54 protein-coding genes and 1 other RNA gene (1 of these 55 running past the window's edge) are annotated in these 57,671 nt (G+C 40.8%); 25 read left to right on the forward strand and 30 right to left on the reverse strand.

Annotated features, from left to right (window positions below):
• Positions 1-242: hypothetical protein (locus P2W73_RS23895; protein ID WP_276504623.1), on the reverse strand; the 242-nt coding region annotated here is incomplete at its 3' end.
• A gap of 787 nt (positions 243-1,029) precedes the next feature.
• On the opposite strand from P2W73_RS23895, the gene P2W73_RS23900 reads away from it, so the two are divergent.
• Positions 1,030-1,425 (forward strand): hypothetical protein, encoded by a 396-nt coding sequence (locus P2W73_RS23900; RefSeq protein WP_276504624.1) that lies wholly within the window; start codon positions 1,030-1,032, stop codon positions 1,423-1,425.
• A gap of 96 nt (positions 1,426-1,521) precedes the next feature.
• On the opposite strand, the gene fsa is transcribed toward P2W73_RS23900, so the two are convergent.
• The 3 genes from fsa to P2W73_RS23915 all read right to left on the reverse strand — a co-directional run bounded on the left by fsa (position 1,522) and on the right by P2W73_RS23915 (position 3,703).
• Positions 1,522-2,178 (reverse strand): fructose-6-phosphate aldolase, encoded by a 657-nt coding sequence (gene fsa, locus P2W73_RS23905; protein ID WP_276504625.1) that lies wholly within the window; start codon positions 2,176-2,178, stop codon positions 1,522-1,524.
• 90 nt (positions 2,179-2,268) lie between these two features.
• Positions 2,269-2,367: signal recognition particle sRNA small type (gene ffs, locus P2W73_RS23910), an RNA gene on the reverse strand.
• A gap of 61 nt (positions 2,368-2,428) precedes the next feature.
• Positions 2,429-3,703: a type IX secretion system plug protein gene (locus tag P2W73_RS23915; protein WP_276504626.1), complete on the reverse strand. Its 1,275-nt coding sequence runs from the start codon at positions 3,701-3,703 to the stop codon at positions 2,429-2,431.
• A 168-nt stretch (positions 3,704-3,871) separates the two neighbouring features.
• On the opposite strand from P2W73_RS23915, the gene P2W73_RS23920 reads away from it, so the two are divergent.
• The gene (locus tag P2W73_RS23920; RefSeq protein WP_276504627.1) at positions 3,872-5,107 is read left to right on the forward strand and encodes an ABC transporter permease; all 1,236 of its coding nucleotides are present in this window, start codon (positions 3,872-3,874) and stop codon (positions 5,105-5,107) included.
• 127 nt (positions 5,108-5,234) lie between these two features.
• Here P2W73_RS23920 and P2W73_RS23925 read toward each other — a convergent pair whose 3' ends face one another.
• Positions 5,235-5,981: a TrmH family RNA methyltransferase gene (locus P2W73_RS23925; protein WP_276504628.1), complete on the reverse strand. Its 747-nt coding sequence runs from the start codon at positions 5,979-5,981 to the stop codon at positions 5,235-5,237.
• 18 nt (positions 5,982-5,999) lie between these two features.
• Here P2W73_RS23925 and P2W73_RS23930 point away from each other — a divergent pair, with 18 nt between their 5' ends.
• A complete protein-coding gene (locus P2W73_RS23930) occupies positions 6,000-8,321 on the forward strand; it encodes a BamA/TamA family outer membrane protein (RefSeq protein WP_276504629.1) in 2,322 nt (773 codons plus the stop codon).
• 158 nt (positions 8,322-8,479) lie between these two features.
• Here the strand turns inward: P2W73_RS23930 and P2W73_RS23935 are convergent, their stop codons facing one another.
• Entirely contained in the window at positions 8,480-10,453 is a 1,974-nt protein-coding gene (locus tag P2W73_RS23935) for an LTA synthase family protein (protein ID WP_276504630.1), read from the reverse strand.
• A gap of 34 nt (positions 10,454-10,487) precedes the next feature.
• Between P2W73_RS23935 and P2W73_RS23940 the strand changes: the two genes are divergently transcribed.
• Together P2W73_RS23940 and P2W73_RS23945 are read left to right on the forward strand one after the other, a co-directional pair.
• On the forward strand, positions 10,488-11,198 hold the full coding sequence (locus P2W73_RS23940; RefSeq protein ID WP_276504631.1) for a phosphatase PAP2 family protein: 711 nt from the start codon (positions 10,488-10,490) through the stop codon (positions 11,196-11,198).
• Complete coding sequence (locus P2W73_RS23945; protein WP_276504632.1) at positions 11,199-12,491, forward strand: hemolysin family protein; 1,293 nt, start codon at positions 11,199-11,201, stop codon at positions 12,489-12,491.
• A gap of 87 nt (positions 12,492-12,578) precedes the next feature.
• On the opposite strand, the gene P2W73_RS23950 is transcribed toward P2W73_RS23945, so the two are convergent.
• A complete protein-coding gene (locus P2W73_RS23950; protein WP_276504633.1) occupies positions 12,579-13,133 on the reverse strand; it encodes a DUF6702 family protein in 555 nt (184 codons plus the stop codon).
• A 110-nt stretch (positions 13,134-13,243) separates the two neighbouring features.
• On the opposite strand from P2W73_RS23950, the gene P2W73_RS23955 reads away from it, so the two are divergent.
• The 4 genes from P2W73_RS23955 (at position 13,244) to P2W73_RS23970 (ending at position 17,416) form a co-directional block, all read left to right on the forward strand.
• Positions 13,244-13,822 carry a HupE/UreJ family protein gene (locus P2W73_RS23955; RefSeq protein WP_276504634.1) on the forward strand — a complete coding sequence of 193 codons (579 nt, stop codon included), beginning with the start codon at positions 13,244-13,246 and terminating at the stop codon, positions 13,820-13,822.
• 42 nt (positions 13,823-13,864) lie between these two features.
• A complete protein-coding gene (locus tag P2W73_RS23960) occupies positions 13,865-16,246 on the forward strand; it encodes a M1 family metallopeptidase (RefSeq protein ID WP_276504635.1) in 2,382 nt (793 codons plus the stop codon).
• Between the two features lie 76 nt (positions 16,247-16,322).
• Positions 16,323-17,147: an alpha/beta hydrolase gene (locus P2W73_RS23965; RefSeq protein WP_276504636.1), complete on the forward strand. Its 825-nt coding sequence runs from the start codon at positions 16,323-16,325 to the stop codon at positions 17,145-17,147.
• Positions 17,148-17,191: 44 nt separating this feature from the next.
• The gene (locus tag P2W73_RS23970; protein WP_276504637.1) at positions 17,192-17,416 is read left to right on the forward strand and encodes a hypothetical protein; all 225 of its coding nucleotides are present in this window, start codon (positions 17,192-17,194) and stop codon (positions 17,414-17,416) included.
• A gap of 4 nt (positions 17,417-17,420) precedes the next feature.
• Here the strand turns inward: P2W73_RS23970 and P2W73_RS23975 are convergent, their stop codons facing one another.
• Positions 17,421-17,882, reverse strand: coding sequence for a hypothetical protein (locus P2W73_RS23975; RefSeq protein WP_276504638.1), 462 nt, complete (start codon positions 17,880-17,882; stop codon positions 17,421-17,423).
• Positions 17,883-17,970: 88 nt separating this feature from the next.
• A complete protein-coding gene (locus P2W73_RS23980; protein ID WP_276504639.1) occupies positions 17,971-18,684 on the reverse strand; it encodes a toxin-antitoxin system YwqK family antitoxin in 714 nt (237 codons plus the stop codon).
• Between the two features lie 131 nt (positions 18,685-18,815).
• Between P2W73_RS23980 and P2W73_RS23985 the strand changes: the two genes are divergently transcribed.
• A complete protein-coding gene (locus P2W73_RS23985; RefSeq protein ID WP_276504640.1) occupies positions 18,816-19,265 on the forward strand; it encodes an LEA/WHy family protein in 450 nt (149 codons plus the stop codon).
• A gap of 129 nt (positions 19,266-19,394) precedes the next feature.
• Here P2W73_RS23985 and P2W73_RS23990 read toward each other — a convergent pair whose 3' ends face one another.
• Entirely contained in the window at positions 19,395-19,778 is a 384-nt protein-coding gene (locus tag P2W73_RS23990; protein WP_276504641.1) for a heavy-metal-associated domain-containing protein, read from the reverse strand.
• A gap of 23 nt (positions 19,779-19,801) precedes the next feature.
• A complete protein-coding gene (pyrE, locus tag P2W73_RS23995; RefSeq protein ID WP_276504642.1) occupies positions 19,802-20,437 on the reverse strand; it encodes an orotate phosphoribosyltransferase in 636 nt (211 codons plus the stop codon).
• 156 nt (positions 20,438-20,593) lie between these two features.
• Between pyrE and P2W73_RS24000 the strand changes: the two genes are divergently transcribed.
• A complete protein-coding gene (locus P2W73_RS24000; RefSeq protein WP_276504643.1) occupies positions 20,594-21,220 on the forward strand; it encodes an NUDIX hydrolase in 627 nt (208 codons plus the stop codon).
• Here the strand turns inward: P2W73_RS24000 and P2W73_RS24005 are convergent.
• The 8 genes from P2W73_RS24005 to prfB all read right to left on the reverse strand — a co-directional run bounded on the left by P2W73_RS24005 (position 21,197) and on the right by prfB (position 28,366).
• Entirely contained in the window at positions 21,197-21,649 is a 453-nt protein-coding gene (locus P2W73_RS24005; protein ID WP_276504644.1) for a hotdog fold thioesterase, read from the reverse strand. The two genes, P2W73_RS24000 and P2W73_RS24005, sit on opposite strands and share 24 nt — an antisense overlap.
• Positions 21,650-21,651: 2 nt before the next feature.
• Positions 21,652-22,122 (reverse strand): pantetheine-phosphate adenylyltransferase, encoded by a 471-nt coding sequence (coaD, locus tag P2W73_RS24010; RefSeq protein WP_276504645.1) that lies wholly within the window; start codon positions 22,120-22,122, stop codon positions 21,652-21,654.
• A gap of 123 nt (positions 22,123-22,245) precedes the next feature.
• Complete coding sequence (locus tag P2W73_RS24015) at positions 22,246-23,172, reverse strand: aspartate carbamoyltransferase catalytic subunit (RefSeq protein WP_276504646.1); 927 nt, start codon at positions 23,170-23,172, stop codon at positions 22,246-22,248.
• A 152-nt stretch (positions 23,173-23,324) separates the two neighbouring features.
• Positions 23,325-23,849 carry a bifunctional pyr operon transcriptional regulator/uracil phosphoribosyltransferase PyrR gene (gene pyrR / locus P2W73_RS24020; RefSeq protein ID WP_276504647.1) on the reverse strand — a complete coding sequence of 175 codons (525 nt, stop codon included), beginning with the start codon at positions 23,847-23,849 and terminating at the stop codon, positions 23,325-23,327.
• 68 nt (positions 23,850-23,917) lie between these two features.
• Complete coding sequence (locus P2W73_RS24025; RefSeq protein ID WP_276504648.1) at positions 23,918-24,499, reverse strand: porin family protein; 582 nt, start codon at positions 24,497-24,499, stop codon at positions 23,918-23,920.
• Positions 24,500-24,686: 187 nt separating this feature from the next.
• Positions 24,687-25,193, reverse strand: a complete 507-nt coding sequence (locus tag P2W73_RS24030) for a hypothetical protein (protein WP_276504649.1) — start codon at positions 25,191-25,193, stop codon at positions 24,687-24,689.
• Positions 25,194-25,475: 282 nt separating this feature from the next.
• A complete protein-coding gene (gene pruA / locus P2W73_RS24035) occupies positions 25,476-27,107 on the reverse strand; it encodes an L-glutamate gamma-semialdehyde dehydrogenase (RefSeq protein WP_276504650.1) in 1,632 nt (543 codons plus the stop codon).
• 163 nt (positions 27,108-27,270) lie between these two features.
• A protein-coding gene (prfB, locus tag P2W73_RS24040; RefSeq protein WP_276504651.1) for a peptide chain release factor 2 occupies positions 27,271-28,366 on the reverse strand; the annotation gives its coding sequence in 2 pieces (ribosomal slippage) (positions 27,271-28,305 and positions 28,307-28,366; 1,095 coding nt in all).
• Between the two features lie 110 nt (positions 28,367-28,476).
• Here prfB and P2W73_RS24045 point away from each other — a divergent pair.
• Positions 28,477-29,679 (forward strand): DUF2252 domain-containing protein, encoded by a 1,203-nt coding sequence (locus P2W73_RS24045; RefSeq protein WP_276504652.1) that lies wholly within the window; start codon positions 28,477-28,479, stop codon positions 29,677-29,679.
• A gap of 22 nt (positions 29,680-29,701) precedes the next feature.
• On the opposite strand, the gene P2W73_RS24050 is transcribed toward P2W73_RS24045, so the two are convergent.
• Positions 29,702-30,613, reverse strand: coding sequence for a lysophospholipid acyltransferase family protein (locus P2W73_RS24050; RefSeq protein ID WP_276504653.1), 912 nt, complete (start codon positions 30,611-30,613; stop codon positions 29,702-29,704).
• Positions 30,614-31,070: 457 nt separating this feature from the next.
• Here P2W73_RS24050 and P2W73_RS24055 point away from each other — a divergent pair, with 457 nt between their 5' ends.
• Positions 31,071-31,559, forward strand: coding sequence for a hypothetical protein (locus P2W73_RS24055; RefSeq protein WP_276504654.1), 489 nt, complete (start codon positions 31,071-31,073; stop codon positions 31,557-31,559).
• Between the two features lie 61 nt (positions 31,560-31,620).
• Here P2W73_RS24055 and P2W73_RS24060 read toward each other — a convergent pair whose 3' ends face one another.
• Entirely contained in the window at positions 31,621-32,715 is a 1,095-nt protein-coding gene (locus tag P2W73_RS24060) for an amidohydrolase family protein (RefSeq protein ID WP_276504655.1), read from the reverse strand.
• Between the two features lie 225 nt (positions 32,716-32,940).
• Here P2W73_RS24060 and P2W73_RS24065 point away from each other — a divergent pair, with 225 nt between their 5' ends.
• The 4 genes from P2W73_RS24065 (at position 32,941) to P2W73_RS24080 (ending at position 36,726) form a co-directional block, all read left to right on the forward strand.
• Positions 32,941-33,786 (forward strand): dienelactone hydrolase family protein, encoded by an 846-nt coding sequence (locus P2W73_RS24065; protein ID WP_276504656.1) that lies wholly within the window; start codon positions 32,941-32,943, stop codon positions 33,784-33,786.
• Positions 33,787-33,876: 90 nt separating this feature from the next.
• Positions 33,877-34,437: a LemA family protein gene (locus P2W73_RS24070; RefSeq protein ID WP_276504657.1), complete on the forward strand. Its 561-nt coding sequence runs from the start codon at positions 33,877-33,879 to the stop codon at positions 34,435-34,437.
• Between the two features lie 34 nt (positions 34,438-34,471).
• The gene (locus P2W73_RS24075; RefSeq protein WP_276504658.1) at positions 34,472-35,404 is read left to right on the forward strand and encodes a M48 family metallopeptidase; all 933 of its coding nucleotides are present in this window, start codon (positions 34,472-34,474) and stop codon (positions 35,402-35,404) included.
• Positions 35,405-35,808: 404 nt separating this feature from the next.
• Positions 35,809-36,726, forward strand: coding sequence for a hypothetical protein (locus P2W73_RS24080; protein ID WP_276504659.1), 918 nt, complete (start codon positions 35,809-35,811; stop codon positions 36,724-36,726).
• 287 nt (positions 36,727-37,013) lie between these two features.
• Here P2W73_RS24080 and P2W73_RS24085 read toward each other — a convergent pair whose 3' ends face one another.
• Positions 37,014-38,213, reverse strand: a complete 1,200-nt coding sequence (locus tag P2W73_RS24085) for a M43 family zinc metalloprotease (RefSeq protein WP_276504660.1) — start codon at positions 38,211-38,213, stop codon at positions 37,014-37,016.
• Between the two features lie 353 nt (positions 38,214-38,566).
• Between P2W73_RS24085 and P2W73_RS24090 the strand changes: the two genes are divergently transcribed.
• Positions 38,567-39,364, forward strand: a complete 798-nt coding sequence (locus P2W73_RS24090; RefSeq protein WP_276504661.1) for a glutaminyl-peptide cyclotransferase — start codon at positions 38,567-38,569, stop codon at positions 39,362-39,364.
• Positions 39,365-39,441: 77 nt separating this feature from the next.
• Here P2W73_RS24090 and P2W73_RS24095 read toward each other — a convergent pair whose 3' ends face one another.
• From P2W73_RS24095 to P2W73_RS24110, 4 genes are all read right to left on the reverse strand, one after another.
• A complete protein-coding gene (locus tag P2W73_RS24095; protein WP_276504662.1) occupies positions 39,442-40,362 on the reverse strand; it encodes a class I SAM-dependent methyltransferase in 921 nt (306 codons plus the stop codon).
• 168 nt (positions 40,363-40,530) lie between these two features.
• The gene (locus P2W73_RS24100; RefSeq protein WP_276504663.1) at positions 40,531-41,175 is read right to left on the reverse strand and encodes a hypothetical protein; all 645 of its coding nucleotides are present in this window, start codon (positions 41,173-41,175) and stop codon (positions 40,531-40,533) included.
• A 2-nt stretch (positions 41,176-41,177) separates the two neighbouring features.
• Positions 41,178-42,830: a TonB-dependent receptor gene (locus P2W73_RS24105; RefSeq protein WP_276504664.1), complete on the reverse strand. Its 1,653-nt coding sequence runs from the start codon at positions 42,828-42,830 to the stop codon at positions 41,178-41,180.
• Between the two features lie 194 nt (positions 42,831-43,024).
• On the reverse strand, positions 43,025-46,060 hold the full coding sequence (locus tag P2W73_RS24110) for a tetratricopeptide repeat protein (protein WP_276504665.1): 3,036 nt from the start codon (positions 46,058-46,060) through the stop codon (positions 43,025-43,027).
• A gap of 189 nt (positions 46,061-46,249) precedes the next feature.
• Here P2W73_RS24110 and P2W73_RS24115 point away from each other — a divergent pair, with 189 nt between their 5' ends.
• The 3 genes from P2W73_RS24115 (at position 46,250) to P2W73_RS24125 (ending at position 48,187) form a co-directional block, all read left to right on the forward strand.
• On the forward strand, positions 46,250-46,657 hold the full coding sequence (locus tag P2W73_RS24115; RefSeq protein WP_276504666.1) for a DoxX family protein: 408 nt from the start codon (positions 46,250-46,252) through the stop codon (positions 46,655-46,657).
• An 87-nt stretch (positions 46,658-46,744) separates the two neighbouring features.
• Positions 46,745-47,155, forward strand: coding sequence for an acyl-CoA thioesterase (locus P2W73_RS24120; RefSeq protein WP_276504667.1), 411 nt, complete (start codon positions 46,745-46,747; stop codon positions 47,153-47,155).
• A 9-nt stretch (positions 47,156-47,164) separates the two neighbouring features.
• A complete protein-coding gene (locus P2W73_RS24125; RefSeq protein WP_276504668.1) occupies positions 47,165-48,187 on the forward strand; it encodes a site-2 protease family protein in 1,023 nt (340 codons plus the stop codon).
• Here the strand turns inward: P2W73_RS24125 and P2W73_RS24130 are convergent, their stop codons facing one another.
• The 3 genes from P2W73_RS24130 to dacB all read right to left on the reverse strand — a co-directional run bounded on the left by P2W73_RS24130 (position 48,188) and on the right by dacB (position 51,860).
• Positions 48,188-48,616, reverse strand: a complete 429-nt coding sequence (locus tag P2W73_RS24130) for a DUF6526 family protein (RefSeq protein ID WP_276504669.1) — start codon at positions 48,614-48,616, stop codon at positions 48,188-48,190.
• A 10-nt stretch (positions 48,617-48,626) separates the two neighbouring features.
• Positions 48,627-50,405, reverse strand: coding sequence for a DUF885 domain-containing protein (locus P2W73_RS24135; RefSeq protein ID WP_276504670.1), 1,779 nt, complete (start codon positions 50,403-50,405; stop codon positions 48,627-48,629).
• Positions 50,406-50,477: 72 nt separating this feature from the next.
• Positions 50,478-51,860, reverse strand: coding sequence for a D-alanyl-D-alanine carboxypeptidase/D-alanyl-D-alanine endopeptidase (dacB, locus tag P2W73_RS24140; RefSeq protein ID WP_276504671.1), 1,383 nt, complete (start codon positions 51,858-51,860; stop codon positions 50,478-50,480).
• A gap of 47 nt (positions 51,861-51,907) precedes the next feature.
• Between dacB and P2W73_RS24145 the strand changes: the two genes are divergently transcribed.
• From P2W73_RS24145 to P2W73_RS24160, 4 genes are all read left to right on the forward strand, one after another.
• Positions 51,908-52,501: a Uma2 family endonuclease gene (locus tag P2W73_RS24145; RefSeq protein WP_276504672.1), complete on the forward strand. Its 594-nt coding sequence runs from the start codon at positions 51,908-51,910 to the stop codon at positions 52,499-52,501.
• A 26-nt stretch (positions 52,502-52,527) separates the two neighbouring features.
• Positions 52,528-53,946, forward strand: a complete 1,419-nt coding sequence (locus P2W73_RS24150; protein WP_276504673.1) for a nicotinamide-nucleotide amidohydrolase family protein — start codon at positions 52,528-52,530, stop codon at positions 53,944-53,946.
• A 163-nt stretch (positions 53,947-54,109) separates the two neighbouring features.
• Positions 54,110-55,462: a dihydrolipoamide acetyltransferase family protein gene (locus P2W73_RS24155; RefSeq protein ID WP_276504674.1), complete on the forward strand. Its 1,353-nt coding sequence runs from the start codon at positions 54,110-54,112 to the stop codon at positions 55,460-55,462.
• A 142-nt stretch (positions 55,463-55,604) separates the two neighbouring features.
• Entirely contained in the window at positions 55,605-56,324 is a 720-nt protein-coding gene (locus tag P2W73_RS24160; protein WP_276504675.1) for a hypothetical protein, read from the forward strand.
• Between the two features lie 108 nt (positions 56,325-56,432).
• Here P2W73_RS24160 and P2W73_RS24165 read toward each other — a convergent pair whose 3' ends face one another.
• Positions 56,433-57,671: the final stretch of an alpha/beta hydrolase family protein gene (locus P2W73_RS24165; RefSeq protein WP_276504676.1), read on the reverse strand. 1,734 nt of this gene lie beyond the right edge of the window; 1,239 of the gene's 2,973 nt are visible here — the last part of the coding sequence; its start codon lies off the right edge, out of view — the gene reads right to left on this strand; its stop codon occupies positions 56,433-56,435.

The following is a 57,671-nucleotide window of genomic DNA, read 5'->3' on the forward strand; positions in this document are numbered from 1 at the left end:
TTGGCTTCTTCCGTACAAACATCCTCTAAAATACAGCAGGGACACCCATCGCAAAAATCAAAATCCAGTGTTTTCAATGGTTTCAGCCAATTTTTAAGGACCATTTCTGGAGAATGACGAAGACAGGACAATATTCCCTGCCATTTTTTCCGATAGTCATCGCCCGGCTTTTTGTCCGGTAGAACATATCTCTTCAATCGATGCGCAAAAATATTCAACTCAACTTTGACTACTTGAAGCACCCATCCAATTTATAACTGCCCGCCGAAATTTCATCTCACCCAGTTTTTTAAGAACCCGCAACCGGTAATCGACCAGAAAATACTCCTTTTATTTAAAAACAAATACAATTATTACTGAATACTATTTTAAATTAATTCTATTTTCTAATAAACATCCATTAAATGATTAATTTCAAACAATTAACACTATTAAATTTAAATATTATCATTTCAACCTTAATCCTACTGCTATGATCGCATTTTGAACAAACTTTTCTATTATTAAATTTTAAAATTTATAAGTTATAGATTGAATATTAAATAATTACATAAATAAATTAAACTACTTTTCTTAGTAAGTATTATCTATTTAATTGCCACCCTGTTTACTAACATTTTTTGATAAAAAATAAGTTTACTATGGAGTCGAATTTCTGTCTCCTACTCTTTCTTTAGTTTCGTCAAGGTTGGGGCGAAAGATCAATCGAACGAAAGGCTCAAAACCTCCCAAATGGCTCACCCAGGTGATGGGCTATAATTAAGCTCTCCCCGAAACGCATCGAAAGCCTGAATACTTCATATTTAGAAATAAGTGCATTTAGCAGGACATCCTGACAGTTTCGAATTATCAATTCTTATAGCCTGTTTCGATTAGAGAAATTCGTGGGACCAGATCCGGATCAGACATTACTACAAAGGGCCCAGGATTTTTGTCTTATGAACTGAGCCTACAAAAAAATGTTAACCCTTTTGTGAGCCGTACCTTTAGCCGGAGAATGTCGTCATACGAACATTAAAACTCCTGGCAGTGATTAGAATTTTATTCCTTGCTATCCTTGGTTTTGCAGGCCCTCGGTTAAAGGCACAAAAAGTGGAAAGCATTTACTTCCACTTGTATACCGACAGCCTGAAGAAAGGCACCCATAATTACATTAATGTGGATGGTAAAATGTCGAACGGGCAGTGGTTGCCGTTGACGGAAAAAGAGATCCAATTCAGCTCGTCTGATTACAAATTTTCAGGTAACGAGTTAATCGTACCGGCCAATTGCACCCTGGATAAGATTACTGTAAAAGCCGTATTGAAAAGCAACCCTTCGCTTTGGATCGAAAAGACGATTTGGGTAAAAAAGAAACCCGACCCGGAGTTGCCCACAAAAGAGGAAGTAATGCGGGAAATTAAAAGATCAAGAAGGAGAGGTTAGTTAATAAGCAAAATTTCTTGCCGAAAATTTGTGCATAGTAACATAAAAAAAGCCGGTCTCATTTGAAACCGGCTTTATTCTTAATATTAGTTCTGCTTACATTGTTTTCCTGGCATCTTCCAGGAATTTAGCCAGCCCGATATCTGTCAGTGGGTGTTTTAAAAGACCGAGAATTGAATCCAGCGGACAAGTGCATACATCAGCCCCGGCTTCAGCACATTTAACTATATGCAAAGCGCTACGGATAGATGCCGCTAAAATCTCTGTCTTATAACCTTGTATGGAATAAATCTGCGCAATCTGGGCTATCAGCTCTACGCCATCCCAATTGCTATCATCTATACGGCCGATAAAGGGCGATACATAAGCCGCCCCGGCCTTTGCAGCCAATATGGCCTGACCCGCTGAAAATACAAGGGTACAATTGGTTCTTATGCCGTTATCTGTGAACCATTTTATCGCTTTTACCCCATCTTTTATCATTGGAACCTTAACGACAATGTTTGGGTGAATAGCCGCCAGTTTCTTTCCTTCCTCAACTATCCCCTCAAAATCAGTTGAAACAACCTCAGCGCTAATATCGCCGCCATCTACCAGTTCACAGATAGTTTTGTAATGATTAATGATGGCTTCCTGTCCTTTGATTCCTTCTTTTGCCATCAGGGAAGGATTGGTGGTAACACCGTCTAAAATCCCAAGATCATGGGCTTCTTTGATCTGTGCAAGATTGGCTGTATCAATAAAAAATTTCATAAACCCCTATCCCGAAACGGGAACTACTTTTTTAAACGTTTGAAGATACCTGAAGACTTGTATCCCCCCTTCAGGGGATTAGGGGGTAAAAAAAGGCAGGCTCCTCACATCGCACCGCTCAACCACCTACTCTTGCTGCCTTCCGGCCCTGGGAGGGTTCAGCAGGAGCTGGTCGTGTAAGACCTGCCGGCGCAAAGATAAGGAAGCAGAGATGATTGTTGATTGAATATTTGAAAATTGAACTGGTTTTCTATCTCCCAATTAAGGTATTTAACTGTGCCATGCCTATTAGTTCATCAGCACGGGCACCAAACGGGCGGAAATAAACCAGCACCGTATAACTGTTTTCGGTATTAGTGAAATTGCCCTCGGTGTTGTCAAATGAGAATCGGTTACCCGGTTCTTTTCCTTCTTCCAATGTGATATAGGAATAGTTATAATACCCTTGCTTTAAGTAAAGTGTCTTTTCATAAACTCCCTTGTCGGGATTAAACACCATTCGGGCAGCCTCATTGGGCAAATAATTAGTAAGCTCCCCAAAAACATAAACGTCTTTGCCGGGATACTGCCTGCCCCCGGGTGGCATATAGGTAAAATGGACATAGGCGTAGTCACTTTGCCAATAAGGATTATTGCCGTCCGTATTTTCAATGGTATAGATGCCATTCAGGTCACGATAATAAACATATACCTGTTGTTTTCGCTCTGCATCGGGTTTTACATACACTTCTGTTTTAGCGTCGTTCGTATCAACCAGCTTTTGCATACGGTCACTCATTAACCGAAGGCTGCGCAGGTCTATCCACCGCCATTCCCGCCCCGCCTGGAAACTACTGATATCGTTGTTGTACTCATAATAATTACCCCGATAAATAGTAGGCCGGTCAAATACGGCTGCCGTGGGCCAAATATTATTTTGCAGCACCGTTACTTTGAGATCCTGTGGTGACATGGCATTGATTCTCGCATTGGCAGTGTTCACCACCACCTGCACCCGCTGATCGGTCAGGTAAAGTTGAGAATTGAACGGCTGCTTTAACTGTGCGGCAATGGCAACTTTATTATCGACTACCAAAAAACGTTTGGTAAAATAAAGTTTAGAGGTATCGCTGTTCAAAAAAACTTTCAACAGGTAATTGCCGGAGCGTATGGGAGTCGAGCTTCGATCCGGTAAAATCGCCTGGTAATGGGTGTATTTGGTGAAAGAAATAGAGGAATAACGATAATTGGTGATCCGGGTTGTTTGAAAACCGCGGATATAATCGAAGGCTGGCAGGTTAGCCGGGCTCCAGTCCGCATTGCAAAGTTGAAAGGTGTAATAATAGCTCTTAACATCGGCATCAAAATCATCAAAATGTAATTCCATCTGTTCACCGCTATTCAGGCTAATAATAGGATAACTAAAGATATCTCCATACTTGTGCAGTTTTACTGCATGTATATTAGGTTGATAAATATGATCAGGCATTTGAGCCCCGGCTATGTAAAAAGCAAAGATGGAAAGAACAGCAATTATCGTTTTCATTCAAAAATTAATTAATACTATGGTAGCAGTTAAGTGTTGTTGCTCCGGGCTGCATGCCCCGACTATACCCTTTACAATATTGTGAAAAAAGGGTAAAAAAGCAGATAAATATACGTTTCGGCTTATTTTTGAATACACTATTAAACAATTTAAGACAAACATTTCATTTTGAAGGTTGCAGGCTTTATAGCAAACCGCATCGCATTTAATCAGCAGAAATCCTTTTCCCGCTTTATCATCCGCCTATCAATCGTAGCCACTGTTATCAGTGTTGCGGTAATGATCATTACCCTTGCATTTGCCAACGGCTTCCAGGAACAGGTGAGCCAGAAGGTCTTTAGTTTCTGGGGGCATATCCGCATCCAGGAGAAGCAGCCTTTTAAAGCATTGATTGCGGAAGAAACACCGCTTATTAAAAACGACTCCCTCGTAAATGAAATCAGGAAAAATCCAACTATTCAAAGCATCTACCCTTTTGCAACCAAGTACACCATTCTAAAAACAAAAGATGAGATCGAAGGAGTATTGTTGAAGGGATTTGACAGCACTTATGATTTTGCACATCTGAAACGATTTATCCAGGCAGGGAGGCCAATACAGTTTAATGACAGCACTTACAGCCGTGAGATCATGATTTCCCTATACACTGCCAACCAGCTGAAACTAAAAGTAAACGACCGCGTCTTTATTTATTTCATTCGCCCCGACGGCAGTTTACGTCCGGACCGGCTTACGATCACCGGTATATATAAAACAGGAATTGAAGAATACGACAAAACATTTGCCATCGGCGACATTAAACTAATTCAACGATTAAACGACTGGCAACGCACCGAGGCCGGCGGCTATGAAATATTTTTAAAAGATTATAAAAAGATAGATGACGTAGCCGATGAAATTTATTACATGGATGACTTCCCTCCCACCTGGGATGCCCAAAGTGTAAGAACCATTTCGCCGAATATCTTCGACTGGCTGAATATGCAGGATGTGACCCGCAATGTACTGATTGCATTTATGATCATTGTCGCTGTTATCAACCTGATTACCTGTCTTATTATCCTTGTACTCGAAAGAGTGCGGATGATTGGGGTATTGAAGGCTTTAGGTGCTACCGACTGGACCGTACAAAAAATTTTCCTTCGCCACTCTCTCATCATTACTCTTACCGGCATCATCGTGGGACTGGCGGTGGCGTTGGGTGTTTTGTATTTGCAGCAAACAACCGGCTTTATCAAATTGCAGGAAGATGCCTACTACCTGAGTGAAGCTGCTGTCAAAATCGTTTGGTGGCAGGTAGCCGCTATTTGTATCGGCACGTTGGTCGTTTGCTTCCTGATATTGATGATACCTTCAGTACTTGTAAGAAAGATACAACCCGTGAAAGCGATCAGGTTTAGTTAAAGTCTGAACCAGGATTTGGGAGGATTAAAGGGATTAGGAGGATAGCAAACTGTATTCGTGGAGTATAAGGCTTTAAGGTGAATCCTTTCAATCTTAAAAATCTCCCCAAATCATGGTTCAGACGAAATCATCGTTCCGACAATGCAACATGCGATAAGATAATTCCTGTTGCAACCGCTGCATTTAACGATTCGGCTTTCCCAATTCGGGGAATTGTGACTTTTACATCTATCAATTCAAATATCTCGTTTGAAATTCCTTTTGACTCGTTGCCGATTACAAGCAGCCCTTCCGTTATTTTTTTCATAGCCGTCACGTCCCTTCCCTCCAACGCGGCGGCATAAACGGGAACATCTTTGTGTTGCTTTAGCCACTCCACTAAATCTGTATATACTATTCCTACCCTTGCTATACTACCCATGGTTGACTGTACGGTTTTGGGATTATAAATATCCGCACAAGTTTTACTGCAAATGATCTGCTTTATTCCAAACCAGTCAGCAATACGTATAATGGTACCCAAATTTCCCGGATCCTGTATTGTATCCAATACCAAAGACAAAGCTGCCTTGGTGGGTATACTTTTGTTATAGGCGGGCTTTTTAATTAAGGCTACTACCTTGTTAGGTGTAGACAACTGTGAAATTTTTCCCAAATCATTTTCATTGATCTCCGTAATTTTTATTGCCTTGACGGATGTTCCGTTGGTAGCAATCCAGTCCGGCAATGCAAAAAGTTCGGAAATTTCCAACGCGTCAGATTCGAGTAATTCAGCAACAATCTTTGGTCCTTCCGCAATAAACACTCCTTCTTCATCCCGTACTTTTTTCTGGCCTAAACTTTGGATATATTTGATCTGCGATTTACCAAGCATTGTTGTTTTAATTTATTTATGTTATCGGGCAAGCCTTTGTTTTATAGAAAACTCTTCAACGCATATTTAGTCGTATTCGCCATTGGAGTGTTTGCCTCCTGCACCATTGTAAAAAGATACCAGCCCGGAAAACCTTTTGTCTACAAAACAAATATCAACCTAATAGGTAATTTTTCAAAAGAAGAAAAAGAATCACTGCTGGCGGGTCTCGAAGACCAACTGGATGATAGCATGCAGGTAAGAAAATTGGATAAACTTCTCTGGAGTGTGATGAAAAACCCTCCCGTTTACGATAGCTCCAATGCGGATAAATCTATCATGTTTATGCAGGCGCTACTAAGGTCACATGGCTACTTTAGTGATTCGATTTACTACGATTACACAATTAAACCGGAAGGGAAAGATGAACTTCGCACAACGGTTAATTTTAACGTGCGACCGGGCAAACAAGTGCATCTTGATTCTATCAATTATCATCTTCGCCATCCCGATCTTCAGCAGGTAACTGATTCAACAAAATCACAGGCATTAATTAAAAAAGGAGATCCCTTCGCAAAAAATCTTATTTCAAACGAGCTTGACCGGCTAACCGACGTATATAGAAATACCGGTTATTTCCGGTTTACCCGTGATGAATTGGTTGGTCTTTGGGATACCCTGGACGTCTCTTTATTGCAACCGGGACTTGATCCCTTTGAGCAATTAGAAATATTGCAAAAACTGAAGGAGCGCCGCGAAAATCCAACCGCTAATCTGGAACTCAGACTGAGAACTATCGATAGTGTAAAGCTCACTAAGTTTTATATGGGAAATGTAACGGTGTATCCCGATTACCTGACGGACACGATTGGTCTCACCCGCAAAGTCAAAGTAGTAGAAGGAATTACTGTTATCCAACACCGCAACAGGTTTAAAGCAAAAATATTTCCACCGAATATTTATTTACCAAAAGATAGCCTCTATCGCCAGCGCAGATATATTCGCACAATCAATCGTTTAGATTTAGTTGGCGCCTGGCGAACAGTTAGTATTGACCAGGTTCCGCGGAGAGATACGGTTGATTTTGTTATTCGCCTTATACCGAAAAAAAAATATTCATTTGATACCAACGTTGAAGGCAGCATCAACCAAAGTGCTTTTGCAGGCAATCTTTTTGGCATGGGTGTAAATGTTAGCTTGCAAAACAGAAACTTTGCAAAAGCGGCTAACATGACGAATTCTAACCTTCGTTATGGAGTTGAATTGGGCAATATAAAAGGAGCTGGTCAATTCATCCAGACACAACAGGTCAGCTTCAACCATAATATTTATTTTCCACGTTTTGTTCCGGGAACAAAACTTATCCCTGAAAATTTTCGGGATAATTTCAGAACGATATTTTCATTCAGCGCAGCTAATACGGAAAGAAGATTACTGTATAACCTAACTACTATTAACGGATCGTGGGGATACGAATATCAACGACGAAAATTATTAGTGAATGTTAAGATCCCGAATATCGAATATTCCTACCTGGTACGCCGGGATAGCCTTGATACGCTGATCAGGTACAACCCATCGCTTCGCAACATATTTACAGATGGTTTTATTTCTTCTGTTATTGTCAACCTGACATTAAGCGGCGGGCAAACAAATAAACTAAATGTTTTTCGGGCGAACCTTGAACAGTCTGGCCTTGTCACCGGAATAATCCGCAATTCATTTTTGGATCGTCATCTTTATCGCTTTATCAAGCTTGACGCCGAATTTGCCAGGCTGATTCGATTTCCTAAAGCTTCGATGGCTTTCAGGGCCTTTGCAGGAGCAGGTTATGAATTTAACTCCACCCGCAACCCCGATAAAAGAAATAATCTTCCGTTTTTCAAACAATATTTTAGCGGCGGTCCAAACAGTATGCGGGCATGGGCGTTGCGACGATTGGGCCCCGGCTCCACCATGAAGGAATTTAAGGGGCAGTTTGGCACACCCGATCGTTATGGCGATATACAATTGGAAGCAAATGCGGAATACAGGTTTCCCATTGGAAAACCTTTAGGGATAAAGGTGAACGGTGCTTTGTTCACTGATGTGGGCAATGTTTGGTTTATGAAAAAAGCACCGGATCGGCCGGAAGAAGAAATTTTCAAACTAAGCCGCTTAGGGAAGGATATCGCCATTGGCGCCGGTGGCGGTCTCCGTGTTGACTTCGATTTTTTTGTCATCCGCTTTGATTATTCATATAGGGTAAAAGATCCGAGTCCTGCGCTTTCAGATGCACAATATCAAAACAAATGGTTTAGCTATCCTTTTTTTAAAGGAGCCCAATTCCAGTTGGGAATCGGCTATCCGTTCATTTTCTAAGAAGCTGATAAAATTTTTCAGAATAGAACGCAGATATGTCAGGATCATGATGATCCGATAGCTATCGGATTTCGCTGATCTTATCCTGATAAATCATAATTATCAGTGTTATCAGCGTTCTTCTACATTTTTAAACAACTTCAAGGTTAATTCTCGTTCTACTCTTTTTTATTATTCATGATCAGGTATTTCGCCGTTTCAAAAAATGCGGACGTAAAGGTTGCTAAATTTTGGCGGACAGAATCTCTCTTCTCTTTGTTATACAAAGAATCATTGAAACGGATGGGGACCATCCTGGTATCGGGGAAGTTCAGGTTTTTGGTGAAATAGTAATCATCTGTTACCAGGCCTATTCTACCTGCCGTATTGGTGATAAAAGCATAATTATTTTTCTTGGCCGGATCCAGCAAATCGCGGCCCAATGTAGTGTTGACATAAGGTTGTTGAACCATGCCGGCTATCGTAGGTAACACATCAATCTGGGAAACTACTTCACTCCTTTTCTGTGGTTTTAATAAGTAGGGTGCGTAAAACAGCAAGGGCACATGTTCGTCTGTCAATCGCTGGCTTGTCCATGCTGCTGGATATACTGCATTTGCATTACCTGCCACACCATGATCCCCAATAAAAACAAAAATGGTATTATGGAAATAAGCCTCCTTTTCGGCAGCTTCTATAAATTTTTTAAAGCAGTAATCGGAATAGCGAAAAGTATTATACTCATCCAGCGATTCAAATCCATACCTGACCAGTTCTTCTTCCGTTACAATTGATCGCACAAAATCCGTATCGTTGGCCGGTATCATATATGGCCTGTGATTATCCGAGGTTTGAATAATAGCAAAAAAAGGTTTCTGCTGTCGCCTGAAAACGTTATTCGCTTCCAGGAAAAGGTCTTTATCGCTAATACCCCAAACATTGACCTTTGGTGATTTAAAACTTCCCTCCGTGTGCATCTGCAAATCATCAATGTTTTTAAGCAGGCCGCCAAAATTGTTGAACTCGGGACTGCCACCTAAAAAATAGTGTTTGTTATAACCCTCAAAATTATTAATGATGGTATGCTGCTTTATCGCCAGCGGATTGCGGGTTGAAAATTTGAAGAGTTGTGCATCCGGTATCCCTGTAATTATCGCAAACAATCCTCTTGCAGTAGAAAAGTGAGGTGAAAAGCAACGTTCGAAAAAAATCCCGTTCTTACAAAGTGAATCAAAATACGGAGTAGTGTTTAGCGGGTTGCCACTCATCGTGCTTTTATACATGCTAAAGGACTCACACATCACCAACACTACGTTCGGTCGGCTCTCCAGTGCTTTACTGCCGGGGGAAATAATTCTGCGGTAAGAAAAATTAGTTGCATCGGGTAGTTGCATCCACTCTGCCATGACGGGAAATGCTTCTCTTGCTTTTTGCTCATTGAACTCCGGCTTACGCAATTTAAGCGTGGCGAAAAAATTTTGCAACGGGTTTAATGCGAGATACGACTTAAAACTGTCTTCGAATACAAAACATTGTTTCCAGGTAAGTGGTGTCAACGCAATTCTTCCATAAATAAAAACAAAAAGTATTATGGCAGTGATGATAAAAAATTTCCTCTTGTACGGAATTTTAAGTCCATCCGTGCTGGTGATGACCCGCCAGTGACTCTTACGATACATCCAGCGAAAAAGAAGAACGGTAATCAATAATCCAATTACCATCCAAAACAATGGATAGGTTTGCCACATCATTGTTAATGAGATACCGGGATCTTCTACAAAATTCATCGCTCCGGCATCGAGGCGGGTGTGATTGTAAGAAAAGCTGCCAAAATCAGCAGCAAAAAAGAAAAACACAACAAAGGTGACCGCAGCCAGGTACCAGGTCCACCATTTTTTATTGCGGGCCGAATAAAAAGGTGAAAACTGCTGGAACATGCTAACTATTACAATCGGCAATAATATGATAGCAATCCAGCGAAGATCATATTGTATCCCCATCAAAAAAGAAGGGATAAGATCCCGGAATGAGAAATTGTCGGGCTTAAAAGCAAAATAAGTAGCTAAGCGGAATAGGGTAAAGATCAACAGGAATATTAAAAAGAGATTAATAACCCAGAGTATTGTTTTCGGTATTTTATACCTTTTTAACATGAAGATCTGTTACGATTTTTATACAAATTGAAGATTGCAAAAGAAGATAATTTCCACGGTTCAGGCAATAGCCGGTTCGTTAATCTTTGTCCTGTTTTGTCCCATTAAAACGGTAATCGGTATTTTTGGCACCATGTTTTTGCTTTCGCTTTTAAAAAATCTTGAAAAATGGGATCAATGGTTGTTTATTCAAATCAACACCACACTAGCCAATCCTGTTTTTGACAACCTGATGCCGTTTATGCGTTATGCACTTAACTGGGCACCTCTTTATTTGTTCCTTGCTGTTTTTGCGCTATTGAACTACAAAGGTAAAGGCGCCTGGTGGATTCTATTCTTTATTACGACAGTTGCAATGACAGATATTATCGGTAATAACCTTTTCAAACATGTTTTTCAACGCATACGTCCCTGTGGTGATCCGGATTTCTACATACATGTGCGGCTGTTAGCTGATCATTGTTCTACCGGCTACAGTTTTGTTTCCAATCATGCCGCTAATCATTTTGGTTTGGCCACGTTCTTTTATTTAACAGCGAGACCGTTATTAAAAAATTGGGCGGCTATTGCGTTTGTTTGGGCAGGATTGGTTGCTTATGCACAGGTATACATTGGTATACACTATCCTTTCGATATTCTTGGCGGCGCAATGCTGGGAGTGATTTGTGGGTTCCTGACAGGCACTCTTTTTAATAAGCGATACGGAATCGCTATCTTCGATGTACAATCAACTGTTTCTTCTTAAATGGAAATATTTATTCTGGCAGGCCTTATCCTGCTAAATGGCCTTTTCTCGATGGCCGAAATTGCGTTGGTTTCTGCAAGAAAATCCAGGTTGGAAGTACAGGCAAATAAGGGAGACAAAAAAGCCGACGAAGCACTTAAACTCGCCAACAAACCAGAAACTTTTCTTTCGACAGTACAAATGGGTATAACCGTTATTGGTATCCTGACTGGTATTTACTCAGGCGAAAAAATCACTGATAATTTTTCTGAATTTCTCAACCAATGGCATGCGCTGGTACCTTACAGTCATGGAATAGCTACTGCTATTGTCGTAATTATTGTTACTTATTTTTCCATCGTATTTGGTGAACTGGTTCCAAAAAGATTAGGACTCTCCCGCCCTGAAACCATAGCGAAAGCGGTGGCTCAACCAATGAGGGTAGTTAGCATCATTACGCATCCTTTTATCTGGCTGTTGAGTAAATCAAGTAATATTATTGTAAAGATTTTTGGCTTAAAGCCCAGCGACACCCAGGTAACTGAAGAAGAGATCAAGGCCATCATCAGTGAAGGAACCGAACAGGGAACCATTGAAGAAACCGAACAGGAAATCATAGAGCGGGTGTTTCATCTAAGCGATAGAAATATTACTTCACTAATGACACATCGCAGCGATATCATTTGGTTCAACCTTGACGATACAGAGGAAACGATAAAAGAAAAAATAACGGGCGAACCACACTCCATTTATCCCATCTGTGACAATTCGATCGACAATATCAAAGGTGTTGTGGCCATCAAGGACATGTATGTAAGTGATGATAATATCTTATTCAAGGACCTGATGCGGCCTGCCTTGTTTGTTCCGGAAAACAATACTGCTTTCCAGGTAATGGAAAAATTCAAAGAATCAAAATTGCATTCCTGTTTTATTGTTGATGAATACGGAAGCATACTGGGTATGATCACCCTCAATGATATTTTGGAAGCCATCATCGGTGAAATGCCACAACCGGACATGGAAGACTATGAAATCACCGAACGGGAAGACGGCTCATTCCTGGTAGATGCGCAAATACCTTTTTATGATTTTCTTACCCGCTTCGAAAAAGCCGAATGGATGAATGAAGGCGAACAGGAATTTGATACGCTGGCTGGCTTTATCCTTCACCGGTTGGAACGTATTCCCCACACAGGCGATAAGCTGGAATGGAAAGGATTTGCTATAGAAATTATCGACATGGATGGTCACCGCATCGACAAAGTATTAGTGAAAATCAGTAAAGCGTTGAGAGAAGAAATGGAAGAGTAAGTTAGTTGAATAGGTTTAAGAAGTTCAAAAAGTTTCAGAAGTTGAATGCCCGTTTTAAACCTATTAAACCCTTTAAACCTTTTGAACCTAATAATTAATCTCCGCTTCCTTTTCAGGATAATCCAACTTCGTACTTTTTCTTTTTCCACCCACTGTTACATGCATTAGATTGATCTGGTCTGAATAAAGCTCATGCATCAGGCTGTTGGTAATTTCTATTTTCTTTGCGACAGGTATATCATTAACCTGGAAATAACTGTAAATAGCATCATTATCTTTTTCGTAGCCGAGATAGTGGAATTGAACCGGCTTTCCATCAACTTCTATTTTGAGATGCCCCTGTACAAACTGATTCACTAGTTTTTCCATGGCCGGCCGGTCTGGCGGATTGATGAGGTCAACCTTGGTTTTATAATTCATCCCCAGTACTTTTTCAAAATCATCTGTAAACAGCTTGCAGCTGATTTCCAGTGTTTTTTCATCGGCATTATGATTGATCTCGGTCACACTTACATGCAAAGGATGAATGGCATTCACGGCCCCCTCCGGCCATAAGAGTTTCCCCTCATATTCGTTTCCCTTTGGATATATAGCGGCCGGAATAAGTAAAGCAAAGAGCCATTTATTGAACAATGTTGCCATTAAAAGAAATTTTTTTTTGGTTACAAAAGTCTGGCTTATTTTGAAGCCTTGCAAATACACGACGTTAAAATTACAGGAACGGTTTACAGGCCGACCCTCTAAAAACAATCATGGGAGATTTCGGGTTTTATTTTCGACTCGGTTGGGAGCATATTATAAGTCTTGATGCACTGGATCACCAGCTCTTTATAGCTGCTCTCGCTGCTATCTATTTGCTAAAAGACTGGAAACAGGTATTACTCCTTGTAACAGCCTTCACCATTGGTCATTCGCTAACACTTGCACTCAGCGTATTCGACATTATCCGATTTCCTTCAAACTGGGTGGAATTCCTGATCCCGGTAACGATCGTGATAACAGCCATATCTAATTTGTTTCAAAAAAAATTTACCGAACGATCGATACGCATCAACTATTTTCTTGCGCTGTTCTTTGGCTTGATACATGGAATGGGTTTTGCCAATTCCATTCGTTTTATGCTGGCAAAGGATCAGAATATCGGCTGGGGATTATTTGGCTTTAATGCAGGGCTCGAAGTGGGACAAATTGTTGTCGTATTGATTTTATTAATAGCAGCCCACCTGATTGTTAATCTATCGAGAGTAAACAGGAAAGATTGGGTAATATTTTTATCTGCATCGGTATTCAGCCTGGCATTAAAAATTGCGCTGGAAAGAATCCCTGTTTAAAAAATCATTGCATTTTCTAAAATGAACAATAAAAACAAACACATGAAAAAGGTTGGTTCTCTTTTAATGATGCTGGCCGGATTTGGTTCTGCAGCGGTGGCACAGAACATTCAAAACAATCCGGGCAGCAATCATGGTAACAAGTTTGAACAGTTGGGTAGCATCATGCCAACGCCAAACGAATACCGCACTGCCAGTGGCGCACCTGGCCCAAAGTACTGGCAACAACGTGCCGATTATGATATCAAGTGCGAACTGGATGAAAAGAATTTGAAACTAAACGGTAGTGAAACGGTGACTTATTTTAACAACTCGCCTAACACACTTACCTATCTCTGGTTGCAGTTGGATGAAAACGAGCACAACAATTTGAAAAATGCGAATTATCAGACCAGTAACAGGATGATCAGCCAGGTAAATCCAAAACAGTTGGATAGAGCTAGGTCTACTACTTCTGATAATGGCTTTGGTTTCAACATTCTTAAATTAACAGATGCTACAGGTAAGGCATTGAAGTATACCATCAATAAAACAATGATGCGTGTGGAATTACCTACTGAATTAAAAGCCGGCCAACGCTTTGTTTTTAAACTGGATTGGAACTATAAAATATCTGATCGCATGTCTGAAGGCGGACGTGGTGGTTATGAATATTTTCCGGAAGATGGCAACCACCTGTTTACGATGGCGCAATGGTATCCCCGACTCTGTGTGTACAGCGATTTCCAGGGCTGGCAAAATCACCAGTTCACAGGCCGTGGTGAATTTGCGTTGACCTTTGGCAGCTTTAAGGTGCAAATGACTGTACCGGCAGACCATGTGGTAGGCTCTACTGGTGAATGTTTGAACTATGCCGCTAACCTTAGTCCTGAACAATTGGCTCGCTGGAAGAAAGCGCAAACCTGCAAAGAACCGGTTGAAATTGTTACACTGGCTGAAGCAAAGACTGCGGAAAAAAATAAAAGTACCAAAACAAAAACATGGATCTATAAAGCTGATAACGTTCGGGATTTCGCCTGGACCAGCAGCCGCAAATTTGTTTGGGATGCAATGCCGGTAACAGTTGAAGGCAAAAAAATCATGGCCATGAGTTTTTATGGAAAAGAAGCTTATGGTTTGTATCGTCCTTTTTCTACCAAAGCTGTTGCTCATACCATTAAAAGTTATTCCAAATTCACTATTCCTTATCCTTACCCTGTGGCACAAAGTATAGAAGCAGCAAATGGGATGGAATACCCTATGATTTGCTTCAACTATGGCCGTACGGAAAAAGATGGCAGCTACAGCGAAGGAACAAAATATGGAATGTTGGGTGTGATCATCCACGAAGTGGGACACAACTTCTTCCCGATGATCATCAACAGCGATGAACGTCAATGGAGCTGGATGGACGAAGGCCTGAATTCATTTGTTGAATACCTGACGGAAGAATTGTGGGATAACAAATTTCCCGTTAGAGGCAAAGGCCCGGCTTATACAATTGTTGACTACATGAAGTTGCCCAAAGATCAGTTGGAGCCAATCATGAGCAACTCGGAGAACATTATCGGCTTCGGGCCTAATGCGTATACAAAACCTGCAACTGGTTTGAATATGTTACGTGAAACCATTATGGGTCGTGAGTTATTTGACTATGCATTTAAGGAATATGCAAGAAGATGGGCCTTCAAACACCCTGAACCAGCTGACTTCTTTCGTACGATGGAAGATGCCAGTGGTGAAGATCTCGACTGGTTCTGGAGAGGTTGGTTCTATGGAACGGATGCCTGCGATATTTCATTGGATACCGTAAAGTTTGCAAAAGCTGACCTGGCAGCTGCTCCGCCCGATTCTAAAGAAAGGACGGTTACCCGCAAACTTGACAAACCACAAACATCAGCTTATGATGATCTTTCAAAAATTCGTAACCGTGGCGCCGGCCTTCGCTTTGAAACCGATGCTGATACCACGCTGCGTGATTTTTACTGGAGGTATGCCCGTGGTTTGGAGCCTTATGACAGCACATCGTATGAAGTAAAACTTCCTGCAAGGGAAGCGGAGGCATTGAATGCGGAAGAAAAAGAAAAGTATGGCAATACCAATATGTACGAACTTACCTTTAGTAACAAAGGCGGCCTTGTAATGCCGATCATCGTTGAGTGGACCTATAAGGATGGCACTACAGAAGTAGATCGCATTCCCGCGCAGATTTGGCGTCACAATGAAAATAAAGTGGTGAAGACATTTGTGAAAAATAAAGAGGTGGCTTCAATCAAATTGGACCCATTCAGGGAAACAGCTGATATCAACACGGATAATAACAGCTGGAACGAAATACCACAGCCGTCTAAATTCACGATCTTTAAACAAAAAGCCGGCGCGGCCCGTGGACAAAGCCAGGGCATTAACCCGATGCAGAAAGCAAAAGAAAAGAAAGGATTTTAATTTTCGCTTGTTCTATATTTAACTCAAGGAAAGGAGGCATTTCTAAACAAATGCCTCCTTTTTTTATCTTTAATGCATGAAAAAACATTTCCTCATTATCCTGTTGATCGCATTTGCTATAAACTCCCCGGCTGCCATTGTGGATACCGTGGTTATTCGCAGTAAGGTTATGTCGAAAAATATCAAATGCATAGTGATAAGACCAGGGAAGAAAAAAGATAAAGCAACGACCTTCCCTGTTGTCTACTTATTACATGGCTATAGCGGTAATTATAGCAATTGGATTTTAAAAGTACCCGCACTTAAGCAATATGCGGATGAATATAAATTGATGATCGTATGCCCGGATGGAGATTATAGCAGTTGGTATTTTGACAGCCCGGTTGATTCATCCATGAAATACGAAACATATATCGCCAAAGAAGTACCTGAGTATATTGATGCGCATTATCCAACCATCAAAGGAAGAAAAGGAAGAGCCATCACCGGTTTGAGCATGGGTGGTCATGGCGGGCTATTCTTAGGATTTCGCCATGCCGATACATTCGGCGCCTGTGGCAGTATGAGCGGCGGTGTTGACTTAAATGCATCCAGAAACAAATTCGATATCATCAAACGCATTGGCGATACCATTTCGCATGCGGATAACTGGAAACAATACTCCGTTATCAATATTGTTGAAAACTATCCAAAAGACTCCCTGGCGATAATTATAGATTGTGGCACTGAAGACTTTTTCTATACCATCAACCAGGACCTGCATGAGAGAATGCTTACATTAAAAATCCCGCATGATTATATTGAGCGTCCCGGTAAACATGATTGGAATTACTGGGATAATGCGATAAAGTATCAGTTGTTATTTTTCAGAGATTATTTTAAGAAAATGAATACAGAATAGAGAAAAAACTCTTTATCATTCGACAAACTTATATGCCCGCAAAAATGAAAATAAAAAGAAAGGTATTCTCATTCACAACTCTATTATCAGCCGTTAAAAGGCTGTCTGATGAAGAAAGGCAATTACTGCGTATGCAATTATTCGCTCCTGACGCTCTCAATGAAATGAAAGCGTTTGAAGCTCAACTAAAGAAAAAGAAATTACTGGTAAAAAAAACCGATGCAGAAGCTGTTGGCCTTACTACTTCTATACGTCGCAAAAAAATGTAAAAATCTATTTCTGAGGCTGCTCATATTTTAATCCTATTGGCAGCATTAATGTCCCTTTATTATAAATATCAACATAAATAGTTACAGTGTCTCTGGTGCTTTGAGTCAGAAAAACATATTTGTCCAGCAAACCTAACTTACCACTTATTGGCATCCCCGTATATCTATTGTTGATTTTGATTGCAGGTTCTTTGTAGTTCGGATCCTCTGTTGTCATCCTCGATAAAAGTGCCAGCTTTTGATTGTCTTGTGTTTTAAGTCCTGATAAAAAAATGTAAGCGTTAGTTATACTTTTCTCTTGATTACCTTTTTTAAGTTTTAAAGGATTTTGTGCAGTAAATCCATAAGAACTGTCTATTGAGTTCAATAATTTCGTAAAATCCTTTTGACCATAAGAAGTGTTTGACAAAACGATGAGTGTAGTGAAAATGATGGAGAATGAAGTTTTCGAGATGGGACTGTTCATGTAATGTAGTCTATTAATGCCGAATTATTGAATTAATAATTAAAATAGTATACCCTTTGTTTTCTATGTCATATCTCTTACTTCATGCTTAATACCCCGTACTTCCATCCCTCACTTTTATCTTTTTCTTTTTGTTCTTTTTTTCATATTCTAAAATAGCCTGGGGTTTGGTAACCGTCTTTTTGCCTGCAGCCTCAGTTTTTGCTTTCGGATCGCTAAAGCCAATAGGTTTGAGTTCTTCATCATCCTCAGAACCGGCTATCGGCAAGGCATCACCGGTCTTTATTTTATCAGCCCAATATTCCTCCGTCTTTAAAATGGTGCCCCATTCCGGATCGAAATACTTCCAGGTGCCGTGTTTCATCGTAGAACCTTCAACTTTCACTATTACCCTATCCACCACTTTGGAGGGATCAATCACGTCCAACACATCTACAGTGTCGAAAGTCCGGCCGGGCTCAACGGCTCTCCAGCTTTCCTCCCGAATCAAGCCACCCCGGCGTGAATAGTATCTTGATTTCCCATCGAGGCTGCCCCAGCGATAGTTTTCTTCCGATAGTTTATCACCCATGAGTGAAAATTTCACCCATTTACCATCTTTCTTGTCGTCGATAAAATAGCCCTGTTCATCATAGCCCTCCTCGCCTCTCAATTCATCTACATGAATCACCCAGGGGCCCTGTTTTTTACCCTTCATATCCACCCGGTTTAATGTATCGCCCCGTACACTAATGATAAAATCCTTCCATTGTCCAAATGACTGGAAAGAAATGAAAAGCAAAAACAAAAAAGCAAGCCGCATAATCAACGTATTTTCTACACAAAGAACGTGAAAAACCGGGTTTTATGTTCCAACAGCTTATTTGAATCATTCCCAGTTTTTTAACAGGCCTGATTTTCAAATGAAAAACACATTACCTATTTTGCAACTTCATGAAAAATTTATTGCTGGTACTATTTGTAGTAAGCGGTCTTGTGTCCTGCCGTATGAAAGATCCTGTATTTAAGAATATTGAGAATATAAAAGGCGACAGGCTAAATTTCTCTAATTCATCCGTCACCCTGGACATGCGCTATTTTAATCCCAATAATTTTAAAGGACAATTAAAGCAAGCAGAAGGTGACGCCTGGATGGATAGCACTTATCTCGGTCATTTCATGGTTGACAGCCTGGTAAACATTCCGGCTAACAGTGACTTCCTGGTGCCGGTTAAACTATTGGTAGACATGAAGCAGATACTCAAACATTCTTTAACAGCTTTGCTAAATGAAGAAGTAAATATCAGGATCAGTGGCAGGGCCAAAGCAGGCAAAGGCGGTATTTTTCGAAATTTCAATTTGAACTACCAGGGAAAGCAAAATCTGCGTGAGCTATTCAAATAAAAAAGAAGCTGCTCTTATAAAGTCATTTTGCTTTTTTGAATTTGATAGACGGATTTGAGGTGCTATAGAGTATCTGCTGAAAAATTAAATTACCTATAAAAATCCCGGCCAAATGCCGGGGTAATTCGTTTATTGAGCAGGCTCAGCGGCCGGTGCTTTTGGCTTTGGATGACCGCCGCCATCTTCAAATTTCTTACAGGTTTTTGGCAGTCTTTTGTAGGACTCTTCATTGGCGGGGATATCATCTGCATCATACCCCATATTAGCTATAGCGGTTTTAATCTCTTCAATGTTTGTACGATCGGTAAGATACTTTACCGTTGTTTCACCTTTACGATAATCAACATTAATGGAAAGAACACCATCAATTCTCTTTACATATGTTTCAATTCTCGGCTTGCAAGCTTCGCAGAGAGCATTGGGGGTTTTGATCTTCGCTGTTTCAACAGTCTTTTGCTGTGAAAAAGCTCCTATCGAAAAACAGGTCATCACCAGTGCTATGAAAATTTTCATACTGTACATTTTGAAAAACCAAATTACAAAACTCCTTTCCAATTAGCAGGATCGTCCCGCCATTTTAACAAAACATCCTGCTCACTGGCAGACACCGTTCCATTCTCCACCGCCAGCTCTATAAGCGACGGATAGTTTGTAAGGGAATAATACTGGATGCCACTTTTAGCAAAGGCTTCATCTGCAACCGGGAAACCATAGGTAAAAATTGACACCATGCCGATCACTTCCAGTCCCTGGGCCTTTAGCACATCTACCACCTGCAGGCTGCTTTTCCCTGTTGACACCAGGTCTTCAATCACCACTGTTTTCTGCCCTTTTTCATAAAATCCCTCGATCTGGTTTCCCAGCCCATGTTCTTTCGGCTTTGGCCTTACATAAATATAAGGCAGCTTCAATTGATCTGCCGTCATAGCCCCCCAGGCAATCCCGGCTGTAGCAACGCCAGCCAACAACTCAGCTTCCGGAAATTTTGAAAAAACCACGTTACACAATTCTGATTTAATAAAATCTCTTGTAAAGGGAAACGATAAAATCTTCCGGTTATCGCAGTAGATGGGGCTTTTCCATCCACTGGCCCAGGTATAAGGTTCTTTTACATTTAATTTTACCGCATTAGCCTGTAATAGTTTTTCGGCCACTGTTTTCATATCTGTCATGCGGCGAAGATAAAAAGATAAAGGAACAAGGGACGAGATTCAGGATACAAGTTTAGGTAGTATTCTTTCTCCTTGTTTCTTGTTCCTTGTTTCCTGTTCCCTGTACCTTATACCTTGTACCTTGATTTCTTTCTTGTTCCTTGTATCTTTATAAATATGTATATAAAAATTTACTTTAACGATAAGCCTTTATTTCTCTGCGACAATATCGATGAAGTGGTAGAGCCCTTTGTGCACCACGACGATGCTGTATTCATCGATGAATTAGATACCCACACGGTCAAGTCGATGATCTATGAAATGCAATTGGAAAAAATTCATGCTGGTGTTTTTTTTCATTCCAACCTGGACGAGTTGAAGAAAGCTTTCTTTAAAAAATTTACACTGGTGCAGGCTGCCGGCGGGCTGGTAAAAAATGGGCAGGGTGAAAATCTCGTCATATTTCGCCGCGGTAAATGGGACCTGCCCAAAGGCAAGTTAGATAAAGGTGAAAGCCTCGAAGAATGTGCCGTCCGGGAAGTGGAAGAGGAAACCGGTTTACAAAATATAAAGCTGCTGGCGCCGCTGCTCGTCACTTACCACACCTATCATGAAGGAACAAAATTCATCTTAAAAGAATCGCATTGGTATAAGATGCAGACCCTAAACAACCAGGACCTGGTACCACAAACCGAAGAAGATATTCAACAAGTGATTTGGGTGGACGACAAGGATCTTTCGAAATACATGAAAGACGCTTTTCCTTCTGTTGTAGATGTATTAAAGGCTGGTCGGTCTAAATGATTCCTTGCGGGGAATAATGGCAACGGTGAGACGGCTTATGCAGACCAACTTTTCTATTTCGTCATAAATTTTAATGTCCCACACATGCGTATTAGAACCTAAATGAAGAGGCCTGGCAACGCCTGTTACATATCCTTCCCTGGCACTGCGAACATGATTGGCATTAATTTCAAGGCCGACACAAACATAGATTGAGTGATCCACAACTATAGCAGAAGCAATACTGCCGATCGTTTCCGACAGTACACAAGATGCTCCTCCATGCAATAAACCATACGGTTGCTTTGTGCGATTATCTACCGGCATCTTTGCTGTTAAATAATCATTGCCCAGCTCTACCCACTCAATGCCTAAATGTTCAGCCATCGTTCCTTTTAAAAGCGGGGCCAGGTCATCCACAACCAATCCTTTGTTAAACCAAATTTTCATTCTTATTTCTTTATGGATTTTGAAACTACTGCTGGTAAGAAATGACTGGCATCTCCCCCGTTACGGATAATATCCCGAACAATGGTAGATGCCACGGAAGTATACTTAGGTTCGCCGGTAAGAAAAATTGTTTCAATACTGCTATCAAGTGTCCTGTTAGCATCAGCAATCGTTTTTTCATATTCAAAATCGCTGACATAACGAATGCCCCGCAGGATGAATTTAGCACCTATTTTTTTGCAAAAATTCACTGTCAATCCTTCATAAAAAGCTCCTTCCACTCTTGATTCATTTTTATAAATTTCTTTTATCCAGGTAACCCGTTGTTCTGCCGAAAACATAGGTGCTTTGGCAACATTTGTTCCTATTCCAACAACTATTTTATCAAATAAGGGTAAAGCCCGATTAATGATATCAACATGGCCAAGGGTAAGGGGATCAAAGGTGCCGGGAAACAAGCAAATACGTAACATAAAAGAAATCCTCCTAAATCCTCCCTTATGAGAGGACTTAAAGACCTCCACAAAATGAGAATCGTTTTATTGTAATAAATTTCTAACTATACTTCACTAAGCCATCCTGAGCATGCCAAAGGATCAGGCGGTTTGGGGGCTTAATAAATACAAAGCCGCCATCCTAACTGCGACGCCGTTTTCCACTTGCTGCAAAATAATGGACTGTTTGCTATCCGCTACATCGCTGTCCAGCTCTACACCACGATTGATTGGCCCCGGGTGCATAATCACAATTTCTTTATGCAGGCTATCGAGCATTTTCCGGCTGATACCATACGCAAGGTTATATTCACGCAACGAAGAAAACAAAACCTGGTTTTGTCTTTCCAACTGAATCCGTAGCACATTGGCCACATCACACCACTCCAATGTTTCTTTCAAATTATAACTAACGTTTACATTCAGTGCTTCTGCAATATATTTTGGTATTAATGTGGGCGGTCCGCAAACAGTAACTTCTGCGCCCATTTTTTTCAGCAGGTAAATATTGCTTTGTGCTACCCGGCTGTGCATAATATCACCGATGATAGCCACTTTTGTCCCTTCGAGTTTGCCGAGTTTTTCTTTGATGGACAAAGCATCAAGCAATCCTTGTGTCGGATGTTCATTGATGCCATCCCCGGCATTGATAATGGCTGCCGGAATATGTTTTGCCAAAAAATGCGGCGCCCCGCTGGCACTGTGACGCATCACCACCATATCCACTTTCATCGATAAAATATTATTCACCGTATCCAGCAGTGTTTCACCTTTTGCCACGGAGGATGACGAAGCAGTAAAACTAATAGTGTCTGCGGAGAGACGCTTTTCAGCCAGCTCAAAAGATATGCGGGTGCGGGTAGAATTTTCGAAAAACAGGTTTACCACCACTACGTCACGCAGGGAAGGCACTTTTTTTACAGGACGTTGTAAAACTTCCTTGAATTGTTCTGCCGTTTGTAAAATAAGGGAAATGTCTGTAGCCGTCAGGTCTTTAATGCCTAGTAAATGTCGAGTAGATAGTTGCATTAAAAAGCGAAATTAAGGGAACAAGAGGAAAGTTTAATTGTTTAATAGTCTAATTGTTTAAAGTTAAGCCGTATCCATTTAAGAAGGCGCCGGAAAGGAAGTCTTCCATACTGATTCAAATTTTAAACTCTTAAACCTTAAACTTTTAAACTTCAATCCAATATCACCACTTCTTCCTTTCCATCCCGTTCCTTCCATAGCACTTTCACTTTTTGCGAAATAATGGAATCGATGGCCTTGCCTACATAGTCCGGCTGTATGGGAAGCTGCCGGCTAAAGCGACGATCGATCAATATACATAGCTCAACTTTTTCGGGTCGGCCAAAATCGAGTAATGCATCTAATGCAGCTCTTATCGTTCTGCCGGTATATAACACATCGTCGATAAGAACCACTTTTTTCCCTTCAATTGAAAATGGAATGTCTGTTTGATTGGCAATATGAAGTTCCTTTCGTACATCATCACGATAAAAGGTGATGTCTAGCTTTCCATAAGCAACAGGCACCGTTGGAAATTCCTTCTTTATTTCGGCCACTACCCTGTCGGAAAGAAAAATCCCTCTGGGCTGCAAGCCAATTAACACTGTATTTGTGAGTTCGCTATTATTTTCCAGGATTTGATGAGCCAGCCGTTTAATAGTTATCGCCAGTTGCTGTTCCGAAAGAATCGATTTCAAGTAAATAATTTTTGTAAAAATAATAAAGCCTCCGTTAAGAGGCTTTATTAAAAAATCAATTCGCTTTTTTATTTTCTTTTCGCTGCATTATGCATGAACTGGTAAAAAAATCCAACCTGGAATACACTGTTTTTCAGTTTAGCTGCGCCTGGCTCATAGATGTCGTTAATCCCCAAATTGTACCGGGCATCCACACCAAACCCTGCGGGGAAAAGATAACCCATTCCAAAGGCCCAGGAGAAGTCGACTGTGGAAAAATTGTCCTCTAAATTCACTTCCACATCCCCTGCTTCACGTTTCGACGATACTAAAAGCCCCAACTGTGGACCTGTCTGCAACCGAAAACCGTTATCTACCATGTACTGAGCCAGTAAAGGGATGTTGATGTAGTTCAGCTTCAATTTAACATCGTCGACTTTACCACCTTGCATGGAATAGACAACTTCCGGTTGCAACGCAAAATGACGGCTTATATGAATATGCGCCAAACCGCCTACATGCAAACCAGCTTTACTATCATAATCTCCCCCGGGTGAAACATTAACACTGGAAACATTTAGCCCGGCTTTTAAACCGAAATGCGTTTCCTGTGCTGAAACAAACAGCGTTGAAAGAAATAAAGTTGCGAAAACAAAAAATACTTGTTTCATAAATACATGATTTAAAATAAAAACTTCTACATAAGGTACTTACCTTATAAGTTTTTAAAAATCATGCCAAATAGCAACGATTAAACCAAGCGGATATGCACAAACAGTTTTTCCTTTTAAACAGACGTTTACTTGAAACAAAAAAGACCGGGATGCCCGGTCTTCAAAAAATAATATTCGCATTTACTTATTTACCTCCAAGGGAGAAATTGTATCCTACGTGAATACCTACTAAAGAAATGGTAGAACCATCTTTGTGGCCACTTTGGTAGCGTGCACCAAAATCTACATTGTTTACGACATAACCAAAGCCAACAGCCCAGGTGAATAAACCCTCAGAATCACTTTCCCCGCCGTCAGCTTTAGCGCCAAGTATGCCATAACCAATCTGCGGTTCGGCGTAGAAGCCGCTGAAATTGTGACGATATCCGGCAAGCAACGGAATTATGCTCCAATTGGCATCAACACCACCTTTAAATTTATAACTAGTATAGCCGGTAGTAAAGGTTATCTGACCTGCTTCACCAATTCCGAATAAGCCTTTAGCGTAACCGCCAAAACCCGTTTTAGCAGCATCACCAAAATCGCCGGTGGGCAAACCTACCTCAGCACCTACGCCGATTTGGTTATTTCCTTGTTGAGCAAAAACTGCGGATGAAGCCATAATGCAAACAGCTAAGAAAATCTTTTTCATAATTTGTCTTTTTAAAATTGATTTAATGGTTAATAAATCGGGCGCAAACATAAATCAACTGACTTAAATTAATAATGACTTTACATGAAAAGCATCCAAATTGCGTAAAACCACTCACTTTATTATCGTTGAAGTACAGCTTACTGAATGTATGATCAATTTCTTACATTAGTGATCTCACAAGTTAACGCATGATAATAGTGAAGGATGAAATGACGTAATTAGCTTATATAAAAAAGCCTGCAAAATCATGCAAGCTTCTTTATGAATGTTATGCTGATTCTATTCTTCTCCCATAAACGGGTAATGATAATCGACAGGAGGATTAAATGTTTCCTTTATTGTTCTGGCACTTAACCAACGGTATAAATTTAAAATGCTTCCAGCCTTATCGTTTGTGCCGCTTGCCCTGGCTCCACCAAATGGCTGTTGCCCTACTACGGCGCCGGTAGGTTTATCGTTGATATAAAAATTACCGGCAGCATTGCGAAGTCTGGTTGTAGCCAACTCTACCGCAGCTCTGTCTTGTGAGATAATAGATCCTGTCAATGCATAAGGAGAAGTTGTATCTACCAACTCTAATGTCTTGTCAAAACTATTGGCGGGATAAATATAAACAGTCAACACGGGACCGAAGATCTCTTCACACATTGTTACATATTTCGGATCCTTTGCCTCTATAACAGTGGGCTGCACAAAATAGCCTTCTTTTTTATCGCATTTGCCACCTACCCATATTTCTGCTTTCTTATCCTTCTTTGCATTGTCGATATAAGTTTTGATCTTATCAAAACTTTTTTCATCGATAACAGCATTCACGAAGTTGGAAAAATTTTCTACAGTGCCCATTTTAAAACTTTTCACTCCCGCTACCAGTTTCTTCTTTACTTCTTCAGCAATATTGGAAGGGATATAAGCTCTTGATGCTGCTGAACATTTTTGTCCCTGGAACTCAAATGCGCCACGCAATAGGGCTGTAGCTACTACATCGGGATCGGCACTTTTATGCGCAATCACAAAATCCTTTCCGCCTGTTTCGCCAACAATACGGGGATATGATTTATACATCGCCATATTCTTACCGATGGTTTCCCACATATTGTTAAACACTCCGGTAGAACCGGTAAAATGAACACCTGCAAAATCTTTATGATTGAAACAGACTTTACCAAGCGTTGGACCATCTACATAAATTAAATTGATAACACCGTCGGGCAAACCTGCTTCTTTCAAAATCCGCATGGTCATTTGCGCCGAGTATACTTGTGTATTAGCCGGTTTCCATATTACAACGTTTCCGCACATAGCAGCTGATGTAGGAAGATTGCCTCCGATTGCTGTAAAGTTGAATGGCGTTACAGCCAATACAAATCCTTCCAATGGACGATACTCCATCCTGTTGTGCATACCAGGACTGCTGATAGGTTGCTGTTTATATATCTCACTTAAGAAATGTACATTGAAGCGAAGAAAATCGATCAGCTCACATGCGGAATCGATCTCGGCCTGGAATGCGTTTTTACTTTGACCAAGCATCGTCGTACCGTTCATATATGGCCGGTACCTGGTAGCCATAAGGTCGGCTGCTTTTAAAAAAATACCAGCCCGGTTCTCCCAACTCATGCCGGCCCAATTTTCCTTTGCTGCAAGGGCAGCTTCAATCGCCTGTTCAATATGTTTTTCTTCACCGGTATGAAAATAACCGAGTGTATGATTTATTTCATGCGGGGGATGAAGAGCTATTTTTTTATTTGTTCTTACCTCTTTGCTTCCGATATACATGGGCACGTCTATCTCTTCACTCTTCAATTCCTTCAATACTTCTTTCAATCTTTTTCGCTCCGGCGATCCCGGTGCATAAGAAAGTACCGGCTCGTTTGCCGGCATTGGATATGAAAATGTTCCTATACTCATGTTTAAAACCCTCCAAATCCCGACAAGCCGGGACTTATTGTGTGATTAAATGTGATTGTATTTTTTTAATAAGTTTCAAGATCAGTGAAAACTTCGGAATAAATTTTCAAATGTTCAAACCCTTCGCAAATCCCCTCCTGAGCTTGTCGAAGGATTTGAGGATTTAGGGAGTTGTATTTTCCTTTTCACTCATCAAATACGCCTTAATAAATCCATCCAACTCCCCATCCATCACCGGCTGCACATTTCCTACTTCATAGTCGGTCCTATGATCCTTGATCATTTTATAAGGATGAAAAACATAACTACGTATCTGGCTACCCCACTCTATTTTTTTCTTGCTGCTATTTACCGAATCTTTCAACTCATTTCGTTTGCGAAGTTCCAACTCATATAGACGGCTCTTCAACATTTCCATCGCCCTTTCCCGGTTGCCCAACTGCGACCTGTCCTGCTGGCACACTACTACAATGCCGGTTGGTATATGCGTCAACTGAACTTTTGTTTCTACCTTGTTTACATTCTGACCGCCGGCACCGCCACTACGTGATGTTTCCATCTTTACATCCGCAGGCTTTATTTCTATATTGATGCTATCGTCCACCAGGGGATAAACAAATATGGAACAGAATGAAGTGTGTCGCCTGGCATTACTGTCAAAAGGAGAAATACGAACCAGGCGATGTACCCCACTTTCGGCTTTTAAGAAACCGTAAGCAAAGGGGCCGTCAAATTGTAAAGTAGCTGTTTTAATGCCGGCACCATCGCCCCATTGCCAATCCAATTCCGTTACTGTCCAGCCTTGTTTTTCGCCATACATCCTATACATACGGGCCAGCATTTCGGCCCAGTCCTGGCTTTCCGTACCGCCAGCACCTGAGTTGATCTGTAATACCGCAGGCAATTCGTCTTCCGGCTCGTTCAATGTTCCTTTAAACTCGGCTTCTTCCACCAATTCCAACGCCTTTTCATACGCCTCTTTGGTTTCCTCTTCGGTGGCATCGCCTGCTTTCCAAAAATCCATCAATACGGCAAAATCCTCCACGGCCATCTCGGCCGTTTCGTAGAGTTTCACCCAATATTCATTGACCTTGGCATTTTTAAGGATTTCTGTTGCCCGCTTATTATCATCCCAAAAACCGGGGCTCAGCGAAAGCTGCTTATCTTCTTCAATCTTATATCGTCGGTTTTCGACGTCAAAGAAACCTCCTTATCCCGGCAATGCGGGACCGCATATCCTGTAATTTTTCTTGTGTCATAGGGCGCAAAGGTAAGTGAAAGAGGGGAAGTTTAGCCTCGCTCTTTCACTGAGGTTTTCATCATTACTTTTGTAACTCCGTTTGTTATTGAAGTAAAATACTTTTATTCTATGGCAACCGTAACCGAGCGAATAAAAGAATTCAATCAATCACTGCTGAAAGAATCCGTGCAGGTTAAATATGCCCGGCTTGCAGAAAATGAATTCAGGTTTTTCCGGGGCACCTGCCACCTGTTTTACCAGGATCTTTTTAACCACAAAGAAAATTTTCCCAACTCACCTGTCGCCTGGGTCTGCGGCGATCTGCACCTGGAAAATTTTGGTAGTTTTAAAGGCAACAACAGGCTGGTATATTTTGACCTGAATGATTTTGGCGAAGCGATCCTGGCTCCTGCATTATGGGAAATTGCCCGTTTGATCACCAGTATTTTTGTTGCATTCGATTCACTGCGCATTGATACAAATGAGGCAGAAAAACTGGCCACTTTATTTTTGGATGTCTACTCTCATACGCTCAGCAAAGGGAAAGCCTTGTATATAGAACCCCAGGTAGCAAAAGGCGTAGTTCGGGAATTTCTAACCCATGTTGCCGAAAGAAAAACAAAAGAACTGCTGCGTGATCGAATAACGGGCGGAAAATACAAACCGAGACTTTTAATCGATAATGATCGCCATTATGCTTTAGATGAAAATTTGAAACAAGAGTTGTATACGCATATCCGGGAATGGAGCGTCAAAGACAAAAAATTAAAGCAATATCACTGCCTTGATATTGCTTTCCGCATTGCAGGAACGGGAAGTATAGGTATTAATCGTTATTGCTTTTTATTGCAGCATTCAGAAAAATCAAACAATTTTCTGCTGCTTGATATGAAAGAAGTAAGCGCATCAAGCCTCTTACCCTATATAACCATAGCCCAACCCAAATGGTCAAGTGAATCGGAACGAATATGCACAATAGAAGAATATATGCAAAATAATTCGCCTGCTCTGTTAGGTTCTACCCGTTTTAGAGATAGGGATTATGTTATAAGAGAATTACAACCCAGTTCTGATAAGATAGATTTTAAGTTGATAAGAGATAACTCAAAAGACCTGGGCCGGGTCATTAACGATATGGCTATTCTTACTGCTTCCGCACAACTGAGAAGTGCCGGTCGAAAAGGCGCTGCTATCCCTGATGATCTTATCGCATTTGGTCATACGGCTGATTGGCATACTAAGCTGCTTGATTATAGCAGGACCTATAGTCAAACAATAAAGAGTTACTATCGCCAATATATGGATGGCTATTCGGCTGGAATCTTCAATTAAACTCTTTGGGGAATACCCATATTTAATTTGCACCAGGCACCATAGGCGGAATATCATCTACCCACATATTCTCATAATCGGGTTTCCACTCATGCTTCCAGCGTTTGTGACTCCACAGATAAAGTTCAGGCTGAAGGCGGATATTTTCTTCCAGGTGGCGGACATAACGCCTGATCAATTCTCCATCAGGCAATAGTTTTAACTCATCTGCTAACAGAAAATATTCAAAATGATAATGCCCCCTTTTTTTCCTGGTAGTGGTCATCATCACAACCGGTATATTTTGCCCGCGGGCAAATTTTTCAGGTCCTTTTACAAACGCCGCCGGCCGGTTTAAAAAATTAAGCCAATAAGCATTATCCGGAAATGCGGGACGCTGGTCAGCACCAAGAGCAATGAGGTATTGTTTTTTTCGCCACGGGATAATAGCCCGGGCCATGTCAGAACTTGCTAACAAGGGATTACCCCACCTACCCCTGAGGTAAAGGATAAGCCTGTTCATCACTTTATTACTCTGTGGCAGGTATACGGTAAGAAAAGTATAAGGCTGGTTGATGCCGGCATGCAGGGTCATTAATTCCCAATTAAAAAAATGTCCCAGGTTTGCCTGTACTGATCTGCCTGAGTCGTGTAATTGATAAAATATTTCAAAATTGCCGGTTATCCTTTTATTTAACGATCGCTTGCTGATTGAAAGCAGTTTTACCGTTTCCGCCCAGTGGTCGACAAAACTGCGATAAAATTTTTTGGCGATTACTTTTCTTTCCGCTTCAGTTTTGTCCGGGAATGCCTGTGACAAATTATCCATTACCACTTCTTTTCGGTAACCAACGATATAATAAAAGATGAAAGCGGTCAGGTCCGAAAACAAATACAACACCCGCATTGGAAACAAAGAAAGAGCATATAGCAGGCCGAAAACAATGTAATACATCACTTCAAAAATTCAGGCGCAAGATACATATTGCCGTTAATTATTTTACCTACTCCATCTAAGGGAGAAACCTGGAATGATATTGTTTAATACAAAAAGGATCTGCGATGGCAAGACATTTTGTGATTGGAGTATCGTCTTCGAAAAAAAATATTTTATTCCTAAATAATTAAATATATACCTTAGCATTTCCAATAAACATTTAAATCTTTATTGGTACACCAGCCTCTATCTAACTAATACATCATACAGGAACAGTGCGATTCCCTAAAAACATTAACCTCTACCCCCATAGGGTTCTGTTGTAGCCAACTTTCATTCTGAATACGAATTCTTATTCTGCTTACAAAATTTACAACAGATTTTGCCAGAGGTTGTTTGCCTTAATGTCAAATCTATTGTGATGTAATACTTTTTCCTAATCAATCATTTTTTTTAACCAAAAAACGTAAATCTCATGAAAAAGTTATCATTAATCGCTGCATTTGCATTTGCAGCCACATCATTCAGTTTTACGACTAATCAAAATGTTGCACCACAATTGGCTCTTGCCGATGGAGCCAGCAGTATTATCGTGCCAGTCGAGTTGTTTGTTTTTATTCCCTGTGCAGGAGAAACCGTTACTTTGACCGGAAACCTGCATATCCTCACACACCTGACAACGAATGGAAACAATTTCGTTTCTAAATCTCACTTTCAGCCACAAGGTATTTCAGGTGTGGGAGATGTTTCAGGCGATAAATATCAGGCAACAGGAGTAACTCAAGACCTGGTTCGAGGCTCATTTGTTAATGGCAGTTTTACTTACACCGCTGTAAATAATTTCAGGATAATTGGGCAGGGAACCGGAAACAATTACCTGGTTCATCAATTATATCATATCACAATTACTCCAAATGGAATTGTTTCGACTGTCGTAGATAACACAAGCATTGACTGCCAATAGGAAGACTATATAAAAAGGGGCCATAAGCGTCCCTTTTTATTATTGTTGATAGTTGCAAAAACTAATCAGGGAACAAAGTTTTATCAATGCCAGGAATAATTCGCAAAGCATTTTTGTAATACACTTTTTTTAAAATCGTATCCGGCAAGCCCATCCCATACATAGCCCAAAATGCATGGTACTTTTTATGATAAGGAAAGTATTCATCATCCGTCTCCAGCACACGGAAATACGTCGCATACTCATCCGGCACCCAGCTGTCTTTACCGAATAATATCCTGTCCTGGTATTTAGTAAAAAATTGGTTGGCGGTTTTTGGCTGCCGGCCTAACTCAGCAATTACGGCACCAAACTCCACTACCACGTTGGGCATTTCATCCAGTAATTGACCCAACTTTTTTAAATCATTGGGGTACCAGCCAAAATGGGCGGCGATAAATGTAGTCTTTGGGTGTCTTTTAAATAAGCGATGCTGCTCCGCAATCAATGTATCCCATGGAGCCGGATGTGTATCATCTTTTTTACGATTCGGATGAGTGGTTAATTCCAGCCAGCGTTCATTGTTTTCATCCATGGGTTCCCAAAATGATTTGGGATCAGCTGTGTGGATCAGTACAGGTATCTTTAATTCTCCCGCCTTTTCCCAAACCGGATCAAGTCTTGGATCGTCTACTGCTACCCTTTTGCCATTAATGTCCGTAACCGAAAATCCAAGGTTTTTATAGATCTTCAGGCCATTCGCTCCGTTCTTCACATCTGCCTCCAATTGCCTGGCAGCCTTGTCGCCCCATCCCGGTTCACCTACATTTTTAAAATCAACGTTGGCAAAAACAATAAATCGTTTTGGGTAGTGATCTTTTATATTGGCCATCGATTTTTTGATCTGGTCTCCACTTTGACCACTCAGGTTCACCATTACCTTCATATTCAACTTATCCATTTCGGCAACCAGGCTGCCCAGATCCATATCTGGCATACTGAATTGATGATTGTGTACATCAATAAAAGGATATTTTGCTTTAGCCACTTTATGCTCAGGCACTACCAAAGTGGACGGAGGATTGTATTTTTCAAAATCCATCTTACCACTCATTTGCGCACGGGAATGAACAAATAAAAAGGCAGCGCCAATAAAGAAGAAATATTTTTTTATCATTCTGTTTTCTTTATAAGCATACAAGATAATGAAATGACCAAAAAAACTGTTTGCCGGTTATACAATTTTACTTTGTCCATTTGTTGAGATAGGTCTTTAATGAACCCAATTTTAAGTACATTCATCTCGCCAGGATAACATAACCCGGAACAAAACTATCGTGATCAACAAGTTTTTTTCGGAACTTTAATGATCTCAAGTTTATTGTCAACCAAATTTGTAACCATGCGAACGAAATTTTTTATCAATCTGGCAATACTTATTGTTGCCATCTTCTTTTCAGCCTGCAACAATGAAAGTTCACCGAAAGAAAAGGAAATGAAGGACTCCGTTACTACAAAAACACCAAGCCTCAAAGAAGATAATGTTATTTATACAGGCGATAACGTGACAATGAATGGCTACGTGGTGTATGATGAAAATAAAGAGGGAACAAGACCGGCCGTTCTCGTTATTCATGAATGGTGGGGATTAAATGATTATGCTAAGAGCCGGGCCAAACAATTGGCAGAGTTGGGTTATATCGCTATGGCTGTAGATATGTATGGCAATGGAAAAACAGCCGATAATCCGGATTCCGCTTCAAAGTATGCAACACCGTTTTATCAAAAACCGCAAATGACCAAGGCGAGGTTTGACGCCGCATTGGAAAAACTAAAAACTTATCCTCAAACCGATGCGACAAAAATCGCCGCTATTGGTTATTGTTTCGGCGGTGCGCAGGTTTTGAATCTCGCCAGGATGGGTGAAGACCTGAAAGGCGTGGTTAGCTTTCATGGCAATCTCCTGGGTGTGCCATTGGATAAATCGAAATTAAAAGCAGAGGTATTGGTTTGCCATGGCGCCGCTGATCCTTTTGTGCCGCAAAAAGAAGTGGACATGTTTAAAAAACAAATGGACTCTGTCGGAGCCAAATACACTTTTAAAGCATATGAAGGTGCCGTACATGCTTTCACCAACCCCAATGCCACCGCAATGGGTGAAAAATTTAAAATTCCTATCAAGTATGATGCTGCTGCCGACTCCGCATCATGGAACGACATGAAAGCGTTTTTTGGCAGAATATTTTAATCGAAATGGGAGCTCAGGCTTGCCACCGGGAACTTCAAACAGTTCCCGGTTTTTTTATTTAATTTCATTATCCACTAAACCCACCTACCAATGGCAGTAATTATTATCATCGCCATCCTTGTATTAATCTCTATCTGGCTGACCAGTCTTTACAATGGATTGGTGAAACTTCGCAACCGGCGACAAAATGCGTTTGCTGACATTGATGTTCAGCTGCGTCAGCGTCACGATCTTGTACCACAACTGGTGGAAACCGTTAAAGGCTATGCAACCCACGAAAGAGAATTGTTGATGCGGATTACCGAAGCCCGGTCGGCTGCGATGGCCGCCCATACTATAGATGATAAGATCAAGGCAGAGCAACAACTGACTTCGGCCTTGCAGGGATTAAGAGTCCAGGTAGAAGCTTATCCTGATCTGAAAGCCAATCAAAACTTTCTTCAATTACAGGAAGAGCTAAGCGATATCGAAAACAAACTGGCAGCGTCCAGACGTTTCTTCAATGGCGCCACTACAGAATACAATAACGCCGTAGAATCTTTCCCCAGCAACCTGGTTGCCAGGAATTTTGGTTTCCTCCGTGAAATTTTCTTTGATCTTGGTACGGATACCCGCAGGCAAATGGAAGAACCGCCAACAATTCAATTCTAAAAGCCCCTGGTCCGCCAGTTGGCGGAGAATATAAATGCAATACATTGGATTATTTAGCCAGATCAGAAAAAACAACTTCAATTCTGTCTTACTGCTTATCGCATTCCCGGTTTTATTACTGGCAATGTGTTATGCGATTTTATTTTTTACGAATGAGCATGACGCGAAACAGACCAACCAATATTTTGTACGGATTGTTCCCTTTGTTTTGATTGGAGTGGGAACCTGGTTTTTAATTGCCTGGGCCGGGCATAGTGCTTTTATCCGGATGGCGACGGGATCGAAATCGCTGGAGCGGAAAGAAAATAAACGTGTTTACAACCTGCTCGAAAATATCTGTATCTCACAGGGCATGAAAATGCCCAAGCTTAATATCATTCAAGATGATTCGTTAAACGCATTTGCCAGTGGCATTAATGATAACTCTTATGCTATTTCTTTATCAACAGGTATCATCAATAAATTGTCGGATGAAGAACTGGAAGGCGTATTGGCACACGAGCTATCGCATATCCGCAATCGGGATGTGAGGTTGCTGATTATCTCCATCATCTTTGTCGGTATTTTTTCATTTGTGGCTGAAATGGCTTTCAGGAGTCTTCGGTTTGCTGGTCGCAAAAGCGACAAAAATGGAAAAGGAAGCGGGGCTATCATTCTTATCGTCATTGCCATTACGGCTGTTGCTTATTTGATCTCTGTTTTGCTTCGCTTTGGCATAAGCCGCAAGAGAGAATACCTGGCAGACGCCGGCGCCGCTGAAATAACTAAAAAACCTTATGCCCTGGCATCAGCCCTGCGAAAAATATCCAACGATCCCATGATTGAGGCGGTAGAGAGCCGCGATGTAGCGCAATTATTTATTGATAATCCCACACCGTCTGTTCATAAGTCGGCTTCCTGGGATAATTTATTTGCTACTCACCCGCCGATTGAAAAAAGAATTTCGTTATTGGAGCAATTTGTATAAAGTGTTATAATTTAAAAACTGACAATTCTTATTTTTATTTGTAGAAGAGGAGTTCTTTGAAAAAGGTTACTATCCCTTCGGATGTGAATTTTATTCAAATAGCTACTGAAAAAGATTGTCGAAGATGTCTTTTATTTTAAGATGTGGACGGTAATGCGGTTGGTGATACTTCGACATGCTCAATACATCAACCCCGGCGTTCGGCGTGCGATTTTTCGGAAGACCAACTTGAGCAAAATTACTGAGTTTAGTTCGAAGAGAAGGCGTTGCATTTTTTATTCATGGTATTTTTGTTTGTTAAGATGGTCGGAGGAGTGGAATAAATTTATATGTTCGCTGTAATTTTCCAGTGATATTAACAACCATTACTTAGACAACAATACATTTCCTAAATCAACATTTATATGAAGTTAACTCTACTTATTATCCACATCCTATTTATTTCATCTCTCACGTCAGCCCAGGATTTCATTGAATTAAAATCAAATGAAGTTGTATTTAGAATAACGAGAACTAATAAAAAGAAAAATCAAGTCGTAAAAACATCTGACAACTCCTCATTAAAGGAAGGCTTTTACAAGACAAGCAACGGAGATAGATTTACACTTTTCCAGGTCAACGACTCAGGTCATTTAATTGGCAGTCTAAAAACTTACGACAAACAAAAAATGTTCTTAGAAACACTATGGGAAGATGGAATTCAGACAAGAGAGTTTGTTTACTTGAATGGAAATATTGCTATGGAATCTTTTGATTCAACTGTCAATGTAATGTTGTATGACAGTTTGAAAAATATATGGCAACCTGTGAAAAAGACTATACTAATAGAAAAACAATATTTCAGAACAACTAACGAAATGCGTATAAGGTTTGCAATAGGTGGTTACGACGCTTATGCCCATTATTTTTATAAAGAAGGGAAACTTATAAGGGAAATTATTCCCCATTTCTACGAAAAAGAATATGACACGTCTGGAAATGTTATATCACGAATCGAATATAATTGGAAGAACCAACAAATTGAATCGTCTGACTTTAAAAACGGAAAGTTGGTTTCAAAAAAGATTTTGAAAAATAAAAACATGTTCTGGGATTCAAAAGGTATAGTTCGATTCCCGAACGATGAAGGCAATCGAGATGAAATTACAAGCCTCATTTATTACAGTTCTGGCGCTATAAAGAAAAAAGAAATAATAAAGGATGGGAAAAGAACTGTAATTAATTATGACGCCAAGGGAAAAGTGATAAATCAAACTACAGATGAAGTTAATCTACAAAAAGTTGATTCTAATGCCGTGCCACCAGTTGAAATAAAGAAATAAGATCATAAGGTTTCGTCCCTGATTAAATATTACAGTTAGTTTAGCTCATTCCCCAAACAAAAAGAGGCTGTCTCAAAAATAAGTGACAACCTTTTTCACGACAAAGTTGGTGTTTTTCACCAGGTTTTTCACCAACCGAACTACGTAAAGCTTTTAACGCCGAGGTTGGTGTTTTTTTCGGCCAACACCTGCGAGGGCAAAAGAGAATTGCCTTGCTGGACAATTTGTATAAAATAAAAAGGGTCGTTTTACAACGACCCCGGATCAACATGAAGTTGATGGTTGTTCTACAATTTTATGAACTTTTGTTTGATTGTCTCCCCGTCTTCTTTTTTGGCCAAAAGGAAGTAAATACCGGGAGTAAGTTTAGCAATATCAATCTTAACTAATTTAGTATTAGCAGTGGCCTGGGTCACCGGCTGGCCCTGCAAATTAATTACTCTTACAACCTGCCCCATCCATCTAATGTCGTAGGAAAGGTCAAGAATAATTTCACTGGTAGCAGGATTGGGATATATTTTCGCCTGCAACGTGGTTGGCACTTCTTCAAATGGTTCCGGTGCGGCATATAGTGCAGGTATTAAACCAACTGATGAAAGAATGCCATTTCTTGCACCATCCGTCTCAAATAATGTTCTCATTCTTTCCTTCTGCCCTTCGGTAAACATATTGATGCAGCCATCCTGGGTCAGGTCCATAAAATTCATATACATATCACCATGCGGGCCACTGCTGCAGGATGTTCTTATACCAGAAGGACAACCCGGCGTAAAATTGCCTTGCTTCGGCGTATCATTTACCCAGTCATCACCACAATAGCTATCACCCCAGATATGCCTTAAACCCAGCCAGTGACCAATTTCGTGCACAGCTGTTTTGCCCTGTTCATAACCAGCTCTTGAGCTTTTTCCAAAAACATTTCTGGTAATCACTACACCATCTTTATCTGCTGGTCCGCCGGGAAAGCTGGAGTAACCGGCAATACTGGCCAGGTTACATACCCAGATATTCAGGTAGCTTTTGCTGTCCCATGCATCGGCGCCTCCTTTAGCGGATTGTTTCATTTGATCATCGGCGCTCCATCTGGTCACGGCGGTATATTTTCTTACGATGCCGGTAGTAGCCCTGCGCTGGGGATCAGAAGTGGCCAGTTGAAATTCTATACCACAATCCGCGGCAATGGATTTAAACCATTCAGGAGTATTACTGGTATCGGCGGCACGACGGCGAAAATTGTCGTTTAATATTTTTATTTGCTCCAACACTATTTCATCGGTAATATTTTCTGAAGCCTTATTATAGAGAACATGCAGTACGACAGGGATTTTAATGATGCTGCCTACATGAGGCCTTCCCGCTAACCCGGATGCTTCATTCAATTGGCGCTGAATAAAACGCTCAACCCGTTCAACATTATATTTCACGGAAGGATTTGCTTTGGCTTCGCTTTCGAGATAGTCAAAAGACGAACATGCCCTTTGTGCCATTAATTGGCTGCTGGTGATTAGTAGCAAAAATGCCAGTAGGTAGATCCGCATAGCTCAATAAGTCGGGTAGTCGGTAATACATGGCAATAACAATTGACCATGAGCCTTCACGTGGCATTGGAAAAATAAAAGCTAAGGATTCAGAATTATGCGGTGTTCGGGGGATAATGAATTCAGAGGGTCACGAAGTATTCGCTTGTTGAAATCAAATATAAAACATTTTATGAATTAGCAATCAATTTTTTAGATAGTAATTTTACGAGTCTTTAAAAATAGTCCGCCAACGTTTAACAAATCCAAAAGCAGTCATCCCTTATTTTTGCCTGCTGCCATCAAACTCAATGAAATAATAAATGAAATCTATTCTTTTTGTCTTTACGATTCTTTTACTTGCGGCCTGCGGCAATACTGATGCCAATAGCGACTCTGCTGTAAATACTCCTGCAGCTGCTTCACCAAAAGCAATTGGCTACGCTATCGTAAAAACATACCCACATGATACATCTTCCTTTACCCAGGGTTTGCAATTGTATGCAGGGAATTTGTATGAGGGGACGGGTGAAAAAGGGCACTCTCACTTAATGAAGGTAGATCTCAACACCGGCAAAATCCAACAGCAAATTTCTTTGGATAGTAAATATTTTGGCGAAGGCATCACGATCCTGCGTGACACCATCTATCAACTTACCTGGCAGGAAAAGGTAGTGTTTGTTTATACGTTGAAAGATTTTAAGAAGGTAAAAGAGTTTCCGCTGGATACTGAGGGATGGGGCATTACCAATAACGGAGAGGAGTTGATTGTGAGTGATGGCACCAGCAATCTTTATTACTATAATCCATCTACTTTTCAATTGCTGAGGACACAATCTGTCACCGAAGGTGGCAGCCTTTCCTACAACCTGAATGAGCTGGAATATATCGATGGTTACATTTATGCTAACCAATGGCAGGCGCCTTATATTTTAAAAATCGATCCCGGCAGCGGCGCCATCGTTGGTAAAATTGATCTGACTGATGTATGGACCCGGGTGAAGGCAAAAGACCCGGTGGCTGATGTGCCCAACGGCATAGCCTATGACACAGCTACTCAAAAAATCTATATCACCGGTAAAAAATGGCCGGAGCTCTATGAGATAGAGTTGAGTAAGTAGCTAATAGAAGTGAGAAGGCAAATGTGAAATGTGAAAATAAATTTGCGTATTTACAATCTTATGCTTCTTCCGGTTTTTTATTTTTTTCCAATCACATATATTACGGAACTGCATTTTTTCTTATCCAATAACGCTGAAAAATTGGATTGCAGGCCATTGAAAAAGGCGGCGATCCAATTTGTTTTTCCCTGCCTGGCCGGCAGGCGGGCATTCTTGTAACGGCTGCTCAACAGGGAAATGTAGAAGCTGTCATACCACATAGGCTTATAGGCCAGGATATCCAGCCCATTTTGTTCCATGAGTTTCTCTATCGAACGGGGAGAAAAATGATACAAATGCCTCGGTACATCATAAGCAGCCCAATATTGCTGGTAAAATGTTGCATCGCCGGATGTGTAATTGGGTACAGCAATAAAAATTCTTCCATTGTCTTTTAATACCGACTTCAATTGCTGAACATATTTTGAAAGATCATGTACATGTTCCAATACATGCCAAAGTGTGATTGCATCAAAATGATTAGCGGGAAGCTGATAAAATTGATTTGCCTCTGCAAGGTCAAGAGAATAAGTGTCACGGGCCACCTTCCGTGCATCTGCATGCGGTTCGATGCCCGTAGCCATCCAGCCGTGTTGCTTCATTTCATGAATGAAGGAGCCAATACCACTGCCTACATCAAGTATGTTGCCTCTTTTCAAGCCCGTAGTTCTCTCTATCAATTTTCTTTTCTGAATAATTGTTTTTCTTCTTACAAAATGATAAAGTCTATTGATAAATCCCTTCGTAGTATTCGTATGAGAAATATAACTTTCTGCTTTGTAATAAGGCGCCACATGATTACTATCCGGCGCATCCTGTGTAAAACGAAGCGAACAATCAGCACACTCATAAATAGCAAACATCTCACCGGTTACAGTATAATCTTTTACCTGCAATACAGGATGGATAGCTGCAGAATTACAAACAGGACAAAATTGATAATGTACTCTTCCGGTCATCTTGAAAATGGCTGTTTAAAACAGGCAGCAAAGTAAATTGAAATGCATCATAAAAAAATATTCATTTTTATATCGGCTGATAATGAATATTTTTCCTGTGAATAGAACTTGCCTGTCGGCAGGCAGGCTTAGACAATAACCTAAGGGAAAAAACAAACCGACAAAAAATTAAGGAGCTGTTTTATACGTTGCGGATTCCTCGTTGGGAGTAATCTTTTTTTGATTCCCGGTTGAAGAAGTATCTACACCATTGGAAGAAAGATACAATGCGATAAAAATGAAGGCAAGTAAGCCAACAATCAATGCTATTCCCCACCAGTAGGTTTTTCTCGCTGTTGACGGAGCCAGTAGCTCTATCATTTCGGAAGAAGTTTTCTCCTGCTCCCCCACCAGCATTGTATGTTCAACATTCCCCCTGATCACTTTTACAGCAGCAACAGGCGTTCCGGTCTTCATATCTTTTAACGACGGTTCAAAACGAATTTCACCGGCCATTCCTTTACTAAGCGTCCCCACGCCTTCCCAGTGAAATTTTCCATCACTCATCACCCTATTCTTAATATCGAAGGCAAAATCATTAAACCGGCGTATTGCATCTGTTTCAGAAACATTAAGTACGGCGGCCAACCAGCTGAAAACATTCCCTGATGGGGCAGTATTGCCGTGATGCAAAGCAACGGTATAAGCCGGAGGGTTTACCATCTTGTTGACAAAATCTATATCGGCCGGTTTTCTTTCCAACAGGAAAGTGCCCACGCCGGGAATGTTCAGCTTTTTGTGTAAAACAAGATATTGATACAATTCTCCGCCCATGACTAATTCTTTTGATCGAACGAAAAGATGATTCCACCAACGAAATTAAATCCGTAGACCGGGTATTGATTCCATCGTTGGTATTCTTTATTAAATATATTATTAAACTGTGTCCAAAGGCTAATATTTTTTTGGATCTTGAATTCAAGTCCTGCGTTTAAATCCACCGCTCCTTTTAATTTACCGTCTGAGCCATCCTTGCGCATGTAACGGGGACCATTCCAGGCAAACAAATCACCTTTTAACCACAGATCTTTTATCACCTGTAGCCGTAATGCAGTGTTTAATTCAAGCGGCAGTAAACCCCATGCTTTTCGCTGCTCCTGCAAACCGGTATATTGGTTGAAACTAAGACTGGTGATAACTGAAAATTTTTCCTCTACTGTATAGCCCAACTCTCCGCCCAGGTTCAATACGTTTACCCGTTTTGCATTGACAACCTGGAATGATTTACCATCCCCCGCTGCTGATGTATCGTTTACAAATAAAGGTTGATTATTTAATTTGTTGAATGCTACTTTGGCGCTATACGTGAAATGATCGCCTACTGCGCCTTTAAATCCTGCATATCGTTCCTCAATCCATGTGTTCAACAATGAAGTGGGTGCCCAAAGCCAGGGATTTTGTGAGGCAAGGTATTGAAACGTTGTTTTTCGGATATACCCGGTCCATCCGGCCTGGAACGTAAACCGCTGATCATAGGTTCCGATTTCGGCCAGGATATTGGGAAACATTTTGAAAGTTGAATTGTCCCATGATGGACGTATACCTGCCTGCAACTTTAAGGAAGGACTTTTATACAAAACAGCCGGAGAAATATACCATGTTGTATTATTCACTGCCGATTTGTCTTTTGGCGAAAGACGGGTAAGATCGAATGTTAAACCGAGATTAACCGTAAAATCTTTTCCAATGTTTTTTTCCAGCGGAAGATTAACCACTGTATTGCTTTCATTATTCTTTAAATGATCGCCGAAGATGTCAATTTTTATTTCCGGTGAGTAGTTTAAACCAAATTCGGTGCTGTTGATATTACGCAAGCCAACCCTTGCAGAAATTGTTTGAAACCGCTGCCGGATAGAATCATTCACGAACGACAGCGACTCAGGTTGATAACCATACTTGTAAGTTCTTTCCTGCTTCATCCCCAGGCTACCAGTCCATTCGAGGTTTTTAGCGGTTTTATAAAACGCACTCAGTTTCACCTGCGTGTTGGTAAAGTCCTGGTACTCTCTTTTTCCCTGTGAAGAAACATGTTTTGCATAAATATTGGCGCCGGCCGTGTTGCCATCACCAAATGAAAACCCGGCCTGTATATAAGGTGTTCTCAAACTTCCAAAACCAGCCTTGATATAATTCGCATTACCAAACTTACCCACTGAATCAATTTGCATAGCTAAGGGTTTCAACGACCCGGGTTGGTATCCAAATAAAAGATTGGGATTGGGAATATCGTATTGCAAGCGGGGTTTGGTAGTATCTGCTGTCGGCGGTGTCGCATTAAAAATGAATTTACCGGTTTCTTTCAATTCCGGTTTGAAAGTAGAAGTAATATCGACAGATTTAGGTTTTGTGGTATCTTTTTGCGACCAGGAAGTACCTATCGAAAACACAGCTACCAATAAGAAACCTATTTTGACGGTTTGCTCTTTCATCAACCTTATACTTTTAAAGACCCCCTCCCTATCCCGACGCACAGCCGGGACCACCATCACACAGACCCGAACAATCAAAGACTCTCTGTTATTTTGAATATCCATTTTTTCAATTTGTTTGTTATCAGAGTTCTTAATTTATTTCTTCATTTATTTCATCAGCACATTAGCACATTTTCAAATTTCCACATTCATTAATTCCCAACTTTACTACTCCTGCTTTCTTCCTCTGTTACCTGCGAAAGTTTGCTTTGCGCTTCACTTTTTAGCGTCGGCTCGATCGTGTTATCTACTACACTTTGAAAAGTAGCCTTGGCATTGAAATAATCCTTTTGTTTGAAATAGACATCCCCTAATAAGATGTAAGCCTTCGTAATCCAATAATCGTAGGATCCTGATTTATTAATTACCTCAAACGCCGCTTTTTCAGCGTCACCTAATTTGTTTAATGCAAACCAGCTTTCCGCTATTTCATATCTCGCTTCAGCCGCCAGCGCTGCTTTGTTTAACTGTACTACTGTTTTAAAATTGGCAATTGCCTGGTCATACTGGCGGTTTACAGCAAAAGATTTTGCAATAGCCATATTTGCAAGGGCCTTGTCGTCGGTATTGCTGCCTTTAGTAGTTAAAAGATCTTTTGCATTTGCGACTGCTTCTGTCCATTTCTGCAACTGGTATTGGCTACGCAATAAGCCGCGCATGGCTTCCAATTTGTTTTCCTGGGTAGATGCTTCACGTCCCAATTGGGTATAAAACGTTTCAGCTTTTCCATAATTTTTTAACTCAAAGAAATTGATACGGGCGGCAGCCAAAATTGCCCGTTCTGCATATTTGTTAGGGGCATTCGAAGCCACATCTTCGTATCCTGATAAAGCATTGTTCCAATCTTTTTTGCCGTTATATATCTCGCCACGATAAAAATTAGCATCCACGGAATAAGCCCCGTCAGGAAATTTTTGCAGGTAATTATTGAAGGCGTTCAAAGCTGCCGAAGTGTTTCCATTTGCAAACTGGCTTTCTGCCGCTGCATAGGTAAGGGAGTCTTCCGTGCTGACACTAATGGGCCTTCCTGCATTACGCATAAATGCTGCGTATTCGTCCGCCTTACCCGTTTCGATATAAATAATTTTTACATTGTCCAGCGCATCTGCCGCATCCTGCGAGTTGGGATACTGAGTCACCAACGCCTGGTATTGCTTTAATGCTTCCGCACTATTATTTAAATTATAATAAGCAGTACCTAATTTTAAATAAGCTCTTGGTTTAAGACTGGCATTATCTCCATTTTTTATCACATTGTTCAAATAAGGAATCGCTTCATTGAATTTCTCATCGGCCATATACGTGTTGGCGATCTCCATATTAGCATCGGTAACTAAAGCTGAAGTTGGAAACTTCCTGGTCATTGTGCTCAGCAAGCTGATCTTATCCTTCGAACTCCTGATACCGGCGATCATTGCATTTTGATAAGTTGCATAATCCTCGTCGGGCCATGAAAATTTGATAACATTCTCATACATGGACCTGGCTTTGCTATAGTTTTTTTCCATGTAATAGCAATCAGCAGCCCGCAGGTAAGCATCCTGTGTCAACTCATCTGAATTTAATGCAGGGCTTTTTGCCAATGGTTCAAAAAATGTCAGGGCCACGGGATAATTTTCTTTTCGCAAATAGCAATAGCCGAGATTATAACGGGCTGAATTAGCATTGGCTTCCCCACTTGTTGGCGCACCACCACTGACATACCCATTATAATATTTAATAGCATCATCAATCCTATTATTCCTAAAAGCAATTTCTCCTTTCCAGAAATTAACGAGCGGCAACACAGAACCGTTATTAGGATCTTTTAATGCCTTGTCCAGTAATTCTTCAGCCTCAGCCATCCGGCCATCATTAATAAATTCCGTCGCTCTTCCATACAGAATTCTTGGATATAATCTTTTTGCATTGGGTGTGGGATTGCTCATGCCATCCAACAAGGCAACTGCCTCCCGGTAGTTGTTGGTATTTGTCAATACCGCCACTAACAAATCTTTTGCTTCAGTATTGTATGTGGAGTTGGGATAATCGTTTAAAAAATTTCGAAGACCATTTAATGCCTCATCCTGGTAACCCAGTTCGTAAGATAGTTTTGCATACTGAAATTTCGACACTTCCTGTTGCTTGCGGTCGCTACTGTTAGAAGCACAAAAAAGAAAGGCATTTCTGGCATTACTCTTTTGCCCCGTTTTTAAGTACGCATCACCCAGCAGGTACATAGCACTTTGGCTTAGCGTGTCTCCCTTACCACTCAGTTGCTTAAATCCCTCAATCGCTTTGGACAGATCATTATTCATGTAATAAGCGTAGGACAATTCATACAAATCTTCACGACGAACTTTGGGTGAACGTTTTACATAATCCTCCAGGTAAGGCAATCCTTTATCAAATTCCTTTCTTTCGAAATAAGCATGACCGATCATCTGCTTTAATTCGAGATCATAATACTGCGACTTGCCTGTTTTGATTTTGGTTTCCGCATATTTTAATGCTTCTTCTTTTTTCCCCTGGATATAATAGATCTGTGCGATATAATAGGGAACTACCGTTGCATAGTCTTTTTCATTTTCAACAATCTTAAAACTTTGCAGCGCTTCATTGTATTGTTTGTCACGAAAAGCCAGGAATCCATAATAATAGTTTGCATCCAAATAATTCGGATCGTCCTTCATGGAGCGAATAGTATTGAATAAGGGCTTGGCTTTTGCAAAGTCCTGTAACGTAAAATATGAATAGCCCTGGTGAAATTTCATCTGGGCTATATCCTTGTTGCTCAGGTTCGCAATATTGGCTTGCTCGTAATGATTAACTGCTTTTTTAAAGTCCTGCCCGCGGAAATAAAATTCCCCAAGCTGGTAATTCATCATTTGAACCCTTGCCGTATTTTTTTCGAGGTCAATATAGTCGATCGCTTGTTGCTCGGCCCGATCCTCTCCCTGCTTCAGGGCGCAGGCAGTAGCGTAATAATTGATCTCCTGCACGGTGACCGAATTATTCGCAATATTTGTTTCCCTGACATCCTGTTTTAATTCCTTTAACAATGGATAAGCCAGGCTGTATTGTTCTTTTTGAAAATACTCTTTTGCTTCTTTAAATTTTTCAGCCGGGTCGGAATAATAAATGGTTTGCTGGCTAAGTGCAGGCAGAGATAGTGCAATAGTAATTGCAAGAAAAAATGATTGCTTCATTCCGTATGTCCTTTAATCCGTTGGGGGATAACGTTGCGAATATTCGAATTATTTCAAGTGTGGCCAAAGATCATTCCAAACAGGTGTGGATAAGTCTTATATTATAGGTTGTTTAACAAATTACTCATTTCCACATCCTTTAAGTCAATTAAAAATTCTTATGTATTATTGCAGCCAAAATTCCCAACCATGAAAAGACTTTTCAGTATTAAGTACACTGATAATGGAATAGCATTCGCTACTTTTTTGTTGCGCCTGGCACTTGGCGGCCTAATCATACCACACGGTTATAGCAAATTGATAACATTTGCATCTAAATCATCCAGCTTTGCAGATCCCTTTCATATTGGTCATAGCACCTCCATGGCACTGGTCATTTTTGCAGAGTTCTTTTGCGGTGTTTTTATTTTATTGGGATTGTTTACCCGGCTGGCTTGTATTCCGCTAATTATTACTATGGCCGTAGCCCTGTTTTATGCACATAAGGGTGATTTCTTCGGCCAGGGAGAAACGGCTACCTTATACCTGATGGGCTATTTGGCCTTATTGTTTACTGGCCCCGGTAAAATCAGCATGGACCGGTTCATTGCAAAATAATGGATATAAATGTTGGGCATAGAAAGTTGATTCTTATCAATGATTGGCCAGTAATCAATTTTTAATACTCAATTTCAAGTTAAAAAAATGTTCACCACTCAAACACAGGTAAGAGTCCGCTATGCGGAAACTGACCAGATGGGCGTTGTCTATCACAGTCATTACTTTCAATATTTTGAAGTGGCCCGTGCGGAGTCAATTCGTCAATTAGGTTTCACGTATGCCGACATGGAAAAGATGGGGGTGATCATGCCCGTGATAGAAGTGCAGTGCCGTTATCTCCGGCCGGCTTTATATGATGACTTGCTAACTGTCAACGTAACCCTAAAAGAACTGCCGGTTCATCATAAGATAGAATTTCACCAGGAAGTATATAATGAAAATGGAGACCTGCTCGTTAACGGGAAAGTGATTTTGTATTTTATGGAGTCAAAAACAATGAAACGAACCACCATGCCGGAGCAACTATTACTAAAACTTCAGCCTTATTTTAATTAATTTTAAAGGATGGAAAATTTAGCAGAACCGTCCCGGTTTGATGGCAATGAAGAGCAAACTGCTTTTCCGGAAACATCGTTTACCTATCCGCCCAAATTTCAAAAACCTGAAGAGCAGCCGGGTAATATCTGGCTTCGCTCCATCGCCAGCCTGGCACTTTACCTGATATTGGGATATTATATTTTTCACAGCTTTGAAATGTTGTTGCTGATCACGGCAATAGTGGTTTTTCATGAACTGGGTCATTTTTTTGCTATGAAGTTTTATCGTTACAAGGATCTGGGCATATTTTTTATTCCACTCCTTGGCGCCTATGTATCGGGAAGCAAAAGAGAAGTATCACAAAAAGAATCTGCTGTGATTCTTTTGGCCGGACCACTGCCCGGAATTATCGTGGGTATTGTAATGTACCTGTTATATAAATACAATCCTTCCTTATATATCGGCAGTCTTTCATTTTACACGGTTTCTCTGTCATTGATTTTTTTAAACCTGATCAATCTTTTCCCGGTATACCCATTGGATGGCGGTCAACTTTTGAACCGCGTATTTTTAGATGAAGAAAGCTGGTTAAGCAAACTGTTTGTTTTTCTATCTATCGGCGTGCTGACCTGGTTTGCCTTGTATGGTATGAGCCGGCCGTTTTATCCATTACTGATTTTCCCGGCTATGATGTTATTTAGAATGATCGGGGACAATAAATTAACTGCTGTCGAGAAAAAAATTGAAACAGAGGGTTTTGATCTCGACCGGAACTATGATGAGCTGCCGGATGAAGATTACTGGAAAATCAGGAATATTTTAATACAGGAACATTCTTCTTTTAAAGACATAGCTCCTGCCCCTCCTTTTGAATACAGCGTGAAAGAAGAAAAAATAATGTCCACGATTCAAAGCCTTCTTCACCGGCATTTAATCCAGGATGTATCGATAGTTGGAAAAATTTTTATCCTGCTAATTTGGCTTGCAGCTATTGCTTCGCCCTGGCTGATCGATATGGATCTCTCCTTTTTCGATCGATTTGGTTTTTAATCACACACGGTTGTAATCAGGTTTCCAGTTTTTTATCGCCTGCTTAATATTTTTTGGAGAAAGTTTTTCGTCTACTGCTTTTTTTGCCAAAGCAGGCAACTCCTCATCGCTGGCAAAACGAAGTGCGATGATTTGCCCCATCCGAAGTTGCCGATCCAACGGCTGGCCCGCTAAAATAAAATGCCTGAAATTTTCTTCGGCACGAATAGCCCGGTCCTGTGCCCGCAATGCAAACCAGCGGATATACCAGTAAAAGCCTATCAACACAATGACGACCACTACAATGAGTGCGGCTGAGTAGTGCGTATGAGCATCCGAACGAACGAGATTGATGATGCTGCCAATCAATAAGGCCAATAGTATCGTTGGAATTACAAGATGCCAAAGCGGTATATAACGACTATGATTTTTAAAATTTTGTTCGCTCATAAAATGGTAGTTATAGTTTATAGTTTTTGGCCCATTTGTCCATCTTTGCTTCCAAAATGCTCAGGGGCAAAGCTCCATCTTTTAACAATTCATCGTGAAATGCTGCAAGATTGAAATTAGCTCCCAGTTGCTTTTCATATTTATGTCGAAGTTCCCTTATTTTCAAAGCACCTATTTTGTAACCCAATGCCTGACCGGGAATAACCATATAGCGTTCTATTTCCGCAGTGGCGCCTTGTTCACTAATCGCTTCATGATCCATCATGTATTTGATCGCCTCTTCTCTCGTCATTCCTTTTGAATGAATTGCAACGTCAACCACTAATCTGATAGCCCGGTGCATCTCATCACCTAGTGCACCCATATATTGATAGGGATCAGTATACAATCCTAATTCTTTTCCCAGCGATTCGCAATACAATGCCCAGCCCTCAACATAGGCATTATTACCACCGAAGCGACGAAACTTCGGCAGCAAGGTATCTTCCTGTTGTAACGAGAGTTGGTAATGGTGACCTGGTATTGCTTCATGAAGAAACAACGATTCCATTCCACTGGTTGTATTAAAAGTAGTTGCATCAAGGATTGGCACGTAAAAAATACCAGGCCTGCTTCCATCCGGAGCCCCCTGCATGTACTCTGCGCTGGCACTGGCCGCACGGAACGCTTCTGTTTGCCTGATCTCAAAACCAGTTTTAGGTGTATGGTGAAACATTTTTGCCAGGTACGGGATCATCGTCTGATGAATTCGTTCAAACGCATCCAGTACTTCTTTGGGATTTTTATAGGGCATAAATTTCTTATCAGTCCTCATGTATTCAAAAAACTCATTCAGCGAACCTTTAAAGCCGGTTGAGTTTTTTACACTGTCCATTAAGGCACTAATTCTGGCTACTTCTCTAAGCCCCGTTTCATAAATCTCATCCGGTGTTTTATCAGTAGTGGTTTGTTGCTTTACTAAAAAAGTATAATATTCCTTACCTCCCGGTATACCATCAATGCCGGATGTAGATCTTGCTTTGGGCAAATATTCATTCTGCAAAAAGTCACCCAGTTTTTTGTAAGCAGGCTCCAGTTGCTCCCGGATCATTTTTTCAAATCCCCCGGTGAGCCTTGACTTATCAGCATCACTGAATGCTGCAGGAATTTTGGCAACAGGACCATAGAAAATACTTTCCCGGATGTTTGCGGCAGGAATGGCTTTCATTTGTGGAATCATTTTTACCACGATCGATTGAGACAACACGACGCCAGCTTCTATGCCTTTTTTAAAATAAACGATGGCACTGTCGGCCCAGGCGCTAAAAGCAGAAGCTCTTTTAATCCAATCATCATAGTCTTTTACCGTTTTGAAGGGTTGTATACCGCCGCCACTACCCAATTGGCCCATGGTTAAGGTGAGTCCATAAAACTGATGGAAAGGAATGTAATTGTCTTTAAATGCCAGGGCATCCAGGTTCATCTTAGCCTCATAGACAAACACATCATAATTGATCTTATCCGTTTCATTCAGCTCATCACGTTTGTAGTTTTGTGCTTCGGTTAGATATCGTGAATAAAAATCACGAAGCTTACCGCGATAGCTATCTGTAAATTCAATTGACAACCTATCGTTATAACGGGGGTCACCGATCATTGTCGCTTCGAGGGGATACCATTGCAGCCGCTCTTCGTAATACTTGTCAAAAAAATCAGCGAGTTCTTTACTATTCTTCGGAGGAGTTTCTTTTGTTTGATTATTACAACTTAGCATAAGCATTACAATGATGCCGATAATAACTGGTTTCATATCCTTGTATTAAGGGGACAAAATAGGGCTAATTGCCAAATATTAGATTGCCGTTCTTCCATTTCTATCCTCTTACTTTAATACATCGAGCACTTTATACATCTTGCTTACCAACGCCGAAGCTTTTCCATTATAATTATTGACCAAAAACGAAAAAATATACTCTGATCCGTCCTTAGCTTTATGATAGCCGCAAAATCCCTTTACATCACTGATAGTGCCGCTTTTTACTTTCATACCGTTGTACTCCGGCAGTGCATCATAAAAATAAGGGTACCAACTTTTGTTTTTTGCATATTTCAAAATCTCTACCTGTGCATGGGTGGTCACACGGTTCAGCGGTGAAAGACCCGAACCATCATAAATATTTAACTCCTCTTCGTCCAGGCCTTTTTGTTTCCAAAAATCTTTGACAATCGCAACACCGCTATCTGTTGATCCAAATCCTTTTTTTTCGAAGGCAATGGTTTTTATCAATGCTTCGCCGTAGAGGTTGATACTTTTTTTATTGAGCCAGTAGATGATGGAGTCGAGGGTGGGCGAATATTCGGTGTGAAATATTTTTGGTTTATTCTCTAGCGGTGCATAAACAGTTAATGATGACAAATGGCTGTGAAGATTGAATTTATCTTTTAACGAATTTCTAATCGTTTCAATAAATTGATTTTCGGGATTGATCATAGAGCCGGATATTTCAAACCGGTTTTCATTTAAAGGTATTGTGCCCCTAACCATAATCTCATTACCCTTAACTGGCAGATATATGTATGCATTGTCGCCAGTTCCTTTTGCGGCCGAACTTGCCTGAGATGTTATGCTATATGAATATAAAGCCGGTTTAGTTTCTACAACTGACACTGCATCTCCAATATTGCTTCCTGATTTAAGAATAATGTCATATTGGTTTTCCCGCCAGTTTAATATTGACGCACCAGCTCCGTAATAATTCCCAATATCCTGCCATATCCAACCGTCTGGTATTTGCCTGGAATCCCAGCCCTTTCCATCAATAAATACAGTTTCCGAATTAACAAGATCAGTTGCATTTATTGATTTAATAATTCTGGCTAACACTTTCTCTTCTTTTTTTGCTTCCCAACGCCAACTGCCAAATGTTGGATCTCCGGATGGCTTGATATATAAATTTTTAAATCCATTGTTCTCTAGTAAGCCAAACTCAGTTTTGTACCTGTATTCTTTTCCCAACAACTCAAACGCCGTAACACTTGTAATAATTTTTTGCGTAGAAGCTGGCGCCAAACCGATCTGTGAGTTTTTATCAAAAACCACCTTAGCAGTTTTAGCATCGATCACATACAAGGAACTAATCGCATGCTTTAACTGATCATCACCTTCAAACTGCTGAAAAGTCTTTTGCAATTTTTGAGTAACTGATTGAGCAACTGAAGCGGCAACCAGCAACAGCCAGCCGGCAATAAAAATCAATTTCTTCATGAATAACTCCGATTTACACTAAAACTAAAAAGAATTAAATTTATAATATGGAAAATGAAGTTAAAGAGCCGGCGCCAAAGTATAATTATATTTCGCCTGAGCAATACCTGGAAATGGAAAGAGCTTCTGAAACGAAGCATGAATATTACAATGGAGAGATATTTACGATGGCCGGCGCATCCATATCGCATAATGAAATTTCATTTAATATTAACCGGCTGGTTGCCCCTTCTGCACACGACAAAGGCTGCAAACTGTTTGGCAACGACTTCCGGATATACATTCCTGAAAGATCATTATTCACTTATCCTGATTTTTCCATTGTTTGTGGAAAAGCTGATACATCAAAGCTGTATTCCGACAACCTGACCAATCCTACTGTAATCATCGAGATACTTTCCAAATCAACCAAAGATTACGACAGGGGAACAAAGTTTTTCCTTTACAGGAGTATAAAGAGTTTAAAGGAATATATTCTCATTGATTCAAGGTCTGTCAGCGTTGAAATATATACCCGCCAGGAAAATAATAGTTGGCTGCTGACTGAATTTAACAATCTGTCGGATAGTTTTTATATGATAACCATTGGACTCACTCTGCACCTCAAGGAAGTTTACGACGATGTCAGTTTTGAAGAATAGCTGATATTTGCAACTCAAATTTTTCTATGCCTGCATTGATCAACGCATCTATTATCACCATCGGTGATGAACTATTGATTGGCCAAACTATTGATACCAACAGTGCTTTTATTGCCCAGGAGCTAAACAAGATCGGCATATGGGTGCGTCGCAGAGTGGCAGTAGGTGATGTATGGGATGATATCTGGCAGGCACTGGACGAAGAAAGAAGGCAATCACAGATTATCATCATCACAGGCGGTCTTGGGCCTACAGCCGACGATATTACCAAACCGTTGCTGTGTAAATACTTTGGCGGAAAAATGATTGTAGACGAAAATGTATTGAACCACGTAAAGTATCTGTTTGAAAAAGTCTATCGCCGCCCTGGTCCAATATTGGAAAGAAACCTGAAGCAGGCGGAAGTCCCTGATGTCTGTACCGTATTACATAACGCAAGGGGATCAGCTCCGGGCATGTGGTTTAGAGCGGCCCCCTCTAACTCCCCCCAAGGGGGAGGATTGGCAAGCTCACAAAACCAGTTAAACAAAGATTCTATCAAAAATCAAGCTTCTGCTATCACAAATGATTCTTCGCAAAGCGGGGATGGTGCAATGATGGCTTCCCCTATCGGGGGAAGTCGGAAGGGGGCCGTTTTTATTTCATTGCCCGGTGTGCCACACGAAATGAAAGGCCTGATCACAAATGAAGTCATTCCCCGTTTGTTAAAAGAGTTTACAATGCCAGCGGTAGTACATCGCACTGCTTTTACAGCCGGATTGGGTGAATCAATGATCGCTGAACTACTGCTTGATTTCGAAAGCTCACTTCCTTCGCATATTAAACTCGCCTACCTGCCCAGCTATGGCATGGTCAGGCTAAGGCTCACATCTACCGGCGGCAACAAAGAGGTAGTGGAAAAAGAGCTAACACCCTATTTTGAAAAAATCCAGGTGCTGGTAAAAGATTATTTAGTTACCAATGAAGATGAAGGGCTCGAAATTGTGATCGGCAAAATCTTGAAAGCCCAAAATAAAACTCTGGGCACTGCTGAAAGTTGTACCGGTGGATATATAGCCCATCTTATTACGAGTATCGCTGGCTCTTCGGCCTATTATAAAGGCACCATTGTTAGTTATGCCAACGACGTAAAAGAAAATATGTTGGGCGTTAAGAACGATACTCTAAAACAACATGGCGCCGTAAGTGAAGAAACTGTACAGGAAATGGTGAAAGGCGCATTGATAAAATTGAATGTCGATTATGCGTTGGCGACTTCCGGCATTATGGGACCTGATGGCGGCTCTGATGAAAAGCCCGTGGGAACTGTGTGGATAGCTGCTGGCAACAAAGAAAAAATTCAAACGCTACAACTCAATTTGCGCTTCGACCGGAAACGTAACATAGAACTGACGGCTGCCAATGCCCTCAATTTTCTTAGAAAATTCATTTTGACTAACGGTTGATCGCATCATTATGGTCAAATCATTACCTTTGCCCGGTCCAAAAATTGCTTGTCTTACCTGATCGTTGATTTATTGCGGTTGGAGTATGCCCGAAACAAGTTCTGGGTAAACTGTGTGAGGAACGACGAGTTTTGTTTTGGCGCTGATTATCAAATAAAAATTTATGGCGATAGTTGACTTAATAATGCCAAAGCTTGGCGAAAGTATTACAGAAGCGACCATTTTAAAATGGCACAAACAACCAGGCGATCCTGTTAAAATGGACGAGACGGTATTGGATATTGCTACCGATAAAGTCGACAGCGAAGTACCAAGTACAGCTGAAGGGGTGATTGAAAGCCTGTTGTTTAATGTAAATGATGTGGTGCCGATTGGTGCAGTAATCGCCAAAATTAAAAGCAACACCACCGAGTCAACTACTACTGCAAACATTCCGGTAGCACCTCAATCTGCGATTCAACCCATCCAGGAAATAAAACAAGCTGAAACAGCATCACCTGCTCCAATAACAGCAACAACCGTAAAACCACCAACAGCAAACGGCCTCTCCAATCGTTTTTATTCACCCCTGGTATTAAATATTGCCAACAGCGAAGGGGTGAGCATGGCCGAACTTGAACAAATAAGTGGGACAGGTAATGAAGGCCGTGTGACCAAGAAAGATATCTTACAATATGTAAATGACAAGAAACAAGGAAAGGCTGTGAGCTACGAGCCACAAGCTGTGAGCCAACAGCAGGTTGCAATAGTTCAGGAGGCGACTCCTCAAATCAGAACGCAAAGCTCAGAGCTGACTGCTTACTCAGGCAATGTGGAGATTATTGAAATGGACAGGATGCGGAAATTGATTGCTGATCACATGGTGCGAAGCAAACATACCAGTCCGCATGTAACCAGTTTTACTGAAGCCGATGTAACGAATCTTGTGTTGTGGCGTGATCGGGTAAAAAAGGAATTTGAAAAAAGAGAAAGCACAAAGATCACTTTCACACCGCTGTTTATTGAAGCCATCGTAAAATGTATCAAAAGGTTTCCGCTTATCAACAGCTCACTGGACGGAGATAAAATAATTCTGAAAAAAGATATTAATATAGGAATGGCAACTGCCTTGCCTAGCGGCAATTTAATTGTGCCTGTAATAAAAAATGCCGATCAGTTAAACCTGGTTGGTTTATCCAAACAAGTAAACGGCCTTGCTGATAATGCCCGCAACGGGAGGTTAAAGGCCGATGACACACAGGGAGGAACATTTACCTTAACCAACGTGGGAACATTTGGCAGCCTCATGGGAACGCCTATTATTAATCAACCCCAGGTAGCAATATTGGCGGTAGGGGCAATCAAAAAACGACCCGTTGTTGTAGAAACATCCCAGGGCGATAGCATAGCTATTCGTCACATGATGTATTTGTCGATGAGTTATGACCATCGTATTGTCGATGGCAGCCTCGGAGCTACATTCCTGACCGCTGTGGCTAAAGAGTTGGAAAATTTTAATCCCGACAGGGAAATATAAAAAGGTTTCCAGTTACCGGTTACCAGTTTTTGCATAGTGCTGAGCTTTTAGTTTTAACAATGCTGCATGATTATACCATGTAGCATTGCTATTAAATGTTCCTCTTTTTTTGTAAATTGGAATAACTAAACCACCAGCCACTATGAAACAATTATCTGAAACCTGGTTTGCCGAGGGTTATATCGACTTTGAGTTGAAAAAATACACCCTGCTTGCCTACCTGCAGGAAGTAAACAAATACTTTGACCAGAATAAACTGTATCCCCAGCTGGCGGATGTTGTTTTTCACTATCACAACCTGGTCGCTTTCCGGGAGAACAAAAAATTTCTGCAGGAACATTTCCCCAAAAAAATGACCGGCATTCAAATGGAAAAACTGCAGCTTTTGTATCAGCAAATGATTGAAGATGACGAACTGATGCAGGAACTGGAGGAGATCATCCATTATGCCGCTGACACGTTAAAGATGACCTTGCAAACCGGCGCCGGTATTTATGAATTCGTCGAAGAAAAGATCATTATCAACCCTGTCGGCATTATTCCGCTTGATCTGAAAGAAGGATATTTCTTTTTAACAAGTGGCAACACCAAAATTGCACGGACCTATCACTATCGTCTTTCCATTTTTGAAAAACATGATGAAAAATACCGGAGTATCAAAACGGTGTTGGTCAATAAATGGCAGCGCAGCATCAGCAGCACTTACGAACAAACAAAAGCAGAATTGATACGGCATTTTAACCAGTTGCCCAATCCTGCCGTTTACTCCATCGACACTGAATTAAGTTTTCCCGTTGATGAAACTTTATTGCCTATTGCAAAAAGAAGCTTGGTGAAGTTTATTACTGAGCAGGCGGCATAGAAAGGTTTAATGCGTTCAAGAAGTTTAAAAGGTTTGATAAGTTGTTAACTCAACCGCTTTAAACGTATGGAACCAATGGAACTTTTTATTAAACCTTTTTGAACTTATCTATGGAACTATCTCTAATCCCCAGTCCTTTCCTTTTTTAACAGCAGGAACACCTTCAGTGATCCATTTGGCTGGCTTCTCTCCTTTCAGCAACCAATCGAAAAATTGTTGTTCCCTTATTTGAATGTCTTTCTTGTTTTTCCGTTGAATGAGATTGTGAGCTTCGCCGTTATAATTCAACATCCATACTTTTTTCCCAAGTCGTCGCATGCCTGTGAAGAGTTCGATTCCCTGGTACCAGGGCACTGCACCATCGGCGTCGTTCGCCATAATGACCAGCGGAGTTTTTACTTTAGGCAAATGAAATAAAGGGGAACTTTCAATATACAGCTGCGGCTTTTCCCATAAGGTGGCGCCAATGCGACTCTGTGTTTTCTCGTATTGAAATTGACGATTCATACCACTTTCCCAGCGAATACCGCCATAGGCACTTGTCATGTTGGCAACAGGTGCACCGGCCCATGCTGCTTTAAACATATCAGTCATGGTGATGAGTTGAGCCACTTGTATGCCGCCCCAGCTTTGTCCCTGTATGCCGATATTTTTTGCATCTACCCATTTATGTTTTGCCAAATCCTTTGCCGCACTAACAATATAATCATAGGCGCTTTGAGCGGGATGACCAATCGTGTAGCTGATATTTGGTGCAAAAACCAGGTAACCACGACTGACGAAAAATGAAATATTGAGGCGGCTGGGTGTAGGTGAAGGCGGAATATAATTGTTCAATCCATCAGACAGTTTTTCATAGAAATAAAGAATAAGTGGATACTTTTTGGAAGGATCAAAATCTTCGGGTCTGTATAAAATACCTTCAGATAATTTGCCTTTAAATGTCTTCCACCTGTAAAGTTCGGCTGTACCCCAGTTGTAGTCTTTTTGTTGAGGATTGATGGAGGAAAGTTGTTTTTCCAATACGGTGAATTGATTGGATGGATGTTCGCCGGCTTCCCGCTGTTCAACTCCCCGTCCAACATAAATATCCGGCGACTCTTTATAATTTTCCTTCGTATAAATCAGCAAGCCTGTGTTTTTTGATTTTACAATACCTCCGATATTAAACTTAGCGTCGAACACATAGGGAAAACTTCTCCGAATATTATTAAGATCGAGGGCTACAAGTGATGAATTCTTTGTTATTTCATTAAACTCCCTAAACAGCAATTTTTGACTGGCCGTTATTGATTTAGCATCCGGGTCTGTCTGAATAAAACGATTGACAATTTTATTTTTCCGATC

The sequence above is a fragment of the Terrimonas pollutisoli genome (assembly GCF_029360765.1).
Classification (GTDB): domain Bacteria; phylum Bacteroidota; class Bacteroidia; order Chitinophagales; family Chitinophagaceae; genus Terrimonas_B; species Terrimonas_B pollutisoli.

Excerpts from the sequence above, each read along its gene's own strand:
- fsa (WP_276504625.1), bottom strand. The coding sequence starts at position 2,178 with ATGAAATTTTTTATTGATACAGCCAATCTTGCACAGATCAAAGAAGCC.
- P2W73_RS23915 (WP_276504626.1), bottom strand. The coding sequence starts at position 3,703 with ATGAAAACGATAATTGCTGTTCTTTCCATCTTTGCTTTTTACATAGCC.
- P2W73_RS23925 (WP_276504628.1), bottom strand. The coding sequence starts at position 5,981 with ATGCTTGGTAAATCGCAGATCAAATATATCCAAAGTTTAGGCCAGAAA.
- P2W73_RS23930 (WP_276504629.1), top strand. The coding sequence starts at position 6,000 with ATGTTATCGGGCAAGCCTTTGTTTTATAGAAAACTCTTCAACGCATAT.
- P2W73_RS23935 (WP_276504630.1), bottom strand. The coding sequence starts at position 10,453 with ATGTTAAAAAGGTATAAAATACCGAAAACAATACTCTGGGTTATTAAT.
- P2W73_RS23945 (WP_276504632.1), top strand. The coding sequence starts at position 11,199 with ATGGAAATATTTATTCTGGCAGGCCTTATCCTGCTAAATGGCCTTTTC.
- P2W73_RS23950 (WP_276504633.1), bottom strand. The coding sequence starts at position 13,133 with ATGGCAACATTGTTCAATAAATGGCTCTTTGCTTTACTTATTCCGGCC.
- P2W73_RS23955 (WP_276504634.1), top strand. The coding sequence starts at position 13,244 with ATGGGAGATTTCGGGTTTTATTTTCGACTCGGTTGGGAGCATATTATA.
- P2W73_RS23960 (WP_276504635.1), top strand. The coding sequence starts at position 13,865 with ATGAAAAAGGTTGGTTCTCTTTTAATGATGCTGGCCGGATTTGGTTCT.
- P2W73_RS23965 (WP_276504636.1), top strand. The coding sequence starts at position 16,323 with ATGAAAAAACATTTCCTCATTATCCTGTTGATCGCATTTGCTATAAAC.
- P2W73_RS23970 (WP_276504637.1), top strand. The coding sequence starts at position 17,192 with ATGAAAATAAAAAGAAAGGTATTCTCATTCACAACTCTATTATCAGCC.
- P2W73_RS23975 (WP_276504638.1), bottom strand. The coding sequence starts at position 17,882 with ATGAACAGTCCCATCTCGAAAACTTCATTCTCCATCATTTTCACTACA.
- P2W73_RS23980 (WP_276504639.1), bottom strand. The coding sequence starts at position 18,684 with ATGCGGCTTGCTTTTTTGTTTTTGCTTTTCATTTCTTTCCAGTCATTT.
- P2W73_RS23985 (WP_276504640.1), top strand. The coding sequence starts at position 18,816 with ATGAAAAATTTATTGCTGGTACTATTTGTAGTAAGCGGTCTTGTGTCC.
- P2W73_RS23990 (WP_276504641.1), bottom strand. The coding sequence starts at position 19,778 with ATGAAAATTTTCATAGCACTGGTGATGACCTGTTTTTCGATAGGAGCT.
- pyrE (WP_276504642.1), bottom strand. The coding sequence starts at position 20,437 with ATGACAGATATGAAAACAGTGGCCGAAAAACTATTACAGGCTAATGCG.
- P2W73_RS24000 (WP_276504643.1), top strand. The coding sequence starts at position 20,594 with ATGTATATAAAAATTTACTTTAACGATAAGCCTTTATTTCTCTGCGAC.
- P2W73_RS24005 (WP_276504644.1), bottom strand. The coding sequence starts at position 21,649 with ATGAAAATTTGGTTTAACAAAGGATTGGTTGTGGATGACCTGGCCCCG.
- coaD (WP_276504645.1), bottom strand. The coding sequence starts at position 22,122 with ATGTTACGTATTTGCTTGTTTCCCGGCACCTTTGATCCCCTTACCCTT.
- P2W73_RS24015 (WP_276504646.1), bottom strand. The coding sequence starts at position 23,172 with ATGCAACTATCTACTCGACATTTACTAGGCATTAAAGACCTGACGGCT.
- P2W73_RS24025 (WP_276504648.1), bottom strand. The coding sequence starts at position 24,499 with ATGAAACAAGTATTTTTTGTTTTCGCAACTTTATTTCTTTCAACGCTG.
- P2W73_RS24030 (WP_276504649.1), bottom strand. The coding sequence starts at position 25,193 with ATGAAAAAGATTTTCTTAGCTGTTTGCATTATGGCTTCATCCGCAGTT.
- pruA (WP_276504650.1), bottom strand. The coding sequence starts at position 27,107 with ATGAGTATAGGAACATTTTCATATCCAATGCCGGCAAACGAGCCGGTA.
- P2W73_RS24045 (WP_276504652.1), top strand. The coding sequence starts at position 28,477 with ATGGCAACCGTAACCGAGCGAATAAAAGAATTCAATCAATCACTGCTG.
- P2W73_RS24050 (WP_276504653.1), bottom strand. The coding sequence starts at position 30,613 with ATGTATTACATTGTTTTCGGCCTGCTATATGCTCTTTCTTTGTTTCCA.
- P2W73_RS24055 (WP_276504654.1), top strand. The coding sequence starts at position 31,071 with ATGAAAAAGTTATCATTAATCGCTGCATTTGCATTTGCAGCCACATCA.
- P2W73_RS24060 (WP_276504655.1), bottom strand. The coding sequence starts at position 32,715 with ATGATAAAAAAATATTTCTTCTTTATTGGCGCTGCCTTTTTATTTGTT.
- P2W73_RS24065 (WP_276504656.1), top strand. The coding sequence starts at position 32,941 with ATGCGAACGAAATTTTTTATCAATCTGGCAATACTTATTGTTGCCATC.
- P2W73_RS24070 (WP_276504657.1), top strand. The coding sequence starts at position 33,877 with ATGGCAGTAATTATTATCATCGCCATCCTTGTATTAATCTCTATCTGG.
- P2W73_RS24075 (WP_276504658.1), top strand. The coding sequence starts at position 34,472 with ATGCAATACATTGGATTATTTAGCCAGATCAGAAAAAACAACTTCAAT.
- P2W73_RS24080 (WP_276504659.1), top strand. The coding sequence starts at position 35,809 with ATGAAGTTAACTCTACTTATTATCCACATCCTATTTATTTCATCTCTC.
- P2W73_RS24085 (WP_276504660.1), bottom strand. The coding sequence starts at position 38,213 with ATGGCACAAAGGGCATGTTCGTCTTTTGACTATCTCGAAAGCGAAGCC.
- P2W73_RS24090 (WP_276504661.1), top strand. The coding sequence starts at position 38,567 with ATGAAATCTATTCTTTTTGTCTTTACGATTCTTTTACTTGCGGCCTGC.
- P2W73_RS24095 (WP_276504662.1), bottom strand. The coding sequence starts at position 40,362 with ATGACCGGAAGAGTACATTATCAATTTTGTCCTGTTTGTAATTCTGCA.
- P2W73_RS24100 (WP_276504663.1), bottom strand. The coding sequence starts at position 41,175 with ATGGGCGGAGAATTGTATCAATATCTTGTTTTACACAAAAAGCTGAAC.
- P2W73_RS24105 (WP_276504664.1), bottom strand. The coding sequence starts at position 42,830 with ATGAAAGAGCAAACCGTCAAAATAGGTTTCTTATTGGTAGCTGTGTTT.
- P2W73_RS24110 (WP_276504665.1), bottom strand. The coding sequence starts at position 46,060 with ATGAAGCAATCATTTTTTCTTGCAATTACTATTGCACTATCTCTGCCT.
- P2W73_RS24115 (WP_276504666.1), top strand. The coding sequence starts at position 46,250 with ATGAAAAGACTTTTCAGTATTAAGTACACTGATAATGGAATAGCATTC.
- P2W73_RS24120 (WP_276504667.1), top strand. The coding sequence starts at position 46,745 with ATGTTCACCACTCAAACACAGGTAAGAGTCCGCTATGCGGAAACTGAC.
- P2W73_RS24125 (WP_276504668.1), top strand. The coding sequence starts at position 47,165 with ATGGAAAATTTAGCAGAACCGTCCCGGTTTGATGGCAATGAAGAGCAA.
- P2W73_RS24130 (WP_276504669.1), bottom strand. The coding sequence starts at position 48,616 with ATGAGCGAACAAAATTTTAAAAATCATAGTCGTTATATACCGCTTTGG.
- P2W73_RS24135 (WP_276504670.1), bottom strand. The coding sequence starts at position 50,405 with ATGAAACCAGTTATTATCGGCATCATTGTAATGCTTATGCTAAGTTGT.
- dacB (WP_276504671.1), bottom strand. The coding sequence starts at position 51,860 with ATGAAGAAATTGATTTTTATTGCCGGCTGGCTGTTGCTGGTTGCCGCT.
- P2W73_RS24145 (WP_276504672.1), top strand. The coding sequence starts at position 51,908 with ATGGAAAATGAAGTTAAAGAGCCGGCGCCAAAGTATAATTATATTTCG.
- P2W73_RS24150 (WP_276504673.1), top strand. The coding sequence starts at position 52,528 with ATGCCTGCATTGATCAACGCATCTATTATCACCATCGGTGATGAACTA.
- P2W73_RS24155 (WP_276504674.1), top strand. The coding sequence starts at position 54,110 with ATGGCGATAGTTGACTTAATAATGCCAAAGCTTGGCGAAAGTATTACA.
- P2W73_RS24160 (WP_276504675.1), top strand. The coding sequence starts at position 55,605 with ATGAAACAATTATCTGAAACCTGGTTTGCCGAGGGTTATATCGACTTT.